30 protein-coding genes and 1 tRNA gene are annotated in these 41628 nt (G+C 58.1%); 18 read left to right on the top strand and 13 right to left on the bottom strand.

What is annotated here, in order from left to right:
- Positions 1-145: 145 nt before the first annotated feature.
- The gene (gene tsaE / locus NW804_RS08795) at positions 146-751 is read right to left on the bottom strand and encodes a tRNA (adenosine(37)-N6)-threonylcarbamoyltransferase complex ATPase subunit type 1 TsaE (protein ID WP_414423348.1); all 606 of its coding nucleotides are present in this window, start codon (positions 749-751) and stop codon (positions 146-148) included.
- Positions 726-1580, bottom strand: a complete 855-nt coding sequence (lgt, locus tag NW804_RS08790) for a prolipoprotein diacylglyceryl transferase (RefSeq protein WP_414423347.1) — start codon at positions 1578-1580, stop codon at positions 726-728. Before lgt ends, tsaE begins: the two co-directional genes overlap by 26 nt.
- 166 nt (positions 1581-1746) lie before the next feature.
- Between lgt and recA the strand changes: the two genes are divergently transcribed.
- The gene (gene recA, locus NW804_RS08785) at positions 1747-2880 is read left to right on the top strand and encodes a recombinase RecA (RefSeq protein ID WP_414420129.1); all 1134 of its coding nucleotides are present in this window, start codon (positions 1747-1749) and stop codon (positions 2878-2880) included.
- On the opposite strand, the gene NW804_RS08780 is transcribed toward recA, so the two are convergent.
- The gene (locus NW804_RS08780; RefSeq protein ID WP_414423346.1) at positions 2877-3686 is read right to left on the bottom strand and encodes a TrmH family RNA methyltransferase; all 810 of its coding nucleotides are present in this window, start codon (positions 3684-3686) and stop codon (positions 2877-2879) included. The two genes, recA and NW804_RS08780, sit on opposite strands and share 4 nt — an antisense overlap.
- A gap of 9 nt (positions 3687-3695) precedes the next feature.
- Positions 3696-5042 (bottom strand): 16S rRNA (cytosine(967)-C(5))-methyltransferase, encoded by a 1347-nt coding sequence (locus NW804_RS08775; RefSeq protein ID WP_414423345.1) that lies wholly within the window; start codon positions 5040-5042, stop codon positions 3696-3698.
- A 63-nt stretch (positions 5043-5105) separates the two neighbouring features.
- On the opposite strand from NW804_RS08775, the gene hisA reads away from it, so the two are divergent.
- Together hisA and NW804_RS08765 are read left to right on the top strand one after the other, a co-directional pair.
- Positions 5106-5891, top strand: coding sequence for a 1-(5-phosphoribosyl)-5-[(5-phosphoribosylamino)methylideneamino]imidazole-4-carboxamide isomerase (hisA, locus tag NW804_RS08770; RefSeq protein ID WP_414423344.1), 786 nt, complete (start codon positions 5106-5108; stop codon positions 5889-5891).
- A gap of 112 nt (positions 5892-6003) precedes the next feature.
- The gene (locus tag NW804_RS08765) at positions 6004-7197 is read left to right on the top strand and encodes a M20 metallopeptidase family protein (protein ID WP_414396633.1); all 1194 of its coding nucleotides are present in this window, start codon (positions 6004-6006) and stop codon (positions 7195-7197) included.
- 395 nt (positions 7198-7592) lie between these two features.
- On the opposite strand, the gene NW804_RS08760 is transcribed toward NW804_RS08765, so the two are convergent.
- From NW804_RS08760 to NW804_RS08735, 6 genes are read right to left on the bottom strand one after another with little or no spacing between them, the layout of a single operon-like run.
- Positions 7593-8165, bottom strand: coding sequence for a hypothetical protein (locus NW804_RS08760; RefSeq protein WP_414405784.1), 573 nt, complete (start codon positions 8163-8165; stop codon positions 7593-7595).
- 16 nt (positions 8166-8181) lie between these two features.
- On the bottom strand, positions 8182-9894 hold the full coding sequence (locus NW804_RS08755) for a helicase HerA domain-containing protein (protein ID WP_414396639.1): 1713 nt from the start codon (positions 9892-9894) through the stop codon (positions 8182-8184).
- Positions 9891-10487 (bottom strand): hypothetical protein, encoded by a 597-nt coding sequence (locus NW804_RS08750; RefSeq protein WP_414405786.1) that lies wholly within the window; start codon positions 10485-10487, stop codon positions 9891-9893. Before NW804_RS08750 ends, NW804_RS08755 begins: the two co-directional genes overlap by 4 nt.
- Complete coding sequence (locus NW804_RS08745) at positions 10487-11689, bottom strand: DNA double-strand break repair nuclease NurA (protein WP_414420134.1); 1203 nt, start codon at positions 11687-11689, stop codon at positions 10487-10489. The genes NW804_RS08750 and NW804_RS08745 overlap by 1 nt, the downstream gene beginning before the upstream one ends.
- A 9-nt stretch (positions 11690-11698) precedes the next feature.
- Complete coding sequence (locus NW804_RS08740; RefSeq protein WP_414423343.1) at positions 11699-15259, bottom strand: AAA family ATPase; 3561 nt, start codon at positions 15257-15259, stop codon at positions 11699-11701.
- Between the two features lie 2 nt (positions 15260-15261).
- Complete coding sequence (locus tag NW804_RS08735) at positions 15262-16527, bottom strand: metallophosphoesterase family protein (protein WP_414423342.1); 1266 nt, start codon at positions 16525-16527, stop codon at positions 15262-15264.
- A gap of 394 nt (positions 16528-16921) precedes the next feature.
- Here NW804_RS08735 and psaA point away from each other — a divergent pair, with 394 nt between their 5' ends.
- The gene (gene psaA / locus NW804_RS08730; protein ID WP_414405790.1) at positions 16922-19189 is read left to right on the top strand and encodes a photosystem I core protein PsaA; all 2268 of its coding nucleotides are present in this window, start codon (positions 16922-16924) and stop codon (positions 19187-19189) included.
- A gap of 21 nt (positions 19190-19210) precedes the next feature.
- Complete coding sequence (psaB, locus tag NW804_RS08725) at positions 19211-21445, top strand: photosystem I core protein PsaB (RefSeq protein ID WP_414405791.1); 2235 nt, start codon at positions 19211-19213, stop codon at positions 21443-21445.
- An 83-nt stretch (positions 21446-21528) separates the two neighbouring features.
- On the opposite strand, the gene argS is transcribed toward psaB, so the two are convergent.
- Positions 21529-23325: an arginine--tRNA ligase gene (gene argS / locus NW804_RS08720; protein WP_414420137.1), complete on the bottom strand. Its 1797-nt coding sequence runs from the start codon at positions 23323-23325 to the stop codon at positions 21529-21531.
- Positions 23326-23878: 553 nt separating this feature from the next.
- Between argS and NW804_RS08715 the strand changes: the two genes are divergently transcribed.
- A complete protein-coding gene (locus tag NW804_RS08715; protein WP_414410684.1) occupies positions 23879-24703 on the top strand; it encodes an electron transfer flavoprotein subunit beta/FixA family protein in 825 nt (274 codons plus the stop codon).
- A 29-nt stretch (positions 24704-24732) separates the two neighbouring features.
- Positions 24733-25845 (top strand): electron transfer flavoprotein subunit alpha/FixB family protein, encoded by a 1113-nt coding sequence (locus NW804_RS08710; protein ID WP_414410685.1) that lies wholly within the window; start codon positions 24733-24735, stop codon positions 25843-25845.
- On the opposite strand, the gene NW804_RS08705 is transcribed toward NW804_RS08710, so the two are convergent.
- The gene (locus NW804_RS08705; protein ID WP_414396663.1) at positions 25842-26135 is read right to left on the bottom strand and encodes a YggT family protein; all 294 of its coding nucleotides are present in this window, start codon (positions 26133-26135) and stop codon (positions 25842-25844) included. The two genes, NW804_RS08710 and NW804_RS08705, sit on opposite strands and share 4 nt — an antisense overlap.
- Positions 26136-26307: 172 nt before the next feature.
- Between NW804_RS08705 and NW804_RS08700 the strand changes: the two genes are divergently transcribed.
- From NW804_RS08700 to NW804_RS08655, 10 genes are all read left to right on the top strand, one after another.
- The gene (locus tag NW804_RS08700) at positions 26308-27447 is read left to right on the top strand and encodes a response regulator (RefSeq protein ID WP_414423341.1); all 1140 of its coding nucleotides are present in this window, start codon (positions 26308-26310) and stop codon (positions 27445-27447) included.
- Between the two features lie 296 nt (positions 27448-27743).
- Positions 27744-28109 carry a response regulator transcription factor gene (locus NW804_RS08695; RefSeq protein ID WP_414410687.1) on the top strand — a complete coding sequence of 122 codons (366 nt, stop codon included), beginning with the start codon at positions 27744-27746 and terminating at the stop codon, positions 28107-28109.
- Positions 28110-28173: 64 nt separating this feature from the next.
- Entirely contained in the window at positions 28174-28692 is a 519-nt protein-coding gene (locus NW804_RS08690; protein ID WP_414423340.1) for a CheW domain-containing protein, read from the top strand.
- A 342-nt stretch (positions 28693-29034) separates the two neighbouring features.
- Entirely contained in the window at positions 29035-31347 is a 2313-nt protein-coding gene (locus NW804_RS08685; protein ID WP_414423339.1) for a methyl-accepting chemotaxis protein, read from the top strand.
- Between the two features lie 145 nt (positions 31348-31492).
- Complete coding sequence (locus tag NW804_RS08680) at positions 31493-36274, top strand: response regulator (protein ID WP_414423338.1); 4782 nt, start codon at positions 31493-31495, stop codon at positions 36272-36274.
- Between the two features lie 91 nt (positions 36275-36365).
- On the top strand, positions 36366-37004 hold the full coding sequence (locus NW804_RS08675) for a DUF305 domain-containing protein (protein WP_414423337.1): 639 nt from the start codon (positions 36366-36368) through the stop codon (positions 37002-37004).
- Positions 37005-37092: 88 nt separating this feature from the next.
- Positions 37093-38703 carry an apolipoprotein N-acyltransferase gene (lnt, locus tag NW804_RS08670; protein ID WP_414423336.1) on the top strand — a complete coding sequence of 537 codons (1611 nt, stop codon included), beginning with the start codon at positions 37093-37095 and terminating at the stop codon, positions 38701-38703.
- A gap of 60 nt (positions 38704-38763) precedes the next feature.
- A tRNA-Thr gene (locus NW804_RS08665) sits at positions 38764-38836 on the top strand.
- 109 nt (positions 38837-38945) lie between these two features.
- On the top strand, positions 38946-39554 hold the full coding sequence (gene cbiT, locus NW804_RS08660; protein ID WP_414405802.1) for a precorrin-6Y C5,15-methyltransferase subunit CbiT: 609 nt from the start codon (positions 38946-38948) through the stop codon (positions 39552-39554).
- Positions 39555-40002: 448 nt separating this feature from the next.
- On the top strand, positions 40003-40254 hold the full coding sequence (locus NW804_RS08655; RefSeq protein WP_414396683.1) for a ferredoxin-thioredoxin reductase variable chain: 252 nt from the start codon (positions 40003-40005) through the stop codon (positions 40252-40254).
- Here the strand turns inward: NW804_RS08655 and NW804_RS08650 are convergent.
- Entirely contained in the window at positions 40251-40724 is a 474-nt protein-coding gene (locus NW804_RS08650) for a phycobilisome protein (RefSeq protein ID WP_414396686.1), read from the bottom strand. The two genes, NW804_RS08655 and NW804_RS08650, sit on opposite strands and share 4 nt — an antisense overlap.
- Positions 40725-40894: 170 nt before the next feature.
- Between NW804_RS08650 and NW804_RS08645 the strand changes: the two genes are divergently transcribed.
- The coding region (locus tag NW804_RS08645) for an ATP-dependent metallopeptidase FtsH/Yme1/Tma family protein (RefSeq protein WP_414423335.1) at positions 40895-41628 on the top strand (734 nt) is incomplete at its 3' end.

Raw genomic sequence — 41628 nt, 5'->3', positions numbered from 1 at the left:
TTGACTGGTATGCGCTTGTCAAGGTTCTGGGGCGCTGGGCCTGGTGGCCTTGTCAGCGCTTCACTACCCTATCCCACTCTCCCCCACATCGTCAAGACCCATAAGGGGCTTTTGCTGGTAACTGCCTTTACCCTTTGGTGTCTTGCTAAGGGAGCTGGGAAAGTACTTGCTGCCAAAGCTGGGCAGTCCTGAGTCCCCTGCCCTTGGCGTGTAGCAGGCGGGATCCCTCTGCCTGCAGATGGGGCTCTAGCTGCAGCCAGAGATAGGTTGGAGGCAGGTAAGGGAGGTACTGAGGCCACTCAATGGCAGTGATCCCAACTTGGCCCCAAAGCTCTTCCAGCCCCAGATCTTCTAGAGCCGAAGGCTCTGCCTCGCTGGCATGGGCACCAGAGGTAGGCCCTAGGCGATAGAGGTCGCAGTGGAAGAGAGGGATCCGTCCCGTGCGGTATTCCTGCACCAGCACGAAGCTGGGGCTGTCGATGGGCTCAGGGATCTCCAGTCCCTGCCCTAGCCCCTGCACGAAGGTGGTTTTGCCGCTGCCTAGGCCGCCTGCGAGAAGAATGACCAAGCCGGGGGTAGAGTCGATCTCAACCGCTTGGGGGAGGGCAAACTGCTGCTCTGGAGCAGTGAGAAGGCAGGCGGCGGTCTGCCCCAGGAGAGCTGCTAGGGATTGGGTGGCAGCAGCAGACGGCAGTACCAAAGGAGAGGCTTGTTGCCAAAGCCCTTCATCGGTGATCGCCAGATCCGCCATTTGAGATCTCCTTTTCGAGGGGCTGAGTGGGGATCGCTCTCCCCTCCTCTTGCCTAGAAGCGCGTCTTTGAGCTGTCCCTATCAAAGCCAAGCCGACCGCAATAAGGGCTAGGCTGACTACCTGAGCTACCCGCAGAGATCCCAGCATGAGACTATCAGTGCGCAGGCCCTCGATCCAAAAACGACCAAGGCTGTACCCCACCAGGTAAAAGCCCAAGAGAGTACCGGGAGGAAGCCGGCGCCGGTAGCTCAAAAAGAGTAGGATCCCAAAGAGGCTGAAGTTCCAGAGGGATTCGTACAAAAAGGTGGGGTGGACTCGGGAGCCGTCAGGAAGCTGCAGTTGCACCCATAGACGACTATCCGGAGGCAACGCCTCTCCATAGGCCTCGTTGTTGAAGAAGTTGCCCCAGCGTCCAATCCCCTGGCCAAGGCTGAGAGAAGGAACGATGCAGTCGGCCAGCAGCCAAAAGTTTAGCCGCTGTTGGCGGGCAAACAGGTAGAGGGCTATACTGCCGCCGAGCAAAGCGCCGTGGATGGCCATGCCTCCCTGCCAGAGGGCCAAAACCTTCCACCAAGGGCCATGGCGGTAGCGCTCCCACTCAAAGGCCACATAGTACAGGCGGGCAAGAGGCAGGGATCCCACCACCAGCCACGGCAGCAGGTTGGGCATGACATCCGGGGAAAGGCCACGCCGCTCTGCCAGGTGGCGAGCTAGAAAAAGGCCCAGAACAGTGGATAGGCCAATCAGCAGGCCATACCAGCGCAGACTAAAAGGCCCCCAACTGAACACCAGTGGGCCGGGGGATTGTAAGACCAAAGTCGTGAACACAGGAGCCTTCCTGAGTGGATCCTTTAGCCCACTCTACCCATCCCCCGCCCCCCCGCTCCAGCCGCAAGCTGAGGGAGAGAACAGGGATCCGCCTAGGCCAAGGGAACGGCAATGCTAGAATGCAGGCTCAACTTCTCACCGCCACGAGTGGGGGAGGGTGCGGGTTATGGCCCAAGGCAAAGCTGCTGCCGTAAACAATGGGGACGACTTGGAGAGGCTAAAGGCAGAGAAACGCAAGGCGCTGGAGCAGGTCCTGGGCCAGATCGAGCGGAATTTTGGTAAGGGGGCAATCATGCGCCTGGGGGATGCTGCCCAGATACGGGTGGAGACCATCCCCAGTGGTGCTCTTACCCTTGATTTGGCTTTGGGCGGCGGCTACCCCAAGGGGCGCATCATTGAAATCTTTGGGCCGGAGTCGTCGGGGAAAACCTCGCTGGCCCTGCACGCCATTGCCGAGGTGCAAAAACAAGGGGGAACGGCTGCTTTTGTCGATGCGGAGCATGCTTTGGATCCAGCCTACGCGGCAGCCTTGGGGGTGGATATCCAGAATCTGCTGATTTCCCAGCCGGACACGGGAGAGGTTGCCCTAGAAATTGTCGATCAGCTGGTGCGCTCTGCGGCTGTGGATATTGTCGTGGTGGATTCAGTGGCGGCGCTGGTCCCTCGGGCCGAGCTGGAGGGAGAGATGGGAGATGCCCAGCTAGGGCTGCAGGCCCGCCTGATGAGTCAAGCCCTGCGCAAGATTGCGGGCAGCGTTAGCAAGACAGGCTCGATCGTTCTCTTCCTCAATCAGTTGCGCTCCAAAATTGGTGGCGTCGGCTACGGTCCCCAGGAAACCACCACGGGCGGCAATGCCCTCAAGTTCTATGCCTCAGTACGGCTAGATATTCGCCGCGTGCAAACTCTGAAAAAAGGTGCAGAAGAATACGGGATCCGAGCGCGGGTTAAGGTGGTGAAGAACAAGGTCGCTCCTCCGTTTCGGCGGGCGGAATTTGACATCATTTTTGGCCAAGGGATCTCCAACGTCGGCTGCATCATCGATCTAGCCGAGGAGATGGGCATTCTTAAGCGGCGCGGCTCTTGGTATAGCTACAAGGAAGAAAACATTGCCCAAGGGCGAGACAATTTGGTTCTTTTCCTAAAGAAAAACGCGCAGCTACTGGCGGAGGTGGAAGCGGCTGTGCGCGAAAAACTTTCGGCAGGAGTGCCGGTTTCTACTAGCTATCCAGCAGGAGTAGGGGAAGGAGAGCAGGAAGAGGAAGCAGCCTTTGCAGAGGAGGAGCTCTGGGAGAGCAGCTAAGCACTTCCCCACTGGGCTCGCCGCTGGCGCAGGGCCTCGTAGAGCAGTAGCCCTCCCGCCATGGCCACGTTGAGGGAGTCGACGCCCTCGGCCATAGGGATCCGCACTTGGGCATTGGCCTGCTGGATGGTTGCTTCCCTCAAGCCCGACCCTTCGTTGCCTAGGAGAAAGAGGGTGGGGCAGGTGAGGTCTTGATCCCAGTAACAGGTGGCGCTGGGGGAGAGGGTAGCAGCCAAGACTTGGATGCCATGGCGACGACAGGCCTGGATCCAGCTAGCCAAGTCGGGCAAAACCCGCGGCGGGCAGCGAAACCACTGGCCGGCAGAAGCCCGCAGGACTTTGGGGTTTTCGGGATCAACGCTGTCTGCGCTTAGCCAGAGGCCATCGGCTCCTGCAGCAGCTACGGCGCGAATCAGAGCTCCCAAATTGCCTGGATCTTGCAGGGTTTCTACCACAAGGCCCAGGCGTACCCCCGACAAGGGAGGAGAGGGGATCGGCTGGCTGACAGCCACCGCCACAACTCCCTCCGGAGACTCGGTTGTCGAGAGCGCCGCCATCACTTCCGAGCTGACGGCCTGCCGCCGCAGATCCTTGGGTAGGCTGGCCAGCAAGTGAGGGTGACGCTCAGCCCACTCGGGCGTGTAGCAGAGAGCTTGGAGGGGCCAGCCAACTCGCAGGGCCTCTTCGACGAGGTGGGATCCCTCTACCAAGAAGGCGCCCTGTTCCTGCCGGCCCTTGCTGCGGTGCAACTGCCGCAACTTGCGGATCCAGGGGTTTTTGGGGCTGGTGAGCAGCTCAGAAGCCATAGGGAGGATCTAATCGCAGCGGCGCAGCCGTTGGATAAAAAACCCATCCCGATCTTGCCGGTGAGGCCAGATGAGCAAGGGATCCCCTTCTGGCGCCCACTGGGGATGGGTCTTGAGGAAAGACTGGATGACTCCCTCGTTTTCAGCAGGGTGCAGCGTGCAGGTGGCATACACCAACAGCCCGCCCGGCTTCAGCCAACGGCCTGCCACTTGCAGAAGCTGAGCTTGCAACTGGGCCAACTCGGCAATCCGCTCGGGGGTTTGTCGCCAGCGAGCGTCAGCACGGCGGTGCAGGGTGCCTAGACCAGAGCAAGGGGCATCCAGCAGCACGCGATCGGCGCTTTGCCACGGGGGCAAGGGGGCAGGGGGTTGGGCAGCGGCGCTCAGGGCCAACAGGTCGATGGCCAGGGGACGGATCGAGCTCAAGCCCAAGCGCTGCACATTTTCCTCCAGGCGGCGCAGGCGGTGGGGGTGGCGATCCAAAGCCCAAATCTCGCCGCGATCCTGCATCCGCTCGGCTATGTGCGTGGTCTTGCCCCCCGGAGCGGCACAGCAGTCAATGACCCGTTCCCCCGGCTGAGGATCCAGGCAGTGCACCACCTGCTGAGCACTGGCGTCCTGAACGCTCCACCAGCCCTCGGCAAAGCCAGGTAGGGCTCGAATATCGCCGGCAGGATGTCCTAGCCGCAGAGCGCCTGGCACGTCGGGGAGAGGGGTAGCCGGGATCCCCACGGCTGCAAAGGCTTGGCTAACCTTGTCGATCCCTGCCCGCAGGGGGTTAACCCGCAGATCCAGATGGGGCGGCTGGTTAAACCAAGCGCACAAGGCTTCAGTTTCAGCCGGCCCTAGGCGCTCCCACCACAGACGCACCAGCCAGTCGGGAAAGCTGTGCCGGATCCCCAAGGCCTGAATGGGATCAGCAGGCAGCCTTTCCTGCAGGGGCTGGAGGGGATCCCTTTCCGGCTGCACTAGCACCTGGCGCTGGTAGGCGCGCAAGATGGCGTTCACCACCCCCGCTAGCGATCCCAGACCCACTTGGCGGGCCAGTTCCACACTGGTGTGGATGGCGGCCCTGGGCGGGATGTGATCCAAAAAGGCCAGTTGGTAAAGGCCAAGGTGGAGAATGAGCCGCAAGTCGGGGGGCTGCTTGGAAGCAGGGTGGCGGGCGAAGCAGTCAATCAGGGCATCGAGGGTGCGGCGACGGCGGGTAACACCGTACACCAGCTCGCTGACCAGGTGGCAGTCGGCAGGGCTCAGGTGGCTGCGGGCCAACAGCTGCTCTAGCACGACGTCAGCGTAGGCGTTGTGTCGCTCAATCTTCTGCAAGGCCAACAGAGCCAGTTGACGCGCGTTCATGCTCGCCCCGCCAGGCTTTTTGTTCCTGGGCGATACTGGAGAAGCTCCCTAAGGGATCTCATCATGCCTTACAGCAGCGCCTTTCTAGAGGTCATCCCCGCCATTGACCTCCTCCAGGGCCGCGCTGTGCGCCTCTACCAGGGGGATTACGCCCAAGCCGAGCAGGTGGCTGCTGACCCCATCCACCAGGCCGAGGTGTGGGCGGCCCAGGGTGCTCCTCGCCTGCACGTGGTAGATCTGGACGGGGCCAGAAGTGGGGATCCGGTTAACCTCCCCACGATCGAGCGCATTGTCCGCCGGGTAGCTATCCCGGTCCAAGTAGGAGGCGGGATCCGATCCCTGGAGCGGGCGCGGCAGTTGCTGGATCTGGGAGTGGATCGGGTAATTGTCGGCACTGTGGCTGTAGAGGATCCCAAGACCCTAGAGGCGATGACCCAGGCCCTACCTGGTCGGATTTGGGTGGGGATCGACGCCCGCCAAGGGCAAGTGGCCACCCGCGGCTGGCTGAGTACTACGCCTCTACAGGCCACTGAACTGGTGCAGCGAGTGGAAGCTCAGGGGGCTGCTGGGATCATCTACACCGACATCAGCCGAGATGGCACCCTAGCTGGGCCCAACCTGGAGCAGTTGCGCCAGATCCTGGCTGTTTCCCGCCTGCCTGTCATCGCTTCTGGGGGGATCGGCTCGCTCACCGACTTGCTTGCCCTACTCAGCCTGTCTGGCTTGGCGGGAGCTATTTTAGGCAAAGCCCTTTACTCGGGGGCCATCTCCTTGCCAGAGGCGTTGCGCGCAGTGGGGCCGGGCCGCTGGCAGGATCTGCCTCCGGAAACCAACTTCCTATGGGCTTAGGTATCGAGCAAAGCCCCTCCTGGCCTAGCTTTGCCATACTGGGTAATAGGCAGCTGCCTGCAGCCCCGAGAGAACCTTGCCCTGACGCTGTCCATCCTACTTCCCCCGGGTTATGTCCTTTCCCGCCCTGCGCCCTGCCGTTCAAGCCCTCCAGCCGGAACTGGTGGCCTGGCGGCGCCACCTGCACAAATACCCAGAGCTGGGCTTTCAGGAAAAGCAAACCGCTGCCTACCTCAGCTGGCGCCTAAGAAGTTGGGGGATCCCGCACCAAACCGGCATTGCCGGCACTGGCATTGTAGCCACCATTCCAGGAGAAGAGCCAGGGCCGGTCTTGGCGCTGCGGGCCGACATGGACGCCCTGCCCATCCACGAAGCCAATGAGGTGGAGTACCGTTCCACCGTCCCCAACGTCATGCACGCCTGTGGCCATGACGGCCATATGGCTATCGCCCTAGGCACGGCTAAGCTGCTACAGCAGCACCGCCACCGCCTCAGAGGTACTGTCAAGGTCATCTTTCAGCCCGCCGAGGAGGGCCCCGGTGGCGCCAAGCCAATGGTAGAAGCGGGGGTGCTGAAGAACCCGGATGTAGAAGCCCTCCTAGCTCTCCATCTGTGGAATAACCGTCCGCTGGGCACCATTGGCGTCAAAAGCGGCCCCTTGATGGCCTTTGCCGATCGCTTTCACATCGAGGTCATTGGGCGAGGTGGCCATGCTGCCCTTCCCCAGCAGACGGTGGATGCCATTGTGGTGGGAGCCCACATCGTGAGCGCTTTGCAAACCATCGTCTCCCGCAATGTGGATCCGCTGCAGCCAGCCGTGGTAACAGTAGGCCGGTTCCGCGCTGGCGACACTTTCAATGTCATTGCCCCTAGGGCTGAGATTTGGGGCACTGTGCGCAGCTTTCAGCTAGAGGTGCGGGAGCTAATTGCAAAGCGCATAGAAGAAATCGTGGCCGGCATTTGCCAGGCTCACGGAGCCACCTACAAGTTTCAGTACGAGCGGGGCTATCCAGCAGTTGAAAACGATCCCAGGCTAACAGCTCTCGTAGAACAAGCTGCCCGTCAAGTATTTGGCCCAGAGGCCGCCATCCTCCCCGAGATGACCATGGGGGGTGAGGACGTCTCGTTTTTCTTCAACGAGGTTCCTGGCTGCTACTTCTTCCTGGGATCTGCCAACCCTGCCAAGGGGCTGGACTACCCTCACCACCACCCCCGCTTTGATTTTGATGAGGCTGCCCTCAGCCTCGGCGTGGAGCTGTTTCTGCGCTGCATTGAAAACTACACTGGAAAGCGCATTCTGGAGTAAGTAGCAGCGAGACAGCTTGTAACATGGAGTCCGCTAGGGTTCTCCTCTAGTTCTTGATTCACCGTTCGCGTAAGCGGGACGGAGTCCGTACAATTGGCCACTTTGTGGCATAACCAACCTTCTGCCTTGACGTAGATGGGCTGAGCTAGTAGTCTTGCAAGTACATCTTTTCTGGTAGACACTTTGCCTAGGCTAAAGTTGGCTCCGTCTTTAGCCTGTGTGCCCTCTAAGGGCAAGGAGCAACTACCTGCAGCTTGCGGGGAAGTCACGCCTGTGGAGATCCCTCTGGCGGGGTGGTAGGGGTGGACTCTGCCACTAGCCATGGGTTGCTGAAGCAGGAAGAAAGCCTCAACCCCGAGCGAAAGTCTGCTTTTGCCCGGGGTTGTATAAGTCTTTCAGAGCGGCCTCAGCAAGTCGGCCCCTCCCCTCCCCGGCAGTAGCAAGGGTTTCATGGGCTCTGGAGTGGGAAGGGCAGGGGCAGCCTTCAAGTCGGGAGGAATGTACAGAGGCTTGGGATCGGGATCCCCGCCAAAGGCCAGCACAAGGGCCCGCAGCAGGGCTTGACGTTGCTGGCGGCTCAAAGATTGCACAACGGCTTTGTCCCGAGTGTAGGGGTTGACTGTAAGACGGTTAGCCCCAGGGTACTGTTGGGCAACCATTGGCTCGTTGGCATCGCAATAGTCAGCCAGTGTCAGTTGCCAATCGAAGCGATCAGTGGGGGAACGCCCAGCCACCTGCAGGTGATAGAGCATCATCCGGCGCACCAAGGTATCTTCTTCAGGCCGGGGGCCGCCGTCATTGGGGTTAATGGGAGTGTAGGTGTTTTCCAGCGGCAGATCCGGCAGGGCCTCATACACCCGCCGCGCCGCGTCAGGGATTAGCCGCAACTGGGCATAGGCAGGCCCCGCTTCTAGCAAAAAGGCAGCGGTGATGCCCAGCCACCCTTGCAAAAAAATTTGTTTCCTCATCCTGCTTGCCCCAAAACTAGTCGATGCTCAATCCATCCACCACTTGGGGTTGAGGACGCGGCTTGAGGGGGGCAGAGTGAGCGAGGCGCTCCTGTTGGCGGTGCTTTCGGAAGTAACCCTGCCAGTGGCTAAGGACATCGAGGGTGTCGCCTCCATGCCGAGTGTAGCGCTGCCGCACCTTGCACAAGACAGGGGTATTGACGCACACCCCAGAGACAATCACCTGCCCTCTACTTAAAGCGGGTAGTTCTTGGAGGAGATCCCGGCCAGCAGCCTCGACGCTATGGCGCAAGTTTTCCTGATCGGCAGGGTTGACAATTCGCATCAAAAACTGGCTCATGCACTGCGACAGGATATCTGAATCTAGCTTACCGGGTCGTTGCGTGATTAGCCCTACCCCCAGCCCAAACTTGCGTCCTTCGCTAAGAATAGTGCGCAACACTTGTTTACAACGAGAAGGCTCGTGCGCAGGAGCAAAGCGATGCGCTTCCTCTAGCAAAATGAAAACAGGATAAGGCAGGTAGTTCTCATCTCCTGGCTGAATTTTGCCCTTTTCGGTGTTGATGCGGGCGTGGTTAGCCTGGCGCAAAATAGCAGCGGCGATAACTTGCTGTTCTTCTTGGCTGATTTCGTGCATCTGGAGAATGGTTACTTGACCCGGCTCAAATAAATCCCTAGGAGCCAGGTGCTCTACGTTACTAAAGTAAGGGGAGCGAGCAATTTGTTCCAGCTTCCACTCCAAAGCAGGGGCCGAGGATCCTTGGGAGCCGTCTTCTCTGGAGTCTGCTTCGTTGACGGCCTCGATCAGATCCTGAATTGTCCAGTGCAGTGGATCAAACTGAGTAACCTTGCGAAAGGCTTTCTCCAGAAAAGATTTCTGTCGCTCGGTGGTCTCTGGAAGCAGAGCAAGGATGTCAAAAAATTTGAGAGAAGACACCCGAATCTTAATTTCCTGAGGAGAAAGAACCTTGACCCTAGGTCTGTAGCCATCTTCCCCTACAAACTTGGGATGAGACTGCATTTCCGCTAAAGTGTGGTATTCTCCATGCGGATCAAAAATTAGGACAGCAGCGCGATTTTTGGGCAACATCAGCTCTTCCACCAAAACCGCTGCTGTGTAGGATTTGCCGGAGCCGGTTCCTGCTAAAATGGCTAGATGAGTGCTGACCATTTCCTTGACATCCAGAACCACAGGAACTGCTCCTTCCTCGCGCAGTAGCAGACTGCCCAAGTGGGCCCCCCCAACTGCTGTTTCCTCCCGCTTGTTCAAGACGGATTTCAAAAGCTGATTGGAAGCCAAAAAGACCTTAGCGCCCGGCTCCGGGGAGCGGCGGGGGTTAATAAAGCCCATAGCCCGATCGAAATAGCCGATGACTTCGACGGTTACAGCGTAGATCTCCGGGTTGGGATGGGTAAAGCCAACTAGGGCCACAATGGTGCTGGGATCGATCTCCGTGTCGGCAAAGATGCGATCGGGGATGTGATCCAAAAGCTGAACTTGTCTAATTTTACCCAAGATCTTTAGAGGTTGGGACTGAGAATCTCGCACCTCGTAATAGACAAAATCGCCCACCTTTACCGCTTGGGTATTGGAGGTAATAAACACATATTGGTTGGAGGTCTCGCCAGGGCCTTTGACGGTGCCGATCACCTCCGGAGTATCCTCCGCCGGGAAAGAGGGGCTTTCTCTAGGGCGGCCATTGGAAGTGTCCAGAGTTTTTTGGTTCATCGGCGTATCGCTCCTACGGTTATTTTCCAAGCCAGTTCCTTGCTTAAAATTTGCAGAGCTCGTCGCTGGGCGGGGTCAGAAAACATAGGTATGATATCGTTTAAGACTTGATAGACAAGGTGGTTGGCAAAATTACCACCGCTGCTTAAGAGCAGTCCATAGTACGAAAATTGGGTTTGGCCTTGAGGGTTGAGATGAAAGCGTAGAATTTCCTCCTGGCTCATGCGAAAGACAGGCGTGTTGACAGGCACCACTACGCGCGGGATCCCTTGCCAGCCACAACCCCTTTCTTCGTCCAAAGCTCCTATGAGGATTACCGAAAGTAATGTACGCACCTCATTTTGCAAATCAGGAGAGAAATAAGGATCCGGCTGGCTGGAAAGACGGGGCCCAGCGTTAGGAAACATGGGGTTTAAAATCTGACTGTTGTAAACTAAGCCCACAGCCCAGTGCCGTTGGTTGCTTTCCAGCTTGACAAAGCTGCCAAAGCCATAGTCTTCAGGGGAGGGAGGGTTTTTGACCTCTAGAGCATCATCCACCTGTACCACGTAGTCGCAGTGACTGTTGGAGCGAACCACCTTACCCAGTCTCATCAGATCCGTCTCCGCTGCAGCTTGCTAAGGGTTTTCCGCGATAGCCGGAGGTTAAGCTTCTCGCGGCTGGCCCACTCCTGCATTAGGCGCAAGAAAAGGTTGCGATCTTCATTGCGGATAACGGCCACCTGATCTGCCGTCTCCAGTACATACGGGTAGCCTCGGCCAATAATTACCTCACAGCGTACCAAATCTACCAGCCAATCCAACAGGCCTGCCTCGTAAACCCAAACGGGGATCTCTAGTCGAGCTGGAAAGTTCTCGTTAGTGGTGCGTAGGTAAACAAACCCCACTCGCCTTTGCATTTCCTGGTAGCGGCTGAGGATCCCCTCTTGAGGGTTGAGAACGCCACTGCAGGCGCAGACAAAAAAAGGGGTTCGGTCTCCCCACTCTAACCAGGAGCTAAGGAGCTGCGCATCGTGTAGGTAGGGAGCTTCGGGAAGATCAAAGCAGTGCCTTAGCAGCGTTACCAAGTCCGAGCTGTATGTAGTGTCAATGTAAGCTACAACAGGGATCCGGTTTTGCTCACTAGCTCGCAGTACCTGTAACAAACACTCCACATAGAAGTCTTGACTCTTAGCATCAAGAGTTTCAGCAAAAGTAGCCACCAATACCCCATCCAAGAAGGCTAGTTTTTGGGATCCAGGTCGAGATTGCCAAATATATTCGGCAACTTTTTCTGTTTCCATCTGAAAGCGGCGCCTGTTGACGATACTCTCTTTGGGCTCGCCGCTACTTCCCGCTTCCAAATCTCTTGGCGTTAGCACATCGACCTGAATATCCTTTTGGTATAGGCCCTGGTCGCAGTGATAGTTCTCATACCAGCCAATCTGCACTAGGGCTACCGGTATTGACAAATCTTTGCTGGGGTAGATTTGGGATCCATCTACTGCAAAGGTAGGGATGTTTTTAATAACTGGTCTTGCCCATTCATAGCTTTCTTCATAGCTATTCCACTTTTGCTTAAAAGGGACTGTCCAGCTGGAGTAAAGATCCCATTCCTGAGTAGGCAAGGCACCTGGGAAAGCCAATCGAGCTACTCTTTCAGCAATCTTTGCGCTTGACCACTGGCACAATTTCTCCATCGCCTGGCGGTACCACTCTCGGCGCTCTGAAAGCCCTCGATCGAAAGTAGCAAAAGCCTCGCGCTTCTGCCGTAAAACAGCCAGCACCCGGTCAGCTCTAAAAACCATGACTGTCATTCCTCCTCATCATCCGGAGTGCCTTTCCACGCGAATGATGTTTTCTGTTACTTGCTCAAAGGTATTGTCATGGCTAATTACAAATAACTGTTCAAAGGAACGCAAGTTGGTAATGGCTTCCGCTAGTCGTTGGCGGCGCTGGGCATCCATGTTGGCAGTAGGCTCGTCAAAAAAGGCAATGTCCAACTGTCCCAGTACCTTGAGCAAAGCTAAGCGAACAGCTAGAGCTGCCGACATTTGCTCTCCTCCAGAAAGGCTGGCAAAACGTCGTTTGGCCCCCCCTCTTTCTTGGATGCGAATCTCATAGTCGGGTTCCCAAGTAAGGCTGACATCAGAGCGGTTGAGAATTTCGCGAAAGAGGTGATCGGCAACAATGTTGATCTGTTGCAGGTAGTACTGGGCAATTTGAGGACCGGCTTTTTTGTAGGTATCTCGACTAAACTTAATGAAGCGGTGCAGCCGCTCTTTTTCAGCTCTTTCCACCTCAGCTTGCTTTAAGGCTTGCTTCACCTGTTCCAGTTGCTGCAGTCTCTCCTGGATTTTCTGCAACTGCGGGGAAAGGCTTTCCAGTCGAGCTTGGGCCTTGGCTTTTTGGATTTCGGTAGACTGCAAAAGGGATCGAAGATGTTGGTGCTCCTGCGGCTGGTAGAGGGAAGTTAGCGGATCCAGCTTTGCCTGCAGTTGAGCTAGTTGAGTTTGCAACTCTTGCTGTTGGGCCTTGAGCTCGGCTAGTTTTTGTTCCCGCTCGGTTAGCAATTTGGCAATAGGCTCCGCCCGTAGGTAGCGTTCGTGATCTAAGCGGTATCTTTCGCGTTCTTCCTGTAGGGATCCCAGCTCCTGCTCCAGGTGTTCAGTTTGGGACAGGGCTTCTTCAAGAGGTTGGAGCACTGCCTCTAAGTCCTGGATTTGCTGAAGGTAGCCGGCTTGCAGGCCTAGGTACTGCTCCTCCAGCTTAAGCTCTGCCTTTAGCCACTCAGCTTGGCTTCTGGGATCCCCTAATTCTCTTAAAGTTTCAGCAGTTTTTGCAATTTGAGCTTGCAGGTAATCTTTGGAGCCCTCTATCTGTTCCCAACGGTCGATCTGGGCTTGCTTTTCTTGCTTAGCTTTCTGTATTTGGTCTAAGACTAGCTGGGATGCTTGGAGTTCATCTTGGCGCTGGGGCAAGCTTTGGGCTAGAAGCTGCATGCGGATAAAAGTTTCGTAGCCGTCGCGGTGGCGCCTCTGCTCCTCCTGCAAAGCAGTGATCTTTTCATCCAGCTCCAAAAGAGGATCGAGCTCATGTTCTAGAGTTTGAATCTGCTGCTGAAGCTGATGAACCTGATTCTCAATCCGCTGATACTCTTGCTCTACTTGTGGCTTGTTGCTGAGCTCCCTTTCTAGGCGCTGGAGCTGGCTTTTGGGATCTCCCAATGCCTGGAGAGCCTGTCCAATTTCCTGGTGTTGCCGGAGAAAGTTGTGCTCAGCCTCAAGGCTCCATTGAAGATCCTCAATTTTGCGTTGCCGTTCGTTTTGCAGGTGTGTCAATTGCTCAATTTGAGCCTCCAGCTCAGGGATCTGGGCAGTCAAGCCAATTAGGGGCTGCAGGGCCTTGAGCTGCCTCTGGATGTCAGCCAGTTGCTGGCGCAGTTGAGTCTCATCTGTTTGTGGAGCAAGATCCTGAAGGATTTGGTGGATTGACTGCAGCAAACGTTGGTTCAGAACCAAAGACTGATACAGGACTTCCGGGAGCTGCTGCCACAGGACCTGAAACTGAGGGTAGTTGCGTTGGTAGACAGCTAGCTCTTGGATAAGCTCCTGGATGCGGCGATGGCACTCGGTAAGTTGGCAAGAGCTTTCCTCAAAAAGGTCTTTCAGCTCTTGTTGAAACTGCCGTGCTGCTGCGATGCGGCTTAGCTGAGTTTGCAGCCGTTCTCGTTGAGCCTCTAGCCTGGGTAGGCTGGCTAGTCGCTCCAGGTCGGCCTGTCGTTGTTGAAGCTGCTGCTGCAGGTGTTCCAGTTGGGTGCGGGCCTGCTCCCGCTCTATCTCTTGTTGTTTAAGTTCAAGGCGCAAGGTCTGAAAGTAGGCTAGCTTTTGGCTAATTTGGTTATAACGTTGTTCCAATTCAGTCTGCCTTTGGCAGAGAGCTTGCAAGGAAAGCCTATCGGCTTCCATTTTCTGCAAAAGCTGAAGCTGCTGCTGATATTCGGATCCGCGCAACTGTAGCTGGTGAAGATGCTGCCTCAGCGCTTCCCGCTGGGCCATTAGAGTTTGTCGGATCCCTCGTAGCTTTTCTTGCTCGACAATGAGGTTTTCCAGCTCTAGATAGCGCCTATAGGCTGGTTGATGCTGTTGACAAATGATCTGGGCTTGCTCCGCTTCTTGAACTCGGCTCTGTAGGAGTTGACACCATTCAGCTTGGGCTGACCACTTTCCTTGTAGTTGTTCCCATTCCTGGTATAGCTGTAGCAAGGTATTGAGCTGCTGAGTCCAGCGGTCTTGTTGGCGCTCCAGCTCTTCCTGGAGCTGAACTTTAGGTGCAAGATCTTCTAGCTCCTGTTTCCAGCGCTGTAGCTGGCTTAGTTTTTCCTGAAGTCTTGCCAGTTGATTCTCAATATTCTGCTTTTGCAAGAGTAGGTTCTCTCGCTGCCTTAGCCACTCCAAGCGCTGCTGCTGTTGCTTTTCCAACTCCCGCAGCTGAGCCTCTATGGCTAGGAAGCGCTGTGCCCCTGCTCGAGATTGTTCTTGCTCTGCTTGAGCTTGCTTGGCTTCTGCCCATAGCTTTTCTGCTTGCTCAAGGGATAGATTTAGTAGCGATCTCTTTTGCTCCAGTTGAACAATTTGCTGCTCAAGTGTTTGGATTTGCTCAAGCAGCTTCTCCAGGTGTTCAAGCTTCTGCCTAGTTTCACTTAGGGTATGGATGCATTGATTGAGATGTGTTCGCCAGTAGTTTGACTCTCGCTCAATCTCTTGCTGTTCTGATTGGAGTAGATCCCAGTCTTGCAGTTGTTGATGAAGCAGCTCGATTCTGTGCTTAACAGCCTGAACCTGTGCCTCACTGTATTTTTCAACCGTCTGCAAATCCTTAGCAACCTGCTGATATTCTTCTACCTTCAAGATACGGTCGAAGACTTCTTTTCGTTCTTTGCTTGTTTTGAGAAAGTCTGCTGTAAATGTACCCTGAGGCACACCGATAGTTGTAGCAAACAGCCGTGCTAAATCTGTACCCGCGGGCACTCCCAAGTGTTGCCTTAGCCAAGCCAGTACATCGGTTTTGCGTTCGCAGTCTAGGCGCTGCTTGAGCTGGGGGTCAAAGAGGCGATAGCCCTGGGCTACACTGCGGCGGACACTGTAGGTGCGCTGATCCCATTTCGAGACAAACTGTACAGTGGCCACCGCATCGTTGGCGCCTGTGCGAATCAGCTCCTCTTGGTTGTAGGGACAGTAGTCAAACAGAACCCAAGCAATGGCCTCCAGAATGCTGGTTTTTCCGGCTCCGTTTTCTCCACAGATAGCGTTGATGCCGGGTTCAAATTCAAAGACAGCTTCCTCGTAGGCCTTAAAGTTCTGGAGAGCTACCGATAGGATCCGCATGATCAGTCTTCTTCTCCTACAAAAGCTCCGCTCAGGCGGGTGTATATCTCTACCTCGCTTTGTCCCTCCAAGACTCTTTCTTTGAGATCCAAAAGCAGCTGCGCCAGCTCCTTGCTGCGCTTCCGGTAGTGGGCATGACTGCTCAGCAGATCCCTATAGATTTTCTCTTCAACTTGGAGCCTTTGCTCTTCTTCAAGGGAAAGAGCGGCCGAGCCAATCTCAAGAGAATTGGCCTCGAAACGAAACAGGACAACCAGGGCACCAGTAAGCTGCTGAATTTGCCGTTGCAGAGCTCGGCTATCCAGCTCGTGCTTGGCAAAGCCCACCTGGCCTACCAGCCGCAACTCTACCAGCGGCTCTGGCCCGTCGCCTGGCGGCCCAACTTCCTTGGCCATGGCAAGGGCTGCTGCAGCAATTTCGGCAGGCGTTTCTCGACCCTTAGCCTCGAGGTAGAGTCGCTGACAGGGTCTTTGGTAGTAATCCTGCACCAGCTCTGCCTGGGGCGGTCCCTCTCCCCAGCAGACGCGATAAGCCCCTCGCGGAAGGTCCCATTCAGCAGTACTGGTGGCCTCCAGCGATCCTGGATTGAAGATCCAGCCTTCTTCTGCATAGCTTTTGTGGATATGTCCCAAGGCTAGATAGCCCACCCCCACCTCCCGTAGAGGCAGGAGATCCCGGTAGCGCAAGGCGCCCTGGTAGCGGGCAATTTGCCCTTCCAGTCCGTGGTGGAACATCAACACCACCCGCTCGGGGCCAGGAGGCAACTGCCGAATAGCTGCCGCCAACTGCTCAATGGACTTGGGAGCCGCTGACCCGTACCACTGGGAGCCGATGACCCGCACCCCACAGGGGAGATCTAAGTAGCTACCCCGCCCGTCTGACCAGGGGTGCAGCTCCAGGCCCTGTTCCCCTTCCTCTGGCTCCAGCAAAATGAGCTCTCCGTGATCGGCCAAGTAGCGCAGCCAACTGGTCTTGACACCATAGGGGCGACTGTCGTGGTTGCCCTCGATGGCCAAAACCGGGATCCCTGCCTGCTTCAGCTCCCGCAAGACAAGCTGGGCTTGGTTGAGAACCCCCGGCTGAATTTGTCGATGCTCAAACAGGTCGCCAGCAATGAGGACAAAGTCTACCCGCTTCTGAATGGCATGGCGGCGCACCACATCCCGAAAGGCCAAGAAAAAGTCTTTGCTCCGTTCTGGACTGTCGTAGCGGTCGCAGCCCAGATGTACATCGGCCAAATGCAAAAAGGTGCAGGTAGAAGTGGCCATCGCCAGAGCTTGTCAGCAAATTGCTCACAGTTTAGCAAACGGATCTTGAGGGATCCCTGCCCCGCAATTTTCGGCTTCACGCCGCTGGGGTAGGCACTGCCCTTCTGCTGCCAGACCGATCATTTAGGCTAGCCACTGAAACGAGTGATCCATCCCGGCCAGCTCTTTCTGCAAGCTGAAAGTCCGTTACACAACTATGCAAAGGAGAGATCCCCAGCCTGCCGTAATCCCTCAGGTGGGAGGGGATGCCTGGCTCCTGAGTTTAATTATTGTGAAGCGACAGGGGGTTTACAGAGGCTGACCTATAATGCCAGGTAAGCCCCGCCCAGGGGGGAATCCCCAGTTTTGCTAGGGCGGGGGTGCTTCGTTCCTAGTCGCAAGAGAGGAGTTCTTGATGACAACTACACCTAAGGAGCGAGAGCCAAAAGTCAAGGTTTCGGTTGATATCGATCCAGTTCCCACCTCATTTGAGAAATGGGCCAAGCCAGGGCACTTCGATCGCAGCCTGGCGCGGGGGCCCAAGACCACGACCTGGATCTGGAACCTGCATGCTCTTGCCCATGACTTCGACAGTCACACCAGCGACTTAGAAGACATCTCTCGCAAGATCTTTTCGGCGCACTTCGGCCACCTGGCGGTGGTCTTCGTTTGGCTGAGCGGCATGTACTACCACGGCGCTCAGTTTTCCAACTACTCCGCTTGGCTGGCTGATCCCATCAATGTCAAGCCCAGCGCCCAGGTAGTCTGGCCCATTTTTGGCCAGGAGATCCTCAACGGTGATGTGGGCGGCGGCTTTGAAGGGATCCGCATCACGTCGGGCCTCTTTCACCTCTGGCGGGCTGCCGGCATCACCAATGAGTTTCAGCTCCTGGTAACGGCCATTGGCGGCTTGGTGATGGCCGCCCTCTGCCTGTTTGCTGGCTGGTTCCACTACCACAAGCGGGCTCCCAAGCTGGAGTGGTTCCAAAACGTAGAGTCGATGCTCAACCACCACCTGGCGGGCCTGCTGGGGCTAGGTGCGCTGGCCTGGGCTGGTCACCAAATCCACGTGGCCATTCCCATCAACAAGATGTTGGATGCCGGCGTGCCGGCGGCCCAGATCCCTCTGCCCCATGAATTCATCCTCAAGCCGGCCCTGATGAAGGAGATGTTCCCCAGCGTGGATTGGGGCTTCTTCAGCGGGGTGGTGCCTTTCTTTACCTTGGACTGGGGCAAGTACGCGGAGTTCCTCACCTTCAAGGGTGGTCTGGATCCGCAAACGGGCGCCCTCTGGCTGACGGATCAGGCCCACCACCACCTGGCCATCGCCGTGCTCTTTATCGTGGCTGGCCACATGTACCGCACCAACTGGGGCATTGGCCACTCCATTAAGGAGATCCTGGAAGCCCACAAGGGCCCCTACACGGGCGAGGGCCACAAGGGTCTGTACGAAGTGCTAACCACCTCTTGGCACGCCCAACTGGCCATCAACCTGGCCATGGTGGGATCCCTGAGCATCATCGTGGCCCAGCACATGTACGCCATGAACCCCTATCCCTACATGGGCATTGACTACGCCACCCAGATCTCCTTATTTACCCACCACATGTGGATAGGGGGCCTGTTTATCGTTGGCGGCGCTGCCCACGGGGCCATCTACATGGTTCGCGATTATGACCCGGCGGTGAACCGCAACAATGTCTTGGATCGGGTGATCCGCCACCGCGACGCCATCATCAGCCACCTGAACTGGGTGTGCCTGTTCCTAGGCTTCCACGCCTTCGGCTTCTACGTTCACAACGACACGATGCAGGCCCTGGGCCGTCCGCAGGACATGTTCTCGGATACAGGCATCCAGCTGCAGCCCATTTTTGCCCAGTGGATTCAATCGCTGCACACCAAGGCCATCGCTAGCACTGCTCCCTATGTGGGCGCTTCGGTAAGCCCCATCTTCGGGGGTGATGTGGTGGCTGTGGGTGGCAAGGTGTCCATGATGCCAATGGTGCTGGGCACGGCGGACTTCATGGTCCACCACATTCACGCCATGACCATTCACATCACGGTATTGATCCTGCTCAAGGGGGTGCTGTTTGCCCGCTCTTCTCGCCTGATCCCCGATAAGGCCAAGCTGGGCTTCCGCTTCCCCTGCGATGGCCCAGGCCGTGGCGGCACTTGCCAAGTCTCCGCTTGGGATCACGTGTTCCTAGGGCTGTTCTGGATGTACAACTGCATCTCGATCGTGATCTTCCACTTCAGTTGGAAGATGCAGAGCGACATCTGGGGCACCGTCAACCCGGACGGCACGATTGAGCACATCACCGGAGGCAACTTTGCGGCCAGCGCTATCAACATCAACGGCTGGTTGCGGGACTTCCTGTGGGCCCAATCGGTGCAGGTGATCAACTCCTATGGCTCGGCGCTGTCGGCCTATGGACTGCTCTTCTTGGGCGCCCACTTCGTCTGGGCCTTCAGCTTAATGTTCCTGTTCAGCGGCCGTGGCTACTGGCAGGAGCTGATCGAGTCCATCGTCTGGGCCCATAACAAACTGAAAGTTGCTCCGGCCATTCAACCTCGCGCCCTCAGCATCATCCAGGGGCGGGCGGTCGGTGTGGCCCACTACCTGCTGGGCGGAATCGTGACCACTTGGGCGTTCTTCCTGGCACGGTTTGCCGCACTCGGCTAAGGCAAGGAGGAAGAGACAATCATGACCACTGCAACTCGTTTTCCCCAATTCAGCCAAGACCTGGCTAGCGATCCCACTACTCGACGTCTGTGGTATGGCATTGCCACCGCCCACGACTTTGAGACCCACGATGGCATGACAGAGGAGCGGCTCTACCAAAAGCTGTTTGCCACTCACTTCGGCCATCTGGCGATCATCTTCCTGTGGGCCTCTGGCAACGTCTTCCACATCGCCTGGCAGGGCAACTATGAGCAATGGGTGGCCAACCCCACCGGCGTCACGCCTATTGCCCACGCCATTTGGGATCCCCACTTTGGCAAGGCGGCAGTGGAGGCCTTCACCCAACCTGGTGGCGGTGGCCCTGTGAATGCGGCCTACTCTGGCCTCTATTACTGGTTCAACACCATTGGCCTACGCACCAACGGCGATCTCTACGCCGGCGCCATTGGCCTACTGCTACTAGCAGCGGTGTTCCTGTTTGCTGGCTGGCTGCACCTGCAGCCTCGCTTCCGCCCCAGCCTGAGCTGGTTTAAGAACGCCGAAGCCCGTCTCAACCACCACCTGGCCGGCCTGTTTGGCGTCAGCTCCTTGGCTTGGGCGGGCCACCTGATCCATGTGGCCATCCCCGAGTCCCGCGGTCAGCACGTAGGTTGGGACAACTTCCTCACCACCCTGCCACACCCAGCGGGCCTGAAGCCGTTCTTCACCCTCAACTGGGGGGTGTACGCCCAGAACCCGGACACGGCCAACCACGTCTGGGGCACGGCAGAAGGGGCGGGCACGGCCATCCTTACCTTCTTGGGCGGCTTCAACCCCAACACCCAGTCTCTGTGGCTGACGGACATGGCCCACCACCACCTGGCCATTGCGGTGATCTTCATCGTGGCTGGGCACATGTATCGAACCAACTGGGGCATCGGCCACAGCATCCGCGAGATCCTGGGCGCCCATAACCCACCCAAGAACACTCCCTTTGGGGGCCTACTGGGCGAAGGGCACAAGGGCCTCTACGACACGGTCAACAACTCCCTGCACTTCCAATTGGCACTGGCTCTGGCCTGCTTGGGGGTGGTGACCTCGCTGGTGGCCCAGCATATGTACGCCCTCAACCCCTACGTGTTCATGTCCATGGATCACACCACGGAGGCGGCTCTCTACACCCATCACCAGTACATTGCTGGCTTCTTGATGGTAGGAGCTTTTGCTCACGGAGCCATCTTCCTGGTGCGGGACTACGATCCCGAGGCCAACAAGAACAACGTGCTGGCGCGGGTGCTGGATCACAAGGAGGCGATCATCTCCCACCTGAGCTGGGTGTCGCTATTCCTGGGCTTCCACACGCTGGGGCTGTACGTCCACAACGACGTCATGCAGGCCTTTGGCACGCCGGAGAAGCAAATCCTGATCGAGCCGGTGTTTGCCCAGTTCATCCAGGCCTCCCACGGCAAGATGCTCTATGGCATGAACGTGCTGTTGTCGGATCCCAACAGCATTGCCTCCACTGCTTGGCCCAACCACGGCAACGTGTGGCTGCCAGGCTGGCTGCAAGCCATTAACGACCCCAATGGGTTCCTCTTCCTGCCCATTGGCCCTGGGGACTTCCTAGTGCACCACGCCATTGCCCTAGGCCTGCACACCACCACGTTGATCCTGGTCAAGGGGGCGCTGGATGCCCGCGGCTCTAAGCTGATGCCGGACAAGAAAGACTTCGGCTACAGCTTCCCCTGCGACGGGCCGGGCCGGGGCGGCACCTGCGACATCTCGGCCTGGGATGCTTTCTACCTGGCCATGTTCTGGATGCTGAACACCATTGGCTGGGTCACCTTCTACTGGCACTGGAAGCACCTGGGGATCTGGAGCGGCAACACCGCCCAGTTCAACGAGAACTCCACCTACCTCATGGGCTGGCTGCGGGACTACCTCTGGGCCAACTCCGCTCAGTTGATCAACGGCTACAACCCCTACGGGATGAACAACCTGTCGGTTTGGGCCTGGATGTTCCTGTTCGGCCACTTGGTGTGGGCCACGGGGTTCATGTTCCTCATCTCCTGGCGCGGCTACTGGCAAGAGCTGATCGAGACCTTGGTGTGGGCGCATGAGCGCACTCCCTTGGCTAACTTGATCCGCTGGAAGGATAAGCCAGTGGCCCTGTCGATTGTGCAAGGGCGCTTGGTGGGTCTAGCCCACTTCACAGTGGGGTACGTGCTGACCTACGCGGCCTTCCTCATCGCCTCGACGGCTTCCTTGTCGGGCTAACTGCCTAGCTAGAGCAACTCAGGGATCCCTAGGCGGGATCCCTTTTTTGCTGCTTGAACCTTGGATAGGAACTCGGTCAAGCTTTACATGGACTCGGGGGCACTTAGGCCAAGGATGCCAGTGAGCACGTTAAACAAGACCTGCCGCGTAGCTTGCACTAGTTGAATGCGGGCTTGTGCCAAGAGGGGATCCTCTTTCAAGAGAGGTAAAATGCGGCAGTTGTCGTAAAACTTGTTGAAATCGGCAGCAACGGCTTCTGCATAGCGGATGATTTTATGCGGGGCGCGCTCCTCGGCAGCGGCAATCAGCTCATCCGGCAGAGCCAACAGGCGCAACAGCAAGGCTCGCTCTTCGGGTTCTCTGTAGGGCAGTCTTCGTTGCTCCGTCAGGGCAACTTCGTCAGTTAGTTTCACTTTTTCTTCCTCCTGTAACCGCCGCAACAGGGTACAGCAGCGGGCGTGGCTGTAGTGGACATAGACCACTGGGTTATCGAAAGTTTGCTTGACAGCTAAATCCAAATCAAAGTTGATGGGACTGTCCATGCTGCTGCTGAGCAAAAACCAGCGCGCTGCGTCGACCCCCACGCCAATTTCTGGATCTTCGATGAGATCGTTTAGCGAAACAAAATTGCCAGTGCGCTTGGACATGCGCACTTCGACCTTCTCTCCAGTTTCCGGGTCAGCTTTAAACAACTTGACAAATTGGCCAATCAGGATTTCCAGCTTCACCTCTGGGTTGAAGGCCGCCACCGCTGCCCTCAGGCGACCAATATAGCCATGGTGATCCGAGCCAAGGATGTTGATCAGCCGCTGGTAGCCCCGCCGGACTTTGTCGCGGTGGTAAGCGATATCAGCCGCTAGGTAGGTAAACGAGCCATCAGCCTTCTGCACCACCCGATCCTTGTCGTCGCCAAATTCTTGGGTTTTGAAGTAAACGGCCTCCTCGGCCCCTAGCTTGGGATCCTCGCCTCGCGGCGCTCTAGCCCTATAGAGAAAACCGCGCTCTTGCAGCTCTTGCAAAGCCTGCTGGATAGCGCTCAGGCCCGTCTGGGGATCTGGCGTATGCAAGCAGCGCTCGCTAAACCAGTGATCGAACTCGGTGCGCAACTGCTGTAGGGTCTGCTTTTGCCAGGCCAGGATTTCCTCATAAGCAAACTCTATGTATTCCTCTAGGCTGGCTGGCAGAGGGCGGATCCCAGCCTGCACTTGCTCCAGCAGCCGCCGAGCAATATCGATCAAGTAACTGCCGTGATAGCCGTCCTCTGGCAGAGCCACTTCTTCGCCCTGGAGTTGCCGCACCCGCACCTCTAGAGACTGACCTAAGAGCCGCATCTGATTGCCGGCATCGTTAATGTAGAACTCCCGCTCCACTTGGTGGCCTGTCCAGCGCAGCAGGTTAGCCAGGGTGGAGCCAACCGCCGCCCAGCGGCCATGCCCTACGTGCAGCGGACCTGTCGGGTTGGCGGAAACATATTCCAGCAAAATGCGCTCAGGATGGGGGGTAGCTGTTTTGCCAAAGTCGTCCCCCAACCTCAACAACTCTTGCAGTCGCCTGGCCAAAAAGGGATCCCCAAGCCGAAAGTTGAGGTACCCTCCCCCTGCCACCTCAGTTTCAATATCCGGCAAATCCAGGTGTTTTTGCAGGGTTTGAGCAATCTGAGCCGGCGCTAGGCGGCAGAGCTTGGCCATTCCCAAGGGAGTGGGACAGGCGTAATCGCCATAGCGAGGATCGCTGGGGATCTGAACAACTGGCACCACGCCGGCTGCCTGCTCGGGAGTCAAGGACCCCAGTTGCCCTGCTGCGGCTGCCTGTTGAATGCTTTCAGCTACGGCAGCGGTGAGAAAGCGAATCAGGGAGGTAGATAGAGACTGAGTGACCATGGTTGAGGGTACCAAGACAACTCTGCGAAAGCTCAACTAGGCAGCAGCGTGTCTCTTGATTTTGACACAACTGCCTCCTCTCTGCTCCAGCCGGCCTGGTTCTATGGGGTGAAGACCAAAATCCTAGTGTCTCGAGGATGGCAATTTCCAACGGACGAGAGCAGTCTGCCTTGCCACGAAGCAGTTGCGGCTACCACCTAGTTTTGGTTGCCCCGCGCTGCGCAAGAGGCGTTCAGGGGCCTTCACCTCAGCCACCGCCAAAGTTACGGCGTGAAGTCTGTTGCTACTTAATGCTGACTGTAACCACCGGCACTTTACCTGTAGACAAGAAACTTTGTCTTCCAGTGAAATTAAGCAGGCTAACTCCATCGGCTTGGCAAGGTCTAGTAAGCTTGCCGATTGGGCTCGCCAAAAGGCTGCTAGCAACAGATAAACGGTAACAACAAGTAACGGCTGACTAAAGCTGGTAGTGATCCCAAAAAAAAGCTGAATAAGTTTCGTGAGACAGGAAATCCCTTCTACCTTAGAGGAGATCAGTAGGGGACAAGGGCCCTTGGAGACCTTTGTTTTGATTAAGCAAGTGCCCGATCCTAACAGCAAAACGGGCGTCAACAGCGATGGCACCATCGACCGGGCCAAGGCCAAGCGGATGTTAAACCCCTTTGATCGCTATGCCCTGGAAGCGGCTCTCCAAACCAAACGCCAGCACGGGGCCAGGGTGACGGCAATCACCATGGGGCCACCGCCAGCCATCGAGGTACTTTACGAGGCCATTGCCCACGGCGTGGATCGGGGCATTCTGATAACCGATCGCCGCCTCGCTGCTTCCGATACCTTGGCCACTGCCTACACCTTGGCCCAGACAGTTCGCTATGCGGGCCAGCCGGATATCCTCTTCTGCGGGCTCCAGACCACCGACGGCGATACAGCCCAAGTGGGGCCCCAGTTGGCGGAGCGGCTGGGGATCCCTCAGGTTACCTATTGCGAGGCCTTCGAGATCCAAGAGGGGATCTTGGTGGCGCGGCGGGCTATCGAAGGAGGATCCCAGACAGTAAGGGTGCCCTTGCCGGTTCTGGTTACAGTGGCCAACACAGCGCGACGCTTGGCCTACCCTACCCTGCGCGGCATGCAGCGGGTGCAGCGGCTCATGCGGGACGAGGCAGCACGGGCTGAGGTCATCCAGATTCTTAGCCTAGACGACATAGGGGCCGATCCAGATCGCTGTGGCCTCAAGGGATCCCCGACCATTGTGGCCGCTACCGAAAAAGTTGGGGAGATGGGCGGCCGGTGTCAAGTTTTTCAGGGGCAGCCGCTGCCCCAACTGGTGCAACAACTCACCCAAGCCGTTGACTTGTTCCGCTACACCCTGACCTTCTAGCTTCCCCACCCCAAGAGGAGTCCCAACTTATGGATAGCAAGCGGGTAGTGGTCTTTGCCGAGCAAGTAGACGGGGAGCTACAGCCCATCGCTCTGGAGTTGTTAGGAGCAGGGCGACGGCTAGCGGACAAGCTAGGAGGGATCCTGAGTGCCTTGGTCCTTGGGCACAACATCGCCCACTTGCCCTCCCTTCTCATCGGCCACGGGGCGGATCAAGTCTTCATTGCCGATCACCCAGAGCTGGCTCAATACCGCACTCTGCCTTACCGCCGCGTCATCGTGGATCTCATCAAAAGCTGGCCTCAGCCGCCCCACATCCTGCTGTTTGGGGCCACCACCACTGGCCGCGACTTGGCCCCCCGCTTGGCAGCCCACCTGGAAACGGGCTTGACCGCCGATTGCACCGAGCTGGACATCGGCCCCTTTGAGTACACCAACAGCAGAGATCCCAGCAAGGCTGGCTTCTTCCCCGCCTGCCTGTACGCCATTCGGCCCAGCTTTGGCGAATCGCTCAAAGCCCGCATTCTTGGACCTTGGAAGAATCCGCAAATGGCCACGGTGCGCCCTGGGGTGATGCTGCCCCTGCCATGGGACGGATCCCGCCAGGGGGAGGTGATCCCGGTGCCGGTTAACCTGAAGCCGGAGGATCTAAAGTTGCACATTGTGGAAACGGTGCGCAACCTCTCTCAGGCAGTGGATCTCAGCCGCGCCAAAGTCATCGTTGCAGGCGGCTACGGCCTGGGATGCGCGGAAGGCTTTGAGCTGATGAGGGAGCTAGCCGCCTGTTTCCCCAACAGCGCCGTTGGCTCTTCTCGCAAGGCTGTCGATGCCGGCTGGATCCCCTATGCCCATCAGGTAGGCCAAACGGGGAAAACTGTCCGTCCCCAGCTCTACATTGCCTGTGGCATCTCGGGAGCCATCCAGCACCGAGTTGGCATGGACAAGTCCCAGCTCATCATCGCCATCAACAAGGACAGCTCCGCCCCCATCTTCAAATTTGCCCACTACGGCATTGTGGGGGATCTCTACCAGGTGGTGCCAGAGCTAATTCGGCACCTGAAACAGGCTCAGGAGGAGAGGCGAGAAGGAGCCAATGTCCAACAACCCTTCCAGCAGCGGCTCCCTCTTCTACAAAGGCCCTAGAAAGACGGGTGTAGGGCCATCGTTAGCAGACCCTGCTGCCCCAGCAACAGCTCCCGCAACAGGGTTACTAGGCCCACCCAAACCACAGGCGCCATGTCCACACCCCCTAGAGGCGGGATCAGGCGGCGTGTCGGGCGCAACAGAAACTCGGTTAGGCCGACCACCAGGGAGTAGGGAAGGCGGGAAGTATCCAGTTGCGGATACCAGGACAGGAAAATGCGCAGCACAAACAGCACGGTGTAGGTTGCCAACAGCGGACCTAGCACCCAGGCAGCGAATATCGGCAGCATACGTCTTGCAGGAACTAGGGGATTCGGAGCCCAACGGGGATGTAGGCGCTCGGCTCTAACCTTAGACTCAGCTTCTTAAAACTTTAACTCCATTTCCAAGATAGTCCTACAGGCAGCCGTTAGAGACTAGCGCCATAATGGTCGTATCTTACTGACTGCAGGGAGGGATCCCATGCAGGGAAGACTCCAAGAGATCGATATCCGCAGCATTCTCCAGCTGATCGAGTTGGGCCAGCGCACCGGCGAACTTTTCGTGGAGGCAAACTCTTCCCTCTACTGGTTTATCTTCTTCCTCAATGGGCGGATCATCTATGCCTCTGAAGGCGAAGGCAACGTTGCTCGTCTCAGGGACTACCTGCGCCGCTTCCAGCTCGAAGCTGCCTTAGACGAAATTCAAATGCCACCCAAAGCAGCGGTGAATATCCCCGAGTACAGCCGCCTCTGGTCTTTGCTGGAAAACCACAAGCTCAACCCCAGCCAAGGTAAGCAAATCCTGCTGGGCATGGTGCGGGAAGTCCTCTTTGATCTGCTCAGCCTTCACCACGGCTCCTTTATTTTCGAGGCCGGCCCTCCTCTGGCCCCCCAACTGACCACCTTCCCGGTCACTTCCCTGCTCGCTGAGATGGTGACCCAAGTGCAGGAGTGGAAGAAGCTGCATCCCTACATCCAGACTCCCAACCAAGCCCCCACCATCGTCAACCCCCTGCCCCTCCAGCAAACCCTGCCAGCCGCCGTCTTCAAAGCTCTGAGTGAGTGGTCAGACGGCAAAACCAGCATTCGCCAGATGGCCCGCTACCTGGGCCGAGACATCCTGCTAGTGGCCAAAGCCTTCTATCCCTATGTGCAGCAGGGGGCAATCCACCTGTCCGAGCCTGTCCCCCTTGCTGGTCCCAAGCCTAGTAGACCCCTCAAACCTAGCGACAAGCCTGCTCACATCCTCTGCATCGACGATTCCATGGCCATCCAAAAAACCGTGGAGTTCATCCTGCAAAACGAGGGCTACCAGGTTACTACCATTGGCAATCCCCTCAAAGCTCTGGGACAGGTGTTTCTCCTCAACCCCGACATGATTCTCTGCGATGTGGCCATGCCCAAGCTGGATGGGTATGAGCTATGCGCCATGTTGCGCAAATCCAGCCAGTTCCATGAAACCCCCATCGTGATGCTCACCGGCAAGGATGGTTTTTCTGACCGAATTAAAGCCCGCATGGCGGGGGCCAACGAGTTTCTGAGCAAGCCCTTTTCTGAGAAGGAGTTGTTGACCGTCGTCGAATCCTACGTGGGCCCACCTCCCAAACAGGGCGGCGAATAGAATCAAACGGGAGAGGGAATACTGGACGGAGGAATGCCGCATCGAAACAATAGGGGTAGCACGGCTGGCCCACAGCCCCAGAGCTGAGCAATAGGCTTCAGTCGCAGCAGGCCAACGGCTGGGGGGTGCAAGCGATGGTCAAAGTGATAGTGGACAACAAGTTACCTACCTGGAGGCCACGCAGGAACGGCTACGAAGTGCTCCGGTGAAAGGAAATGAAAGCACCCGACATGTTTGCGGAGTCTTTGCTCCACCAATTAGGTTAATGGTTAAGAGATCAAGGAGACCGGCCAAAAATGAGTCGCATTTTGGTGGTAGAAGATAGCCAATCCCAGCGGGAGATGATCAGTAAGCTGCTGCAGGAAAACGGCTTCGAGGTCATGACCGTGGAAGATGGAGTGGAAGCTGTAGAGGCGGTAAAGCAGAACAAACCCGACCTGATTGTGCTGGACATCGTCATGCCCCGCATGAACGGCTACGAGGTGTGCCGTCTTCTCAAAGCTGACCCGCTTACTCAGAACACTCCAATTGTCATGTGCTCTTCCAAGGGTGAAGAAGCTGACCGCTACTGGGGGCTGCGCCAGGGAGCAGATGCCTATGTCGTCAAGCCTTTTCAGCCGCAGGAACTGGTGGGTACGATTAAGCGATTACTAAGGGGCTAGCCCGCTTCCTGAGCAAGGGAGCGGTGGCCACCTCTCCACAGGATCATCCACAGGGGGGAGCATCATGGTGGGGGATCTGGACTTATTGATGGGGGACGAAACCCAAGAATTGAGAGAAATTGAGGCTCCTGAAGGTGAGCTATTCCTGAAATTCAAGGTTGCTACCGGCGAAGAATTTGCATTGCCGGCAGTATCAATTGTGGAAGTGATGAGCATTGGCCCTGAGAAGATTACCCCCATGCCCAATGTGGTACCGGTTTTGCTGGGCACACTCAACTTGCGGGGTGAAGTGATCTGGGTTGCAGACCTGGGGCAATTCTTGGGGATCAGTCCCCCCCTCAATCTTGAGCGTGCCGAGCTGCCTGTGGTGGCTGTGATGGATCAACAGGATTTGCTGATGGGATTGGCTGTGGACTCCATTGGGGGCATGGAGTGGCTCAAGACGGAATCGCTGCAACCTGTTCAGAAGGCTCCTGAGTCGCTAGCTCCCTTCTTGCGCGGAGAATGGGTGGTGCCAGAGACAGGGGCTCACTTGCCGTTCCTGGATCCGTCGGCCATCCTGAAATCTAATCGTTGGGGCTGATGAGGAGCCCCCTATAAGTTCGCCAGGAAAAGGAGGATGTATAGTTCTTATCGAGATTGCTCCCTAGACAGGGGGAACAGCTTGGAGCCTGTTCCCAAGAGATTTGCCCCAAGCTTGCTGGGGATGTGTTGCACTAGCTCTTGCACCCAAAGCTTCAGGGTTGGAGGGGAAAAGCAGTCCATGAGCATATTACTACAGCTTTATGGCGACCTAGCGACTTTGAGGGGTTGGTGTGGGGTGAGTTCTGTGCATTGAGGCTAAAGCAGTCCCAGAGGTAGCCAAGCAGGGAAGGGAGGAGCCATGGTTTCCAGCGCAAACAATCAGAGAGACTTCACTGAGGGAATGGTTGCCTTTTGGCGGGGAGACTACGCTGAGGCAGTGCGTCTATTCAGCCAGGTGGCCGCTGCTCAACCTCAGGATACGGCGGTCAAGCTGTTGCTGGCTTCGGCCCAGAAGCAAGCAGGGCAACTGCGGGAAGCCCGCCATACCTACGATACCATCCTCAAAACAGCCAGCGATCCTGAGGATCTGGAAGCAGCCCGTAGGGGCCTGGAGGAGCTGTTGCAGGTGGCGCCAGAGCTAGCAGAGGCTCCCCCTTTACCGCAGGAGGACGATCTTCAGCCTCGGGAGGGGTTTGCTGCTCAACTGGAGGAGTCGGATCCTTTTTCCCAGTTTGCGTTTGAGGAGAGGAGAGAAGCTGGGGCCGATCCCCTTGCTGCGGAGAGCAACAGCTTTGGAGAATTTGCCGAACCTTTCGAGACGAGACTCTCAGTGGAGCCAGCAGCCCCGTTGGGCTCCTCTCAGCCCCTGCCCACGACTCCTCGAACAACGGGAGGGGGTGTGAAGCAACCTCAGGCAGAGCCGATGCTCGAGGACGACTTTGCCTTCCTCAACGAGTTTGAGCAACAGCCGCAAGATCTGGAAAGCGATGCTGTTACTCAATTGGCTAGCGGTGCCGATTTTCCCGAGGAGATAGGCTTTTCTCTACCCACTTTTGAGGAAGGGGGATCCCTAGAGGGGAGCTTGCCAACGGAATTGGCCGCCCCCATGAGCGAGCCGATCCCTGCCCCCGACGAAGATACAGCCAGCGCTGGCTCTACGGTGCTCTTTGAGCCTGACGAGTTGGACAGCTTGGATCGCGAACTGGCCGGCACAGGCAGGAGCGAGCCGGCGGCCCTCGGCGCCGATGAGGGCAAGACAGGAGAAACGGCCAGAACGCTACAAAGCTTGCCTACTCTCTCCGTTCCTCTCCCCAGCATACCTAGAGGGGAACTGCCTAGCCGACTGACAGCCAATCAGCTGACCCTGGCGCTGATGCAAGGGGTGGTCAGTTTGGCTGCCGGCTTGGCCATTGGCCTAGGGATCCCAGCCAACGGTGGAGCCCGCCTGCTGGCCGGCGTAGTTGGCGGGGGGGTCATTGGCACAGGAGTTGGGGCTGTCCTTGCCTCCCGCCATGCCCAGCGCCTTCGCGCCACTACCCAAGAGCTGGCCGGACACTTTGCCGCCCTGGCCCAGGGGAATTATTCCGTGCGGGCAGAGGCGAGAGGAGATGACGAGCTGGGGCGCTTGGCCGACAGCTTCAACCGGATGGCTGCTGCCCTGGAGGCCCATTTTGCTGACCTCAGCCAGCGGGCTGCTGAACAGGGGCAGGCTAAGGAAGACTTGCAACGCCAAGTGATCCGCCTCCTGGACGATGTGGAGGGGGCAGCCCGCGGGGACTTGACGGTGCGGGCGGAGGTTACCGCTGACGTGCTCGGAGCTGTTGCTGACTCTTTCAACCTGACCATTAGAAGCCTGCGGGACATCGTGATTCAAGTGAAGCGGGCCGCAGCCGCTGTGAACGATGCAGCTTTACAGAGCGAGGACTTTGCCCGCAACCTTTCTGCCGACGCCCTGCGCCAGGCGGAGGAGATTTCCAACTCCCTCAACTCCATTCAGGAGATGACAGACTCCATTCAGGAGGTGGCTGGCAATGCTCGCGAGGCAGCCAATGTCGCTGCCCAGGCTACAGAAGCAGCTGCCCGAGGCGGAGAAGCCGTGGATCGCACGGTGGCCAGCATCCTGGAGATTCGGGAAGTGGCAGCAGAGGCGACCCGCAAGGTGAAACGCTTGGCAGAATCCTCCCAGGAGATCTCCAAGATTGTGGCTTTGATCTCACAAATTGCCTCGCGCACCAACCTGCTTGCCCTCAACGCCAGTATCGAGGCCGCGCGGGCCGGCGAGGCGGGGCGGGGCTTTGCCATTGTGGCCGATGAGGTGCGACAACTGGCTGACCGAGCCGCCAAAGCTTCGAAAGAGATCGAGCAGATTGTGCTGCAGATCCAGTCGGAGACCAGCAACGTCATGACAGCCATGGAAGAGGGAACCCAGGTGGTGATCGAGGGAACAAGGCGGGCTGAGCAGGCCAAAAACAGTCTGGACGAGATCATCGAGGTCAGCCACCAGATTGATAGGTTGGTGCGGGCCATTTCTCAGGCTACCGTACAACAAACAGAGACCTCTCGCGCTGTGGCCCACCTCATGCAATCAGTGGCGCTGACAGCCAACGAGACATCCGAAGAGGCGCAGAAAGTGGCTGCTTCGCTGCAGCAGTTGGTGGGCATTGCCCGTGAGCTTCAAGCTTCCGTGGGTCGCTTCCGAGTGGGAGATGAATGAGCAAATTTGCCTGGCTCGCGGGCACTCTAGGGAGTAAGGATCCCGAGTCTCCTTGGGAGCCCCCTGCCAATCAGCGCAGAGGCAAGTTTTCCTGTGTCCAATTTGTTACTACTAAAACTGTGGGCCGTAGGAGGAGCCTCCTGCCATGAATGAAGAAGCACAAAAGCGGATTCTCAACTATTTCATCGAAGAGGCCCGCGACCACTTGGCCACTATCGAGCAAGGGCTCCTCAGCTTGCGGGACACGGTCGGCGACCCTGAGCAAATCAATGAGCTATTCCGAGCTGCTCACTCCATCAAGGGGGGAGCAGCCATGCTGGGCCTTACCAGCATTCAGCGAACAGCCCACCGCCTAGAAGACTTCTTTAACATCTTTCGCTCTCGTCCGGGCGAGGTGCCAGTGGATCAGCACCTGGAAACACTGCTGCTGCAGGTCTTTGATGGTCTGACGGCGCTCTTGGACGAGCTGCAGAGCCCCCAAGGCCTCACCCAGGAGTTCAGCGCTTCCACTTTGGCAGGATTGGAGCCAGTTTTTCAGGAGGCCGAAAAGCACATTCGCAGTCTTCTGGGCGAAGGCCCCCCCTCCATTCCCGCTCCGGCTGTTGCCCCGCCGTCGGCAGCTCGCAGCCTTCAGCAGGAGATGGTGGAAGTGGTGCCGCAGCAGTTGCGGCAGATGTTGGAGCTGTTCAAGCAAGGGGATCAGCCGGGCGTGCGCGAGCAGTTGCGGGAGGCAAATGCCGTCCTCAAGCAAATCGGGCAAACTCATCACTTGAAAGGTTGGCAACAGCTCACAGAAACTTTCGAGCAAGCGCTGGGCAACCCCAATGCCGATCTGCGAACGCTGGCGTTGATTGCCCTGCGGGACTTCAAGCAAGGGCAGCAGTTGATCTTGGCAGGCAGGGCTGAGGAGGTGAGTGCCTCGGCAGAATTGCAGCAGCTGGCCCGCCCGGCAGCGCCGGCTGCACCCTCTAATCCCTTGGACGTGGTGATCCAGCAGCGGATCCCGGCCCTACTGCGCCAGATGCTGGAGCTGTTCAAACGGCCCGACGACCCCGCTACGCGGCCCGCCTTGCAGAGCATCGCCCAATCCCTGCAGGAGGTGGGGCAAGCCGAGGGTGTGGATCTGGGCGGCTGGACAGCCCTAGCGCGCCTGGTTGGGGAGATTTTGGCAGATCCTGCCCAAGATTTACGGCAGGTGGCTCTGCCAGTGTTGCGAGATCTTAAGCAGGCCCACCAGGCTCTGGCTAGCGGAGCAGCCCAGAGCATCCAGCCCTCTGCAGAGTTGTTGGCCTTCCGCCGCGTGCCGACAGTTGCTGAGGAGGCTGAGTCAGAACTGTCCTCTGCCGAACCCGAGGCTGTCCTCTCTGCTCCGGCTCTAAGCCGAGAATCTGGGTTAGAGGAAGCCCTAGAAGCCGAAAGCCAAGAAACAGAACACCCAGAGCTAGGCCGGCCGGAGATGCCTGCCGAGAAGGGGATAGAGGAAGACGGGCAAGCGGCCGCCGACCTTACCCAGGAAGGCCTTGCTGGCTCCGCAGAGATGAACTGGCTTCAGGAGGAGGGGGCGCCACGAGCCGACTGGGCCGTGGGTGGAGGTGACTTCGACGCCACTCCCTTGAGTTTGGAGGAAGAAGTCTCCTTGGCCTTTGAGGAGCTGTTTGCCAACGCGGAACAGCTATCCGATATCGAAGAACTTCCACCAGAGCTGATCCCTCCTGCCTCTGAACTCTCCTCAGCAGCGTTCGAGGAGCTCATCCCAGAAGAGAGGAGAGCGGAAGCGGATCTGGCAGCGCTGTTTGCGGAAGTGGTGGGCGAAGCCACAGCGGAGGCTGGCTCTGCTGAGCGGACAGAGGCTGAGGACACAGGTCAAGCTCTCTGGAACGTCACCGAAGAGGAGTTGACGGCCCAAGCACCTGCGGAAAGGCCTACAGCGAGCCTCGACTTTGCGGCTGCAAGTGGCGGAGTGGAGGCCCCGTTTGAGCTGGAGGAGCTAGCCGTTGAGAGTTCTCCCTTGCCTGACTTGGAGTCGACTCCCAAGGTGGAGCCTTGGGCAGAGGGCGAGGAGGGATCCCCTGCCGAGGAGAGCCTAGAGGATCTTCTTGGGGCGGCAGAGCTGGCCTGGTCGGAAGCAGCTGAGCAGTCCGAAGGCCTCGAGGAGCCAGAGGTTGCGGCAGCCCAGGGCTTCACGGCTGAGCTGAGCCTGGCTGAGCTCTTGGCTAGTGAGACGGTGGAGGCCCCAGAAAACCAGGAGGAGTGGGCGCTCCTGGAGCAGATGTTCCCAGCCCCAGAAGAGGAGCCTTCTGCAGCAGCTGCTGCCTCCTTCTCGGAGGATTCTCTCAACCGTCTCGAGGCGTTGTTTGCCGAGGAGGCCGAGGCCGAAGAGCTGGGCAGGGGGGCTGGCGAACCTTCATCGGCTGTGGATACTGATGGCGACAGCCAGATCGATCTGGAGGAGCTGAGCCGGTTCTTTGCCGCAGCGGCAGACACGCAGGAAGGAGCCTCCCTGGGTGACCTAGAAGCCTCGCCAGCAAGCAACTTAGCTGCAGAAGTTCCGCCAGAGGTAGCAGAGGAGGGTAGGGCTCTGCAGTCAGCAGAGGAAGACCTGGCCAGGCAACTGGAAAGCCTGTTTGCCGAGGATGAGTCCTTGGCTGCCCCGGGCGCAACTATGGCTGAGGGCAAGATGAAGCCCCCGGCAGAAGAAGCTTTAGAAGGCTCCTCGAGCCCCAGCCTGGACGATCTGGCTGCTCTCTTTGATGCTGCTGAACCAGCAGTGACTCCTAAGCTGGAAGAGGCTACTGCTCCCCCTGCAGAAGCCGCCAGCGACTTCGCAGCCCAACTGGAATTGCTCCTAGGCGACCTCGAGGTCGCTCCCCAGGCTTCTGCTGCGCCTCCTCCCCCTGCTGTTACTGCTCCAGCAGCCACCCCAGCAGTACCCGCTACGCCAGCAACACCGGCCGGCCGGCGGGCTGCCCTAGGTAGCTCTGTAATGCGGGTGGAGGTGCGTCACCTGGACTTCATCAACAACTTGGTGGGAGAGCTGGTTGTCATTCGCAATAGCATAGAGCAAAACCAAACTCGTCTGCGCCAATTTCTCGATGGCCTATTGAGCCGTGTCCAGCAGCTTGGGGAGCTGGGCCAGCGCATGCGGGATCAGTACGACCGCTCCCTGCTGGAAGCAGCGCTGTTTTCTGGCCGCAGGAGCACGGCAGCAGTGGGCTCCAGTCGCAACGGCGAGGGATCCAGCCGCGCCAGAGTAGGTCACTCCACAGGCCAGGAGTTTGACAAGCTGGAGATGGACCAGTTTACGGCCTTCCACGCCCTGGCCCAGGAGATTATCGAGCTCATTGTGCGGGTGCGTGAGTCTTCCTCCGATATTGAGTTTGCGGTGAATGAGGCGGAGCAGATTGCCCGCCAGTTCCGGCAGGTCACTGCCCAACTGCAAGAGGGCCTGAACCGAGCGCGCATGGTGCCTTTTGCGCAAATTGCCGACCGCTTGCCCCGAGCTGTTCGCGACCTCTCCCTCAAAACCGGTAAGCAGGCCAGCCTGGTGGTGGAAGGCCGGGACACCCTTATCGACAAGGCCATTCTGGAAGAGCTCTCCGACCCGCTAACCCACCTGGTGAACAACGCCCTGGTGCACGGGATCGAGCCGCCGGAAGAGCGGCGCCGCTTGGGCAAGCCCCCTGAGGGCAAGATTACCGTCAAGGCTTTCTACCAGGGCAACCAAGCCATCATTGTCGTCTCCGACGACGGGGCGGGGATCCCGGTGGAGAAGGTCAAGGCCAAGGCGCAAAGGTTGGGGCTGCTGTCAGAGGAAGCAACCGAAGACGAGGTATTTGGGGTTCTCTTCCACCCCGGCTTCAGCAGCCGCGAGGCTAGCGAGGTAGACGATCTGGCTGGGCGAGGGGTTGGCTTGGATGTGGTGCGGCGCAACATCACTGCACTGCGCGGCAGCATTCAGGTGGATTCTGTGCGCGGCAGGGGCACCACCTTCACCATCTGCCTGCCGCTCACTCTGAGCATTTCCAAGGCGATGGTGTGTGTCAGCGACAAGGCCCTGATTGCCTTCCCCCTCGACGGCGTGGAGGAGATGCTGGATGTTCCCGTCGACGCCGTGCAGCCTGATGAGCAGGGACGGCCCACCATTCCCTGGCGGGATCAGCGTCTTCCCTTCCAGCCCCTCTCCAGCTTGTTGTCCTACAGCCGCAGCCACAGCCGCAGCCGCTCTGAGGTTTATACCGTCACCCAGGATGAGGGTATCATTCCCATCGTTGTCCTCCAAAGTGCGGGCCAGTACCTTGCTCTGCAGGTGGACAGCTTTGTGGAAGAGCAGGAGATCGTGATCAAGCAACTGCGCGGCCCTGTGCCTAAGCCGCCGGGAATCTCTGGGGTAACGGTGTTGGGGAACGGGCGGGTGCTGCCGATTGCTGACGTCCTCGAGCTGGTGGATATGGCTCAAGGCCGCCGTCGCGATCTCAGCCGCCTCTGGGCAGAGCGTCGCGCTGAGGAGCCAAGGGCCGAGGAGACCCATCAAACCACGGTGCTCATTGTGGACGACTCGATTACCGTGCGAGAGCTGCTCTCCATGTCCTTCCAAAAGGTGGGCTACCGGGTGGAGCAGGCCCGCGATGGCCAGGATGCCTGGGAAAAGCTCCGCGGCGGCTTGCGCTGCGATCTCGTCTTCTGCGACATCGAGATGCCGCGCATGGACGGCCTAGAGTTGCTCTCCCGCATACGGGCAGACAGCAACCTCAAGCATATTCCGGTAGCTATGCTCACCTCGCGAGGGGCAGAACGACACCGGCAAACAGCCCGGGAGCTGGGGGCCACTGCCTACTTCACCAAGCCTTACCTGGAGGAGGAGCTGCTCAGCGCTGCTGCCCGCATGCTGCAAGGGGAGCAGTTGTTGAAGCCTGCCCCCCCTTCCTGAAGGGGCGACGCCAGGATCGCCAAAGGGCTTGACTCCAGAGGAGATTGGAAGGTGTAGGATATTGGCCTGTTGTCCTCGGAGGGAAGTGGCGATGCGCCTGACGGTCTGGGCTCTCATCCTGGCTGGTGGGTTTGTCCTGGGGGCTTCCTGGGCTGGCAGGGAGCTGGAGGCAACTGCTCATGAGAGCAAGGGGAAGGGGGAGCTCTCGATCCATAGAGCTCATCAGATAAGCCTAGGCCCTGCTGACGAATCCTTCGACCTGCGGTTTCTGGATGCGATGATCCTCCACCACGAAGGAGCGGTGAGCATGGCCGCGGAGGCCCTGCAAAAATCCCGGCGGCGGGAAATTCGTCAGTTAGCCAAGGATATCATGGCTGCCCAGAGCCAAGAAATCAAGCAGATGCAAGGCTGGCGGCTGAGCTGGTACCCGCAAGCTCCCCGGGATCCCGTCATGTGGCATGAAGAGATGGGCCACCAGATGGCCATGACTCCGGAGATGGCTGCTGCCATGCGCATGGATACCAACCTGGGATCCGCTGACCCTGAGTTTGACCTGCGCTTCCTGCAAGCCATGATCCAGCACCACGAAGGAGCCCTGGTCATGGCTAGAGAGGCTCTGGAAAAATCCAAGCGTCCCGAGATTCGGCAACTGGCAACAGCCATTGTCACTACCCAGCAGGCGGAGATTGAGCAAATGCGGGCCTGGCAAAAGCGGTGGTATCCGCGGTAGGGCTGCTGGGATAGAAAGATGAGGGGATGCGAGCAAGGCCGGCTCTTACGGCTGCCCGCAGCACCCAAAGGATTTCCCCGTATTGCCCATGGCCCTAGAGCTGCCCTCCCTCCCTCAACACCCCGATTTGCTTCCACCGGTTCGCCAAGACCGGAGATCCCGCTGGCTGGCAGGGCTAGCTGTTTTGCTGCTGTGCTTGGGATCCCCCAACCGCTGGTTGCACTGGTTCCCAGGGGCACTACTGGGCCTAGCACCCCTGTTTTACCTCTGCGAACAGCAACAGGGGTGGAGGCGGTGGCGTTTGGCCTATGGCCTGTGGTTTTGCGTGTGCCTGTACGCCTTCTGGGTGGATCCCTTCTCCCTTCAAGTGCTCAGCGCCTGGGAAGTCTTGGGGGGAGTGGTGGTGGCCCCCCTGATTCCTCTGTTTTTCACAACGGCCACCGTTTTAAGTTTGCAGTTGAGCCAGCCGCTTCCCCCCTGGGCCCGTCCCCTAGGGGTGGCCACGGTCTGGACAGGGCTAGATGGGCTGCTGGGCCTGCTCCGCTGGCCGATTCCCTTCCACTGGGGATCCCTGCTGTTCGATTGGCCGCTGGGGATCCAAGTGGCTGATCTAGCGGGGATCTGGGGGGTGACCTTTTTTGCGGTCTTCGTCAACGGCGTGCTCTGGCAGTTGGCCATCCAGCTTCCCCAGCTTTCCTTGCGGGGGGTGCTGAGTGCAGGGCGCAGAAACCCGGATTTCTGGCGGATCTTGGCCTGCGGCCTGGCTCTAGCAGGGCCAGTCTTGGCCTACGGGAGCGTGCGGCTAGCCTATTTCGATGTCCTGGCGGCAAAAGGAGGGAATCCCAGCTTTCGCGTGGGGACGGTGCAGCAGGTGGCCTGGCTAGAAGCCGATCGCAGTTGGGACTACCGCAGCCAGCGCTACCGCGAGCTGCACCAGCTTTCGGCCCAAGCGGTGGCCGAGGGGGCGCAGTTGGTGATCTGGCCAGAAGGAGCGCTGCGGGCCCGCCTGCTGAACACCCCGCTACAACCCTATGTGATCGAGCCCATGCGAGCCATCCTTCCCCCTGAAGGGGCCTTGATTACCGGGGCAACGGAGCCCGATCCCCGAACGGTACATCTGCCAGAGGAGGAGCAGCGGTTTTTCAACACAGCCCTCCTCTTCAACGCCCAGGGCCAGGTGCAGGATTGGTTTGGCAAGCAGTGGATCTTCCCCTACTTCGAGTCGGGCCGCTACGTGCCCTCTCCCGATGGCTATCGGCCGCTAGCAGGAGGAGAGCTGTTTGGGCCTTTGGGGGTGATGATCTGCCTGGAGAGCGTCTTGCCTGCCCCCAGCCGAGCTCTAACTCGTGCGGGAGCGGAGTCGTTGATCGTGATCTCCGACAGCAGCTGGTTTGGCAACAGCCACTGGCCCATGCTCCACGGCCGGCTTTCGGTCTTTCGGGCGGTTGAAAACCGGCGCAGCGTGGTTTTTGTCAACAACACCGGCGGCAACTTGGTGGTGGATCCCTCCGGTCGAATACAACGCGTGGGCCCGATTTTTCAGCGCGGAGTGGTTACTGGGGAGGTGAGGCGGCAATCCCAGCTAACCTTCTACACGCGCACAGGCGACTGGCTGGCCTGGTTGACCTTAGGCCTTTCTCTGGGATTGAAGGCCTGGGGATCCCGAGCCAAGCCAGGATACGCTAAAATTCTCAGGTAGGGTTAGGGCTTTGCGGCAGGCGGTGCCTAGCTCCGCTTAAATGGAATCCGAGCCCTCCTTGCTGATGTAGCTCAGGTGGTAGAGCAGCTCACTCGTAATGAGCAGGTCATCGGTTCGAGTCCGATCATCAGCTTCAAAACCTGCCTTAGCTTTACAAGGGCTGTGGGGCGGGAGGGGCTGCCCCCTAAGGTTGGCTAGGTGATCAAGCTGTCTCCTTACCTTCCCGGCCGCAGTTTTTGGCAATGACAACCCCTTTTCCTTGGCCCTACCGCACCCCTGGCATTCCAGACTCTGCCTTTGAGCGGATCCCGGGGATCCCTATGAGCCCCCGCGAGGTGCGGGTGCTAGTGCTGAGCCAGTTACGCTTGGGAGAAGACCACTGCCTATGGGATATCGGCGCTGGCACTGGCACCATTGCCATCGAGGCGGCCATTCTCTGCCCCCGCGCTTGCGTGATTGCCATCGAGCGTGATGCTGAGGTGGTCAGCTTGATTGAGAGTAACTGCCAGAAATTTGGCCTCAGCAACGTGCAAGTTATCCAGGGCACTGCTCCCGAGTGTCTGCATCAGCTTTCTCCGCCCCCCGACCGCCTCTGCATTGAAGGGGGCCATCCCCTCCGCCAGATCCTAGAGGCTGCTTGGCACTATCTCAAACCCAACGGCCGAGTCGTGGCCACCACCAATTCGCTAGAAGATCTCTACGGCCTCTCCGCCGGCCTGGCTGCGGTAGGAGCCCACCAGGTTGAAGTTATCCAGGCAGCAGTAAACCGTCTGGAGTCGCGAGGCCGCACCCAACTGTTGCTGGCTTTGGATCCTACTTTTGTGTTAAGCGGAGAGAAAAGCTCTAAATAGCTTGAGAGGTTTCTTCTCCGCTGCTTGCAAAGCTTTTTCTAAAGCAATGTGAATCAACCAAACCGAACCACCAGGACTCCAATTTTCTCCAGCTGCAGAGGGCAATGGAGAGATTTCACGTCCCCTTTCCAGAGTTGCAGGCAGTAAGGCTGGAGCAGCTGTTGACTCGACCTGCAGCGACTTGAATGCTATGGGGACTGGGGCATTGGCAATCGCTGCCGACAGGAAGTGATTTAGGCCAAGCCAGCCGAAGGAAAAGCCAGCTTGGGCTAGCGATGCCTCCTCGCTTTACCCCGCTCTTCCCGAAACCCTAGCAGCTGCCAATCCCCCACTGCGAGCCCAAGGAAGGCAACTGCTGCGCCATACACATTTCTCTACACTCTGCAGCCTTTGTTAGGGATCGAGGTAGAGTATTTCCAGAACAATTGCCCCTCCGGGAGAGCAAAGGATGAAAGTTGGAGATCGAGTACGGGTGCGCGCCAGCGTGATTGTCTATCACCACCCGGAACATCGCAATCAACCGTTTGACCTCAAGGGCATGGAGGGAGAAGTAATAGCTGTCATCCGGGACTGGAATGGCCGCCCTGTCAGCGCCAACTTTCCCTTTCAGGTGCAGTTTGGTAACAAGTTCCGCGCCCATCTGCAGGCGGAGGAACTGGAGCTGATCGAGGCGGCCCCCTTGCCGGAAACTCCTGCCTAGGAGAGACCTAGCAGGGTGCGGTTGGTTTCCAGAATTGGCTGGATTAAGGCAAACTCCGCCGGGGTAAGGTACTTGGCAATCACCTCCTGCAGAAGGCGGTAGGTGGCCTCGCAACTGCGCTGCGTGCGAAAGGCCCGCATCAAGGTCTGAAACCAGTAGAGGAACCGCTCCTTGTAGCGCTGCTCATCGTCCAAAAGCATGGCCAAAGCAGAAAGACGCAAAACCCGCACTGTGTCTGCCTTCCACTTGTTGCTGAAGTCCTCTATCCCCCGCATGAGCAAGTAGGGATCCAAGGCGCGCAGCTTGGCCTCCACCTCGCCGACAATCTGGGCTTCCGCCGCTTGAATTTTGCGGTAGGCGCTTAGCCGCAACTCAAAAGAAGCTAGGTAGGCCTCCATGAACTGCATCTCCTCATCTCGGAGATAGCGTCCGTCGGCGGCCAGGCTCAATTGGCGCAGTTGGGTCAGCATCGGGATACCAGAGGAATACAGGAGGGCATTCGCTTGCTTTTAAGCCTAGCGGCAGAAGGTGTGCCATTTGATTTCCGCTGGCTTCTCAGCTAGGTTAATATTAGTTAATAGTCTGCCGGTGGGCCCAGGCACCATCGAATAGAAAGCACCCTTTGGGAGGAAACACTTCCGTGAGTCAGAAAAGTAAAAACAAAAAATGGAGGAGTGCCGGCTTGTATGCCTTGCTGGCCATCGTCTTGATCTCGCTGGCCACAACCTTCTTCGGCACCCGCCCGGCTGAGCGCCTGGAGATCAGCTACTCGGATCTCATGAGCCGCGTAGAGCGGGGCGAGGTCAGCAAGGTTTTGGTTGAGGTTACCCCTGATGGCCGCCAAATTGCCATTGCCGACGCGGAGATCAACAGCCGCGCCACTCGAGTGCAGGTCAATCTGCCCCCCCTCACTCCCGACTTTGAGAACACCTTGCTTGCCAAAGGAGTAGAACTAGCAGTGCGCCCTGTTCAGGATGAGGGTTTGCTGGGGCGCATCTTTAGCACCTTCCTTCTACCTGTTTTGCTGCTGCTGGGTCTGTTTTTCCTGCTACGGCGAGCCCAGAATGGCCCTGGCAGTCAAGCGCTTAACTTCGGCAAGTCGAGGGCGCGGGTGCAGATGGAGCCCAAAACCCAAGTTACCTTCAACGATGTGGCAGGTGTAGACCAGGCCAAGCTGGAGCTGGCGGAGGTGGTAGACTTTTTGAAAAACCCTGAGCGCTACAACGCTCTCGGGGCAAGGATCCCGCGAGGGGTGTTGCTGGTCGGCCCTCCAGGCACCGGCAAAACTCTCTTGGCCCTGTCTCTTATACACATCTCCCCCCCCCCCCCCCCCCCCCCCCCCCCCCCCCCCCCCCCCCCCCCCAATTTTTTTTT

This window comes from Synechococcus sp. WC10meta (genome assembly GCF_047461475.1).
This window is presented reverse-complemented; position numbering and strand designations above follow the sequence as displayed.

What these genes read in the sequence shown, in the direction of transcription:
- tsaE (WP_414423348.1), bottom strand. Translation starts at nt 751, where the DNA reads ATGGCGGATCTGGCGATCACCGATGAAGGGCTTTGGCAACAAGCCTCT.
- recA (WP_414420129.1), top strand. Translation starts at nt 1,747, where the DNA reads ATGGCCCAAGGCAAAGCTGCTGCCGTAAACAATGGGGACGACTTGGAG.
- NW804_RS08780 (WP_414423346.1), bottom strand. Translation starts at nt 3,686, where the DNA reads ATGGCTTCTGAGCTGCTCACCAGCCCCAAAAACCCCTGGATCCGCAAG.
- NW804_RS08775 (WP_414423345.1), bottom strand. Translation starts at nt 5,042, where the DNA reads ATGAACGCGCGTCAACTGGCTCTGTTGGCCTTGCAGAAGATTGAGCGA.
- hisA (WP_414423344.1), top strand. Translation starts at nt 5,106, where the DNA reads ATGCCTTACAGCAGCGCCTTTCTAGAGGTCATCCCCGCCATTGACCTC.
- NW804_RS08765 (WP_414396633.1), top strand. Translation starts at nt 6,004, where the DNA reads ATGTCCTTTCCCGCCCTGCGCCCTGCCGTTCAAGCCCTCCAGCCGGAA.
- NW804_RS08760 (WP_414405784.1), bottom strand. Translation starts at nt 8,165, where the DNA reads ATGAGGAAACAAATTTTTTTGCAAGGGTGGCTGGGCATCACCGCTGCC.
- NW804_RS08755 (WP_414396639.1), bottom strand. Translation starts at nt 9,894, where the DNA reads ATGAACCAAAAAACTCTGGACACTTCCAATGGCCGCCCTAGAGAAAGC.
- NW804_RS08750 (WP_414405786.1), bottom strand. Translation starts at nt 10,487, where the DNA reads ATGAGACTGGGTAAGGTGGTTCGCTCCAACAGTCACTGCGACTACGTG.
- NW804_RS08745 (WP_414420134.1), bottom strand. Translation starts at nt 11,689, where the DNA reads ATGACAGTCATGGTTTTTAGAGCTGACCGGGTGCTGGCTGTTTTACGG.
- NW804_RS08740 (WP_414423343.1), bottom strand. Translation starts at nt 15,259, where the DNA reads ATGCGGATCCTATCGGTAGCTCTCCAGAACTTTAAGGCCTACGAGGAA.
- NW804_RS08735 (WP_414423342.1), bottom strand. Translation starts at nt 16,527, where the DNA reads ATGGCCACTTCTACCTGCACCTTTTTGCATTTGGCCGATGTACATCTG.
- psaA (WP_414405790.1), top strand. Translation starts at nt 16,922, where the DNA reads ATGACAACTACACCTAAGGAGCGAGAGCCAAAAGTCAAGGTTTCGGTT.
- psaB (WP_414405791.1), top strand. Translation starts at nt 19,211, where the DNA reads ATGACCACTGCAACTCGTTTTCCCCAATTCAGCCAAGACCTGGCTAGC.
- argS (WP_414420137.1), bottom strand. Translation starts at nt 23,325, where the DNA reads ATGGTCACTCAGTCTCTATCTACCTCCCTGATTCGCTTTCTCACCGCT.
- NW804_RS08710 (WP_414410685.1), top strand. Translation starts at nt 24,733, where the DNA reads ATGGATAGCAAGCGGGTAGTGGTCTTTGCCGAGCAAGTAGACGGGGAG.
- NW804_RS08705 (WP_414396663.1), bottom strand. Translation starts at nt 26,135, where the DNA reads ATGCTGCCGATATTCGCTGCCTGGGTGCTAGGTCCGCTGTTGGCAACC.
- NW804_RS08700 (WP_414423341.1), top strand. Translation starts at nt 26,308, where the DNA reads ATGCAGGGAAGACTCCAAGAGATCGATATCCGCAGCATTCTCCAGCTG.
- NW804_RS08695 (WP_414410687.1), top strand. Translation starts at nt 27,744, where the DNA reads ATGAGTCGCATTTTGGTGGTAGAAGATAGCCAATCCCAGCGGGAGATG.
- NW804_RS08690 (WP_414423340.1), top strand. Translation starts at nt 28,174, where the DNA reads ATGGTGGGGGATCTGGACTTATTGATGGGGGACGAAACCCAAGAATTG.
- NW804_RS08685 (WP_414423339.1), top strand. Translation starts at nt 29,035, where the DNA reads ATGGTTGCCTTTTGGCGGGGAGACTACGCTGAGGCAGTGCGTCTATTC.
- NW804_RS08680 (WP_414423338.1), top strand. Translation starts at nt 31,493, where the DNA reads ATGAATGAAGAAGCACAAAAGCGGATTCTCAACTATTTCATCGAAGAG.
- NW804_RS08675 (WP_414423337.1), top strand. Translation starts at nt 36,366, where the DNA reads ATGCGCCTGACGGTCTGGGCTCTCATCCTGGCTGGTGGGTTTGTCCTG.
- lnt (WP_414423336.1), top strand. Translation starts at nt 37,093, where the DNA reads ATGGCCCTAGAGCTGCCCTCCCTCCCTCAACACCCCGATTTGCTTCCA.
- cbiT (WP_414405802.1), top strand. Translation starts at nt 38,946, where the DNA reads ATGACAACCCCTTTTCCTTGGCCCTACCGCACCCCTGGCATTCCAGAC.
- NW804_RS08655 (WP_414396683.1), top strand. Translation starts at nt 40,003, where the DNA reads ATGAAAGTTGGAGATCGAGTACGGGTGCGCGCCAGCGTGATTGTCTAT.
- NW804_RS08650 (WP_414396686.1), bottom strand. Translation starts at nt 40,724, where the DNA reads ATGCTGACCCAACTGCGCCAATTGAGCCTGGCCGCCGACGGACGCTAT.